General features: G+C 39.7%; 40 protein-coding genes, 1 tRNA gene and 1 other RNA gene (1 of these 42 running past the window's edge). 18 read left to right on the top strand and 24 right to left on the bottom strand.

Features of this window, described 5'->3' with window-relative positions; all coding sequences use genetic code 11:
• Positions 1-658: 658 nt before the first annotated feature.
• The 8 genes from BN1875_RS07235 to dnaE all read right to left on the bottom strand — a co-directional run bounded on the left by BN1875_RS07235 (position 659) and on the right by dnaE (position 11,879).
• Positions 659-2,161 carry a HAMP domain-containing sensor histidine kinase gene (locus tag BN1875_RS07235; RefSeq protein WP_048604173.1) on the bottom strand — a complete coding sequence of 501 codons (1,503 nt, stop codon included), beginning with the start codon at positions 2,159-2,161 and terminating at the stop codon, positions 659-661.
• Positions 2,158-2,844, bottom strand: coding sequence for a response regulator transcription factor (locus BN1875_RS07230; RefSeq protein WP_010738750.1), 687 nt, complete (start codon positions 2,842-2,844; stop codon positions 2,158-2,160). Before BN1875_RS07230 ends, BN1875_RS07235 begins: the two co-directional genes overlap by 4 nt.
• A gap of 158 nt (positions 2,845-3,002) precedes the next feature.
• Positions 3,003-4,421, bottom strand: a complete 1,419-nt coding sequence (gene gndA / locus BN1875_RS07225) for an NADP-dependent phosphogluconate dehydrogenase (RefSeq protein ID WP_048604172.1) — start codon at positions 4,419-4,421, stop codon at positions 3,003-3,005.
• 164 nt (positions 4,422-4,585) lie between these two features.
• Positions 4,586-4,765, bottom strand: coding sequence for a 50S ribosomal protein L32 (gene rpmF / locus BN1875_RS07220; RefSeq protein ID WP_048604171.1), 180 nt, complete (start codon positions 4,763-4,765; stop codon positions 4,586-4,588).
• Between the two features lie 58 nt (positions 4,766-4,823).
• The gene (locus BN1875_RS07215) at positions 4,824-5,384 is read right to left on the bottom strand and encodes a YceD family protein (protein ID WP_048604170.1); all 561 of its coding nucleotides are present in this window, start codon (positions 5,382-5,384) and stop codon (positions 4,824-4,826) included.
• Between the two features lie 244 nt (positions 5,385-5,628).
• Positions 5,629-7,395, bottom strand: coding sequence for a pyruvate kinase (pyk, locus tag BN1875_RS07210; protein ID WP_048604169.1), 1,767 nt, complete (start codon positions 7,393-7,395; stop codon positions 5,629-5,631).
• Between the two features lie 65 nt (positions 7,396-7,460).
• On the bottom strand, positions 7,461-8,423 hold the full coding sequence (gene pfkA / locus BN1875_RS07205; protein ID WP_048604168.1) for a 6-phosphofructokinase: 963 nt from the start codon (positions 8,421-8,423) through the stop codon (positions 7,461-7,463).
• 162 nt (positions 8,424-8,585) lie between these two features.
• The gene (gene dnaE / locus BN1875_RS07200; RefSeq protein ID WP_048604167.1) at positions 8,586-11,879 is read right to left on the bottom strand and encodes a DNA polymerase III subunit alpha; all 3,294 of its coding nucleotides are present in this window, start codon (positions 11,877-11,879) and stop codon (positions 8,586-8,588) included.
• A gap of 115 nt (positions 11,880-11,994) precedes the next feature.
• On the opposite strand from dnaE, the gene BN1875_RS07195 reads away from it, so the two are divergent.
• Positions 11,995-12,174, top strand: coding sequence for a YjzD family protein (locus BN1875_RS07195; RefSeq protein WP_048604166.1), 180 nt, complete (start codon positions 11,995-11,997; stop codon positions 12,172-12,174).
• 62 nt (positions 12,175-12,236) lie between these two features.
• On the opposite strand, the gene BN1875_RS07190 is transcribed toward BN1875_RS07195, so the two are convergent.
• Both BN1875_RS07190 and BN1875_RS07185 read right to left on the bottom strand, forming a co-directional pair.
• Complete coding sequence (locus BN1875_RS07190; RefSeq protein ID WP_048604165.1) at positions 12,237-13,433, bottom strand: multidrug efflux MFS transporter; 1,197 nt, start codon at positions 13,431-13,433, stop codon at positions 12,237-12,239.
• Between the two features lie 145 nt (positions 13,434-13,578).
• Positions 13,579-15,015 (bottom strand): NCS2 family permease, encoded by a 1,437-nt coding sequence (locus BN1875_RS07185; protein ID WP_048604164.1) that lies wholly within the window; start codon positions 15,013-15,015, stop codon positions 13,579-13,581.
• A gap of 362 nt (positions 15,016-15,377) precedes the next feature.
• Here BN1875_RS07185 and BN1875_RS07180 point away from each other — a divergent pair, with 362 nt between their 5' ends.
• The 3 genes from BN1875_RS07180 (at position 15,378) to BN1875_RS07175 (ending at position 16,858) form a co-directional block, all read left to right on the top strand.
• A complete protein-coding gene (locus BN1875_RS07180) occupies positions 15,378-16,181 on the top strand; it encodes a Cof-type HAD-IIB family hydrolase (RefSeq protein WP_048604163.1) in 804 nt (267 codons plus the stop codon).
• A 184-nt stretch (positions 16,182-16,365) separates the two neighbouring features.
• Positions 16,366-16,491 (top strand): hypothetical protein, encoded by a 126-nt coding sequence (locus BN1875_RS13890; RefSeq protein ID WP_261795775.1) that lies wholly within the window; start codon positions 16,366-16,368, stop codon positions 16,489-16,491.
• A gap of 279 nt (positions 16,492-16,770) precedes the next feature.
• Positions 16,771-16,858: transfer RNA gene (locus BN1875_RS07175), tRNA-Ser, on the top strand.
• A gap of 237 nt (positions 16,859-17,095) precedes the next feature.
• Here BN1875_RS07175 and BN1875_RS07170 read toward each other — a convergent pair.
• The gene (locus tag BN1875_RS07170; protein ID WP_048604162.1) at positions 17,096-17,668 is read right to left on the bottom strand and encodes a TetR/AcrR family transcriptional regulator; all 573 of its coding nucleotides are present in this window, start codon (positions 17,666-17,668) and stop codon (positions 17,096-17,098) included.
• Positions 17,669-17,919: 251 nt separating this feature from the next.
• Here BN1875_RS07170 and BN1875_RS07165 point away from each other — a divergent pair, with 251 nt between their 5' ends.
• From BN1875_RS07165 to BN1875_RS07150, 4 genes are read left to right on the top strand one after another with little or no spacing between them, the layout of a single operon-like run.
• The gene (locus BN1875_RS07165) at positions 17,920-19,242 is read left to right on the top strand and encodes a DUF1576 domain-containing protein (RefSeq protein ID WP_048604161.1); all 1,323 of its coding nucleotides are present in this window, start codon (positions 17,920-17,922) and stop codon (positions 19,240-19,242) included.
• Entirely contained in the window at positions 19,211-19,549 is a 339-nt protein-coding gene (locus BN1875_RS07160) for a hypothetical protein (RefSeq protein ID WP_187115923.1), read from the top strand. Before BN1875_RS07165 ends, BN1875_RS07160 begins: the two co-directional genes overlap by 32 nt.
• Positions 19,550-19,586: 37 nt before the next feature.
• Positions 19,587-20,342: a threonine/serine exporter family protein gene (locus BN1875_RS07155; RefSeq protein ID WP_048604159.1), complete on the top strand. Its 756-nt coding sequence runs from the start codon at positions 19,587-19,589 to the stop codon at positions 20,340-20,342.
• Positions 20,343-20,795 (top strand): threonine/serine exporter family protein, encoded by a 453-nt coding sequence (locus BN1875_RS07150; RefSeq protein WP_048604158.1) that lies wholly within the window; start codon positions 20,343-20,345, stop codon positions 20,793-20,795.
• A 17-nt stretch (positions 20,796-20,812) separates the two neighbouring features.
• Here the strand turns inward: BN1875_RS07150 and BN1875_RS07145 are convergent, their stop codons facing one another.
• Positions 20,813-21,238: a universal stress protein gene (locus BN1875_RS07145; protein ID WP_048604157.1), complete on the bottom strand. Its 426-nt coding sequence runs from the start codon at positions 21,236-21,238 to the stop codon at positions 20,813-20,815.
• 11 nt (positions 21,239-21,249) lie between these two features.
• Positions 21,250-22,605 (bottom strand): Nramp family divalent metal transporter, encoded by a 1,356-nt coding sequence (locus BN1875_RS07140; RefSeq protein ID WP_048604156.1) that lies wholly within the window; start codon positions 22,603-22,605, stop codon positions 21,250-21,252.
• A 297-nt stretch (positions 22,606-22,902) separates the two neighbouring features.
• On the opposite strand from BN1875_RS07140, the gene BN1875_RS07135 reads away from it, so the two are divergent.
• Positions 22,903-23,499 carry a TVP38/TMEM64 family protein gene (locus BN1875_RS07135; RefSeq protein ID WP_048604155.1) on the top strand — a complete coding sequence of 199 codons (597 nt, stop codon included), beginning with the start codon at positions 22,903-22,905 and terminating at the stop codon, positions 23,497-23,499.
• Between the two features lie 98 nt (positions 23,500-23,597).
• Positions 23,598-25,397 (top strand): glycerophosphoryl diester phosphodiesterase membrane domain-containing protein, encoded by a 1,800-nt coding sequence (locus BN1875_RS07130; protein WP_048604154.1) that lies wholly within the window; start codon positions 23,598-23,600, stop codon positions 25,395-25,397.
• 138 nt (positions 25,398-25,535) lie between these two features.
• On the opposite strand, the gene BN1875_RS13885 is transcribed toward BN1875_RS07130, so the two are convergent.
• The gene (locus BN1875_RS13885; RefSeq protein ID WP_261795774.1) at positions 25,536-25,661 is read right to left on the bottom strand and encodes a hypothetical protein; all 126 of its coding nucleotides are present in this window, start codon (positions 25,659-25,661) and stop codon (positions 25,536-25,538) included.
• A 65-nt stretch (positions 25,662-25,726) separates the two neighbouring features.
• Positions 25,727-25,945, bottom strand: a complete 219-nt coding sequence (locus tag BN1875_RS07125; RefSeq protein ID WP_048604153.1) for a hypothetical protein — start codon at positions 25,943-25,945, stop codon at positions 25,727-25,729.
• A 414-nt stretch (positions 25,946-26,359) separates the two neighbouring features.
• On the opposite strand from BN1875_RS07125, the gene BN1875_RS13705 reads away from it, so the two are divergent.
• Together BN1875_RS13705 and BN1875_RS07120 are read left to right on the top strand one after the other, a co-directional pair.
• Positions 26,360-26,503: a hypothetical protein gene (locus BN1875_RS13705; RefSeq protein ID WP_187115919.1), complete on the top strand. Its 144-nt coding sequence runs from the start codon at positions 26,360-26,362 to the stop codon at positions 26,501-26,503.
• A 177-nt stretch (positions 26,504-26,680) separates the two neighbouring features.
• Entirely contained in the window at positions 26,681-27,340 is a 660-nt protein-coding gene (locus tag BN1875_RS07120; protein ID WP_048604152.1) for an MIP/aquaporin family protein, read from the top strand.
• 69 nt (positions 27,341-27,409) lie between these two features.
• Here BN1875_RS07120 and BN1875_RS07115 read toward each other — a convergent pair whose 3' ends face one another.
• Together BN1875_RS07115 and gdhA are read right to left on the bottom strand one after the other, a co-directional pair.
• Positions 27,410-28,756 carry a glucose-6-phosphate isomerase gene (locus BN1875_RS07115; protein ID WP_048604151.1) on the bottom strand — a complete coding sequence of 449 codons (1,347 nt, stop codon included), beginning with the start codon at positions 28,754-28,756 and terminating at the stop codon, positions 27,410-27,412.
• Positions 28,757-28,860: 104 nt separating this feature from the next.
• Positions 28,861-30,210, bottom strand: a complete 1,350-nt coding sequence (gdhA, locus tag BN1875_RS07110; protein WP_048604150.1) for an NADP-specific glutamate dehydrogenase — start codon at positions 30,208-30,210, stop codon at positions 28,861-28,863.
• A 122-nt stretch (positions 30,211-30,332) separates the two neighbouring features.
• Between gdhA and BN1875_RS07105 the strand changes: the two genes are divergently transcribed.
• Entirely contained in the window at positions 30,333-31,595 is a 1,263-nt protein-coding gene (locus tag BN1875_RS07105) for a BaiN/RdsA family NAD(P)/FAD-dependent oxidoreductase (RefSeq protein ID WP_048604149.1), read from the top strand.
• Between the two features lie 41 nt (positions 31,596-31,636).
• On the opposite strand, the gene ybaK is transcribed toward BN1875_RS07105, so the two are convergent.
• The 3 genes from ybaK to BN1875_RS07090 are packed head-to-tail and all read right to left on the bottom strand — an operon-like array spanning position 31,637 to position 34,088.
• Positions 31,637-32,128 carry a Cys-tRNA(Pro) deacylase gene (gene ybaK / locus BN1875_RS07100; protein ID WP_048604148.1) on the bottom strand — a complete coding sequence of 164 codons (492 nt, stop codon included), beginning with the start codon at positions 32,126-32,128 and terminating at the stop codon, positions 31,637-31,639.
• Entirely contained in the window at positions 32,121-32,894 is a 774-nt protein-coding gene (gene aroD / locus BN1875_RS07095; RefSeq protein ID WP_048604147.1) for a type I 3-dehydroquinate dehydratase, read from the bottom strand. The genes ybaK and aroD overlap by 8 nt, the downstream gene beginning before the upstream one ends.
• Positions 32,895-32,921: 27 nt before the next feature.
• Positions 32,922-34,088, bottom strand: coding sequence for a class I SAM-dependent rRNA methyltransferase (locus tag BN1875_RS07090; protein ID WP_048604146.1), 1,167 nt, complete (start codon positions 34,086-34,088; stop codon positions 32,922-32,924).
• 231 nt (positions 34,089-34,319) lie between these two features.
• Here BN1875_RS07090 and BN1875_RS07085 point away from each other — a divergent pair, with 231 nt between their 5' ends.
• The 3 genes from BN1875_RS07085 (at position 34,320) to BN1875_RS07075 (ending at position 37,750) form a co-directional block, all read left to right on the top strand.
• Positions 34,320-36,428: an LTA synthase family protein gene (locus tag BN1875_RS07085; protein WP_048604145.1), complete on the top strand. Its 2,109-nt coding sequence runs from the start codon at positions 34,320-34,322 to the stop codon at positions 36,426-36,428.
• Between the two features lie 127 nt (positions 36,429-36,555).
• Positions 36,556-37,314, top strand: a complete 759-nt coding sequence (locus BN1875_RS07080; RefSeq protein WP_048604144.1) for a hypothetical protein — start codon at positions 36,556-36,558, stop codon at positions 37,312-37,314.
• Positions 37,286-37,750 carry a hypothetical protein gene (locus BN1875_RS07075; protein ID WP_048604143.1) on the top strand — a complete coding sequence of 155 codons (465 nt, stop codon included), beginning with the start codon at positions 37,286-37,288 and terminating at the stop codon, positions 37,748-37,750. Before BN1875_RS07080 ends, BN1875_RS07075 begins: the two co-directional genes overlap by 29 nt.
• 40 nt (positions 37,751-37,790) lie before the next feature.
• On the opposite strand, the gene BN1875_RS07070 is transcribed toward BN1875_RS07075, so the two are convergent.
• The 3 genes from BN1875_RS07070 to BN1875_RS07060 are packed head-to-tail and all read right to left on the bottom strand — an operon-like array spanning position 37,791 to position 40,295.
• The gene (locus tag BN1875_RS07070; protein ID WP_048604142.1) at positions 37,791-39,242 is read right to left on the bottom strand and encodes a sensor histidine kinase; all 1,452 of its coding nucleotides are present in this window, start codon (positions 39,240-39,242) and stop codon (positions 37,791-37,793) included.
• Positions 39,242-39,964 (bottom strand): response regulator transcription factor, encoded by a 723-nt coding sequence (locus BN1875_RS07065; protein ID WP_048604141.1) that lies wholly within the window; start codon positions 39,962-39,964, stop codon positions 39,242-39,244. Before BN1875_RS07065 ends, BN1875_RS07070 begins: the two co-directional genes overlap by 1 nt.
• A complete protein-coding gene (locus tag BN1875_RS07060) occupies positions 39,945-40,295 on the bottom strand; it encodes an SdpI family protein (protein WP_048604140.1) in 351 nt (116 codons plus the stop codon). The genes BN1875_RS07065 and BN1875_RS07060 overlap by 20 nt, the downstream gene beginning before the upstream one ends.
• Before the next feature lie 252 nt (positions 40,296-40,547).
• Here BN1875_RS07060 and BN1875_RS07055 point away from each other — a divergent pair, with 252 nt between their 5' ends.
• Both BN1875_RS07055 and ssrA read left to right on the top strand, forming a co-directional pair.
• The gene (locus tag BN1875_RS07055) at positions 40,548-41,321 is read left to right on the top strand and encodes a Cof-type HAD-IIB family hydrolase (RefSeq protein ID WP_187115922.1); all 774 of its coding nucleotides are present in this window, start codon (positions 40,548-40,550) and stop codon (positions 41,319-41,321) included.
• A gap of 71 nt (positions 41,322-41,392) precedes the next feature.
• Positions 41,393-41,760: a transfer-messenger RNA gene (gene ssrA, locus BN1875_RS13380) on the top strand.
• 190 nt (positions 41,761-41,950) lie between these two features.
• Here ssrA and BN1875_RS13830 read toward each other — a convergent pair.
• Positions 41,951-41,991, bottom strand: partial view of a peptidoglycan recognition protein family protein gene (locus BN1875_RS13830; protein WP_231586075.1) — the 3' end only. The gene runs 874 nt beyond the window's last position; the window shows 41 of its 915 coding nt (coding positions 875-915); its start codon lies off the right edge, out of view; its stop codon occupies positions 41,951-41,953.

Below are 41,991 nucleotides of genomic sequence, written 5' to 3'. Positions count from 1 at the left end.
TGCATGTTTCTGTTGCTTCTACTAAAAGAAGCACCTTACACATTTTGGTTCGTTTGCTTGCTTTGTTCAGTTTTCAAAGGTCTACTGCGTTGTTTCAGCAACTTTTAAATCATATCAGATTGACAAGCGATTGTCAATGATTTTCTTTAAAAGTTGAAGATTTTTGTTAATCGGCAAAGCTACCGAAGAACTCAACACAACTCTGTAAGTTTATCGTATTAATTGTTATTTGTCAACAACATTTTAAATAATTTTTGCTGTTAAATCAGCATTGAGAACTATTTAATTAAAACGACTTTGTTATATTACCACGGATATTTTTGATAGTCAACAACTATTTTTAAAATAAGTGGTAATTCTTTTTCGCCCCGCTCACATCGGAACATTTAATAATATAGCAAGTATAATCACAAAAATCAACTGAAAACTGCGAAGAATTTTGTTTTTTTTATAAAACGAATTATCTTTTGATATATCTAGTAAATACACTGGTTTTGCGTATAATTATCAAACGATAACTGTCTTAAAAATATTATCATTCGTATTTTTTTCAATTGATTTTATCTAAAAAGAGTGAGCTTTTTGTATCCAACAAAAAAACAGCCAGTTGGGAGACTCTCATTTGAAGAGGAGCCATCCGTTTTTGACTGTTTCTTTTTTATTTTTTGTGTTGAATTGGGATATAAATTCTAAAAATGGTCCCTTGACCTACGACGCTTTCGGCTGCGATTCGCCCTTTATAGCTGGCAAGAAGTTGTTTCGCTATTGATAGGCCTAAGCCATTGCCGCCTTTGGTTCGGGCACGAGCTTTATCAACCCGATAGAATCGATTAAATATCTTATTCAAATCTTCCTCAGAAACACCTTCGCCAAAGTCCTGGATGGCTAATTCAAATTCATTCCCCTGTCTAGAAATCGAAATATGGACTTCTTTTCGTTCTGTGGAATATTTCACAGCATTATCCAGAATAATGATGATGATTTGTTCAAAGTGATTGCGGTAGATGCTTAAAATGGCTTCATCCGTTAAATCGTCATCTAAGGTAAATGTAAATTCCGGATAGAGCATTTTAAAATTATTGAATACTTGATAAGTGACTTCTTTTGCATTGGTTGTTTCATGAGTATATTGGATATCCACTTGTTCTGCACGAGATAGGTCGAGCATTTCCTGAACAAGGCTCTTCATACGTCTCAGTTCTTGAACGCTTGCTGCAATTGATTCATCCAAAACTTCCGGATCATCTTTGCCCCAGCGTTGCAACATACTCAGATGACCTTCCATGATTGCCACTGGTGTTCGCAACTCGTGGGAAACATCTTCGACAAATTGTTTTTGCTGTTCGATATAGGTGCGCATTCGATCCAGCATCTCATTAAAAATTTCAGCTAAATCGGCTAACTCGTCATTCGTATTGATCTCCGGCATGTGGGCGTCTGATTCTGGATCTTTTCGGATGGTATCCATTGTATCCCGCAAAACTTTCAAAGGTTTGAGGAAATAGGCCGAAAGGAAGAAACCCAATATGCTGCTCAAAATGAGCGAAATTACTTCAAGAACAATCAGAGTAAACAAAAGCTTACTGCGAATCTCATAAAAAGAGGATAGTTCATAGAAAGTTTGTGCATAGCCGATTTTATGGGTGGTATCTTTTGAATAAATCGGTTGAATTGATAAAAATCCGGTGATTCCATTAAGCGTAATTATGGTAGGATCTTTTCTTTTTTCCTGAAATAAGTTCAGACTCTCCGAATGGGTTTTGAAAACCAGCTTTTCTTCAAGGTTATAGACATATAAACTCAAAGCATCTTGTCCCAACTCAGAAATGAAGGGATCAATTTTCATTAGGTTTCCTTCAACCGTCGATGTTCGATCATAAAGACTGCTTTCATCTGAAGAATTATTGGTCAAATTTCGATAGGTATTCAGCAAAGTCAGCTCACTGTCTGCATTGGCTAGACGTGAGGCAACACCAGAGATTGTTTGTTCCACATTTTTCCGTTCTTTCGCCACGATCAGATTGACAGAAGATTTATAGGTAATCACGGCAAAAATCGTAAAAACGACAAATATAAAGAAAGAACTAGCAAAAGCCCATTTGATAGTCAAAGATGGGCCTTTTAGTCCTTTCGAAGAGATCTTTTCTTTAAATTTGATCACGAACGCATCACATAACCAGTTCCGCGGACTGTTTGGATGTAGCTTTCTTCTCCGGGAACATCGATTTTGTTACGTAGGTAACGAATATAAACATCAACGACATTCGTTTCCACTTCTGTCTCGTAACCCCAAACTTTGTTAAGCAATACATCACGTGCCAATACGACATTGACATTTTCCATCAATGTTAAAAGCAGTTCGTATTCGCGTTTTGTCAATTCAATAACTTCATTGCCGCGGCGGACCACCCGATTTTCTTTTTCAATCGTTAAATCCCGGTAGGTAATTGTAGTTTGTTTTGCGACATTCTTATCGCCTTCAATATCAATTCGGCGCAACAATGCACGCAAACGTGCCAATAATTCTTCAATGGCAAATGGTTTGACGATATAATCATCTGCACCATGGTCTAAGCCAGAAACTCGGTCGATTACTGAATCCCGTGCTGTCATCATGATAATCGGTGTGTTTTTTACTTGGCGGACACGGCGGCAAACTTCCAAGCCGTTTAATTCCGGCAACATCAAGTCTAGTAAAATGGCATCCCAATCATTATTTAATGCAGCATCTAACCCTGTTCGTCCATTGTAGTGGACTTCTGCATTATACCCCTCATGTTTCAATTCCAATTCTACAAAACGCGCCAAGTTCTTTTCATCTTCAATGATTAGAATATTACTCATTTGTATTTTAATCCTTCTCTCTTTTTATTCTAAAAAAATTGTCCAATTTTTATTTAGTTATTAAAATGCTATAGCCATTTTATCATGAAAGAAACGATTAAAAAAGAGGTACGCGAAAACTTATCAGTTTTCGGTACCTCTTGTCTGTTTTTGATTGATTATTCTTCGTGATACCAGCTGTAGTGGAAAATGCCTTCACGATCCGTCCGTTCGTAGGTATGTGCACCAAAATAATCCCGTTGTGCTTGGATCATATTCGCTGGCAAACGATCGGAACGATACGAATCAAAATATGCAATCGCTGATGAGAAGGTTGGTACTGGTACGCCCGCCTGAACAGCTAACGCAACAACTTCCCGTACGGCTTGTTGGTATTTCTTCGTGATTTCAACAAAGTAATCATCTAACAACAAGTTTTCAAGATCCGGTGTCTTTTCATAGGCATCCGTAATCTTTTGCAAAAATTGTGCTCGAATGATACAACCAGCCCGCCAAATTTTAGCAATTTCACCAAATGGCAGTTCCCAGTCAAATTCTTTTGAAGCAACCCGTAATTGAGCAAATCCTTGAGCATAACTCATGATTTTGCTGAAATACAATGCTTCACGAATTTTTTCAATCAATTCCTTTTTGTCGCCAGAAAATTCATAAACAGGTTTTGGTAGAATTTTGCTTGCATTCACCCGTTCTTCTTTATAGGCAGAAATGTAGCGGGCAAAGACTGATTCAGTAATCAATGGGAGTGGTACACCTAGGTCTAATGCACTTTGGCTAGTCCACTTTCCGGTTCCTTTGTTTCCAGCTGCATCTAAAATGACATCTACGATTGGTTGGCCGGTGCCAAGATCGTCTTTTCTAGTCAAAATATCTGCTGTGATTTCAATCAAATAGCTGTCTAGTTCGCCTTGGTTCCATTCTTTGAAAATTTCTGCCATTTCATCAACACTTAACCCAAGAATATTTTTCATCAAATCATAGGATTCAGCAATCAACTGCATGTCTCCATATTCAATACCGTTATGCACCATTTTTACATAGTGCCCGGCGCCGTTTGGTCCAATATAAGTCACACATGGCGCACCATCTTCTGCTTTAGCCGAGATTTGTTCTAAGATTGGTGCTACTAAATCGTAGGCTTCCTTTTGCCCGCCAGGCATGATGGATGGCCCTTTTAACGCACCTTCTTCTCCACCAGAAACACCAGTTCCGATAAAGTTGATTCCTGAGTTTGCCAATTCTTCATTTCTTCTCATGGTATCCTTGAAGAAAGTATTCCCACCGTCAATCAAAACATCGCCTTTGTCTAAATGAGGCAATAATTCTTGAATTGTCGCATCTGTTGCTGCTCCGGCTTTTACCATCAGCAAAATTCTGCGAGGTTTTTCGATTGAATCAACAAATTCTTCTATTGTATAGGTCGCTTTAAAATTTTTATCTGGATGTTCCTTTACGACAGCTTCTGTTTTTGAACCTGTACGATTGAACAATGCGACAGAATAACCGCGGCTTTCAATATTCAGCGCCAAGTTTTTTCCCATGACGGCCATGCCGACAACACCGATTTGCTGTTTTGTCATTTCCATTCCTCCTAATTCCTTGAAGCATTTTATCTTTTTTATTATAGCCTAAAACAAAAATCAATTAAACCAATCACTACTAGAAATATGAAAAAAGATCAAAAACCCCCAAGACTCCATGGTTAGTCTTGGGGGTTGGGTTCTCTTTTCTGAAAAAAAGAGAATTATGCTTCTTTTGTTGCTACATCCTTACCATCGTAGTAACCGCAGTTTGCACATACGTGATGGCTCTTCTTCAATTCACCACAGTTTGGACATTCGTTCAAACCGTTGATCGTCAATTTGTAATGTGTACGACGTTTTGCTTTTTTCGCTTTTGACGTTCTTCTAGCTGGTACTGCCATTGTGTTACACCTCCTTGTTTAGTCAAAACAGCAAATTTGCTGTTCATTTATTCCAATCTTACTTTTCGTCATCTTCTGGATGATCCAATAATTCAGATAACTTGGCAAGACGAGGATCAATTTTAGGTTCTGTCGCCTCTTTCTGACGCAAATATTCTTCTTCAGAAAGAACGACCCAGTCACTGCCTTTCGGAAGTTCGGTGGCCTGTTGTTCCTCTTCAGATAAAACCTGCAACGGAATAGCTAACAGAATATTGTCCATAACTGATTCAAAAAGATCTAATGTCTGAGTTTCTAAAATCAGGACATCTTCTTCTGGAAACGCTTCTGAACGATGTTGGTACTGCTCTGGTGTCATGAAGATTTCGTCAACAGTCAAATCCATTGGGAAAGCAACAGGTTCCAGACTTCTGGAAGAAGGTACTGTGAGCACCGTACGTATCGAATAGTGTACTAAATATTCAGACGAGCTGACTGTCAGCAAACCATCAACCGCAATAGGAGCAACATCAAGTATTTGATTATCTCTTTCCATCAATTCGCTTTTTAGTTCCAGCGTATCGGAAAAAAGAAGGGGTGTCTCTTGGTGTTTTTTTAATTCCAATAAAGACCATTTCATTTCTTCATCACCTCTAAGCAACAAAAGCTATTATACAGGGCATATTTTTCTTTGTCAATGAAATTTTCTTGACACCCTGTTTCGTTCTTTTGCTAAGCGTTTTCTCCATTAAATCCAAGCTTTTTTGTTTGAACCATCCAATAAAGAAAGCGAAACAACTGTCTAAAAGACAACTGTTTCGCTACATTCAACAAAACGGTTCTAAGCACAGTTTTTCCTGCACTAAAGCCCTACTATTTTGTTATTAGATAGCTGTTGTTTCGCCACGATAAACGATTCCACGACGAGAATCAACGGTAATCAATTCGCCATCTTCAATCGTTGCTGTTGCTTCTTTTGCACCAACAATAACTGGGATGTCTTTTGCGATCCCAACAACGGCTGCATGAGAAGTCAAACCGCCTTCTTCAACGATAACTGCAGCTGCTTTTTCAAAAGCAGGCATGTATTCTTTATCTGTTGTTGGAACAACAAGAACCATTCCGTCTTTTGCTTTTGCATTTGCTTCTTCAGCTGAATGAGCAACAACGGCATTCGCAACAACTGATTTTTGGCCTACGCCTTGTGCTTCAAGAAGTTTTGAACCGATCATTTGAATTTTCATAACGTTTGTTGTTCCACGTTCACCAACTGGAACACCAGCAGTAATCAAAATCAAGTCGCCTTCTTTAGCAAAACCTAGTTCAACAGCTTTTTTAGCAGCTAGATCGAACATTTCGTCTGTTGTTGATGGTTTTTCAGCAACTGTTGGATAAACACCCCAGTTCATCATCAAACCGCGTTTTGTGCGTTCGTCAAATGTAACAGCCAAGATATCAGCGTCTGGACGGTATTTAGAAATCATTTTTGCTGTGTAACCTGATTCAGTTGCAGCAACGATTGTTTTCACGCCTAAGTTTTTCGCAGCGCGAGCAACAGACAAACCAATTGTTTCTGTTACGTCTGTTTTATCAAATTCGTTGATTTGGAATGAACCAAGTTCTGACAAAGCTTTTTCTGCTTCTTGGTCGATACGAGCCATTGTAGCAACAGATTGAACTGGGTAATCACCATTTGCTGATTCACCAGAAAGCATTGTAGCATCAGTTCCGTCAAATACGGCATTGGCAACGTCAGATGCTTCTGCGCGTGTTGGACGAGGATTTTTTTGCATGGATTCTAACATTTGAGTTGCTGTAATAACTGCTTTACCGGCAGCATTACATTTTTGGATGATTCGTTTTTGAACCATAGGAACCAATTCAGGCGCAATTTCAACACCCATGTCCCCACGAGCAATCATGATACCGTCAGAAACTTTGATGATTTCGTCGATATTGTCGATTCCTTCTTGTGATTCAATTTTAGGGAAGATTTGAACATGCGTCATGTCTTTTTCTTCTAAAATTTGACGAATATCTAAAACGTCTTGTGCTTTACGAACAAAGCTTGCAGCGATAAAGTTGATATCGTTATCTAAACCAAAACGAATATCGTCCGCATCTTTTTCAGTGATACCAGGTAGGCTGATAGATACGCCAGGAGCGTTAACCCCTTTACGAGAACCTAAGATACCAGCATTTTGTACTTCAGTAACGATTTCATTTGTTGCTTCATCTTTTTCGATGATTTTCATGTCGATCAAGCCGTCATCGAACAATACGTGTCCGCCAACGTGTACATCGTGGAACAAACCAGGGTAAGTTACCGCAATTTTTTCTTTTGATCCAACATGTTCGCCATCCATTGAAATACGAACAACATCGCCGATTTCAAATTTGATTTTTCCGTCAGGTGTTCCTTGAACGGTTGTACGGATTTCTGCACCCTTTGTATCTAAAAGAAGGGCTACATCTTTACCTGTTTTTTGAACGGCTTCACGAACAAGAGTCATACGACCTAATTGTTCTTCATGATCTCCATGAGAGAAGTTGAAACGAAATACATTAGCTCCTGATTCGATAAGTTGAGAAATAATCTCTACGCTATTACTTGCTGGTCCTAAAGTACTAACGATTTTAGTTTTTTTCATTACTGAACGCTCCTATTCTTTATTTAAAATAGCTGTTAAGCTTTTTTACGGGGTTAGGCTGCAAATTAGAATGACAATTTCTTATTCAAATCATACAGTGAAACATCTGGTTTGTGTTTATTGTTTTCCAAGGTATCGATAATATCGGCAGCAACCATTTTGTTGTCTTCAATACCGATACATAGACCGCCCTTGCCTTCTTTTAACAAATCAACGGCAAAAGCACCAAACTTGCTGGCTAAAACACGATCACGGGCACTTGGTGAACCCCCACGAACAACGTGTCCCAAAATAGAAACCCGTGTATGGAAATCGCCATATTCTGAAAGTTTTTCAGCAAATTCATTACCGCCCATGACACCTTCAGCTAAAACGATCAAGCAGTGTTTCTTGCCGCGGTCGCGACCTTCTTGAATTCGTTTGGCAACAGTTGCCATATCAAATTCGTGTTCTGGAATGATGATTTCATCAGCACCGCCGGCAACACCAGACCATAACGCAATATCTCCAGCTCCGCGTCCCATTACTTCGATCACGAATGTCCGAACATGGGAAGTCGCTGTATCGCGAATGCGGTCAAGTGATTCCAAAACTGTGTTGATTGCTGTATCAAAACCGATAGTAAAATCAGTTCCTGGAATATCATTATCGATTGTTCCTGGGATACCTACTGCTGGAAATCCACGTTTTGTCAGTGCCATTGCGCCATGATAAGAACCATCGCCGCCAATAACAACTAATCCTTCAATACCGAATTTTTTCAATTGTTCGATACCTTTCAATTGTCCTTCTTCAAATTCAAATTCTGGATAACGCGCAGAATATAAGAAGGTTCCTCCTCGTTGGATCTTATCACCAACATCAGCCACGTCTAAACGACGAATGTCTCCGGCAACCAATCCGGCAAAACCGTAATTGATTCCGTATACTTCAAGGCCATCAAAAATGGCTTTGCGGGTCACAGCGCGAATGGCTGCGTTCATACCTGGGGCATCTCCACCACTAGTCAAGATTCCGATGCGCTTCATTTACACATTCACCTCATTAATTATACTTTTCTTAGGTCGCCCTAAGTAATACCATTTTGGCATTAATCACGAGTTACATTTTAACATTAAATTTGGTCCTTGTCTTGAATTACGTGTAATTAATCGCAAAAAATGAAAACAAGATTAATTTTTTGCTGAAAATTACTTGAAAACAACATTTTCTGTTCCCAATAATTCCCCTAACTGCTTTTTAAACAAGGGCTTATCGGTAACCCAATACTCTTCATTTAGTATCCGTTTTTTTTCACTTGCTGCATAGTACAATACCACAGGAATCGGTCCAATATTTTCTTGAATCAACCGATACAGTTGGTTCAAACGATCCGGCTCCTCTTTTTCGTCCGTGATTCGCAAGTAACAAGTTACTTGAGGAATCGCCGCTTCGATTGTCGCTGCTAATTCTACCTTGTCAGCAATCACCTGTATTTCGCCGTTATATTTGCTGACCTCCGCTTTTCCTTCGACATACACTACCGCATTTTCTGAAATAATTCCGCGAATCTGGCGATACAACTCTGGAAAAATCGTTACCGAGACTTCCCCACTGGCATCGTTTCCTTCAATAAAAGCCATCTGCTCGCCTCTTTTTGTTCGAATCTCTCGAATTTCCCGCAAGTAAAGCAATAGATGAATTTTTTGATTTGGCAGAATCTCGGTTACGTTACGAACTCCTTTTGCCCGTTGCACACGGGTAAATTGTTCTGCCGGATGCCCGGATAGATAGACGCCTAGATACTTTTCTTCCAACGCCAATTTTTCTTCCAGTTGATATTCCTGAACCTCATGTGCTTTCAACGTCATCACATCCAGCAAATCAAGACTGCCGCCGCTGTACTGAACATTTTGGATTTTCCCTGTTATTTCTGATGCCAATTGCCGGCGATGAGGTTCCAATTCATCAAATGCACCGATTTCAATCAACGGGCGCAAGACTTCTTCCTTCAACCACTTCCGATCAATGCGGGTCAAAAATTGATCAAAAGAAGTGAAGGGCCCATTTTTCTTGCGCTCCTGCAAAATCTCCGTCACAAAATCCCGGCGACTCCCTTTCAAACTGCTTAATCCAAACCGGATAACCGTTAAAGACTGCAATTGAAAACTATAGCTGCTGTGATTGATGGACGGCGGCAAAATCTGAATCTTGCGTTTCTTCGCCTCATTCAAATATTCCTTAACCTTGGTGGGATTATGACGAACCGAATGTAGCAAGGCGGCAAAGAATGGACCAGGATAATGAACTTTCAAATATGCCATTTGAAACCCAACAAAGGAATACGCAAATGCATGGGAACGATTGAAGCCATAATTTGCAAAACGTTCGATATAATCGTAAACATTATCAGCTGTTTTTTTATCATGACCGTTTTTCATAGCACCATCAACGAAATGTCGCCGTTCTTCATCAAGAATCGTTTTTTTCTTTTTACTGATCGCCCGTCGCAAAATATCTGCTTGCCCAAGGGTAAATCCAGCCAGCTTTGAAGCGACCTGCATGATTTGTTCTTGATAAACCATGATACCATAAGTATTTGCTAAAATCGGGCGCAAACTCTCATCTGGGTAATAAACCTTCTCCAAACCTTTTTTGCGTTTAATAAATGTATCGATGTTTTGCATTGGTCCTGGTCGATAAAGCGCATTGACAGCAGCAATATCTTCAATACTTTCAGGTTCTAACCGTCGCAATACATTTCGAATCCCTGCTGATTCAAACTGGAACACTCCGGCTGTATCTCCCCTCTGGAATAAATGCAGCGTTGCCATATCATCTAAAGGAATGTTTTTTTGCGAAAATTGTTTGCCGGTGATTCGCTGAATTCCCTGCAAGGTATTGTCGATAATTGATAAATTCCGCAGTCCCAGAAAGTCCATTTTAAGTAAACCCACGGCTTCGACATCATTCATCGTAAACTGCGTCAGTAAAATTCCTTCCGAACCTTCCTGCAAAGGAATGAAGTTCAGCAGATTTTGATCGCTAATGACTACTCCGGCAGCATGGGTTGACACATGTCGCGGCAATCCCTCTAAAAGTTGTGCAATCTGAAACATCCGGAAATTTTTTTCACTACTCTCGACTAATTCCCGCAGTTTCGCAGATTCTTGATATGCCCGATTTAGCGTCATTTTTAAGGCATTCGGTACTGCTTTTGACCAACGATTGGCTTCACTTTGCGATAAACCAAAAACTCGCCCGACATCCCGTAACACCATTTTTGCCGCCATTGTTCCGAAAGTCGCAATTTGTGCTACTTGAAATTTTCCGTATTTTTCCTGAACATAATGTAATACCTCTTCACGGCGATTATCGGGAATATCCAGATCAATATCCGGCATGGTGTAGCGTTCCGGATTTAAAAAACGCTCAAAAAGCAATTGATAGCGGATCGGATCCACATCAGTAATGCCGAGAACGTACGCCACCAACGAACCGGCGGCCGATCCCCGACCAGCACCAGTGACGATTTTTTGCTGATGGGCAAAATCCATTACATCCCAAACAATTAGAAAATAATCATCAAACCCCATTTGATGGATAACAGATAATTCATAGGTCAAACGTTGCTGATAGCGATCATCGGGTGTCTCTACTCGTTGAGGCAGTCGCTCCCAACAGAGTTCTTTCAGAAATTCCCCGCTGGGTTGCTCCACAGGGTAATGTGGCAAAAGTGTTTGATGCAGTGGAAATGTCCATTGGCAGGCTTCACCGACGCGAATTGCATTTTCCACAGCTTCTTCTGAGAAACGAGCGGTCAACTCAGCGACTGGTTGTAAGCAGGAATTCTGGGAAGCGACAGTGATTTGTTGGAAATCTTCCAACTGTGTGCCGTTTTTAATGTGCTCCATTACGGTAATGGCCGGAAGCTCATCCTCCTCAGCTGTATTTACCCGATAAATACCACAAGGAGGAATACCATTTTCCTGCCACCAATCAACCAATTCTTCCTCAAGAGGAAATTGAGGAGAAACCCCATAGTAAAGATTCCCTGCTTCAAAAAGTTCTTTAATTTCTTTTAACCGTTCCTCAGCAATCTCTTGGCTTTCCTTCAAGTAGATTGGCTCATTTCTTTCAGGAAAAATCCCGATTAAGTCAGTTAACTTGCCAAATTTTTCAAGCGTAACTTGTCCTGTGATCATCTTTTCACTGGAAAGCTGGATTAATTTTTGATACCCAGCTAAATTTTTTGCAAATAATAAGAGTTCGTTTTCATTTCCCTGTACATCTGAAAAATAGTCCAAATGCAACCCGATGATTGCCTGCATGCCCTCTTTTTGACAGACTTGATAAAATTCAGCCGCTCCTGCCAACACATTCCGGTCACAAAGCCCGATTGTCTGATATCCCTGCTTTTTTGCTTCCTGAACAAGTCGGGGAATCTGCAACGTACTTTGCAGTAATGAATAAGAAGAAATCGTATATAATTGAGGAAAATCCATTATTTACTGCCCCCAAGAAAAATTTTTTTGAAAATGCTTGAAATGTTTACAACTTGAAAAAATATGGTACACTATAGTCGAGAAATCACTATGCACTTGGAAAAGAGGTGTCTTGATGCGTTATCTTGTCACATTATTTTGGACCTTTATTTTAGGACAGGTTGTCGGCTATATCGGAAGCTCCCTAGCTAGTGGAACGTATGATTTTATGCTGACCACAATCATTTCAATGATTGCCGGTGTGTTTATCCTCTTGATTGGCACAATCGCAACGCCCAAAAAAGCGGCCCGCTAATTTGTTTAAAAGAGAAAGGAAGTAACATTCCTTTCTCTTTTTTTATAGCCCAAAATACTGCTTTAGATTTTGACTCGCAAAATTTTACGAAAATTAAATGTTGATAAAACGATATTGACTAACACAAAACCACTGGTCACCCAAAATACTGCACGATAGCCAAAACCATGGGCAACTGTTGAACCAACCATTGGTCCTAAGACTTGACCAAAGTTGGAAAACATTTGGTTGTAACTGTAGATCCGACTAACTCCTTCTGGTGGAGTGATTTTACTGATCAATGTGTTGATGGAAGGCATCAGCGCCCCAGTTGAAAAGCCTAAAAGAAACCTTAAGGCGCCCAATTGAAATGGTGTTTTGACAAATCCCATGGGAATGAAACAAAAGAAGGACAGTACCAACCCACCCAGCAAAACTTTATGATTACCGATTTTGTCACCAATTTTTCCTAAAGTTGGCGAAGAAATAATCGCCGAAACACCAGCGATGGAAACAATTAGTCCACTAACAAATAAGATATTGGTGGTATTTCCACTCAGTTGCCGTATGTATAACGTCAAAATCGGGCTGATGCTGGTCACTCCTACTTGTAAGATCAATGACGTAACAAACAGTCCTACTAAAACTTGCACGTTGTCGACTCGATCAAAAATTTCTCTGACCGTCAGCATGCTATGTTTTTCAATCGGTACAAAGTTTTCTTTTACTAATAGTACCGTTAAAATCGTTGTAATCAACAAAACAACACCCGTAATAATAAAAACATTTTCCATCCCAAAACCTTGTGCCAACGCACCGCCCATTGATGGACCAATCAGATTTCCCGCAATCGCTCCTGTCGCCAAAGTTCCCAGTGCCCAGCCGCTTTTCTCTTTTGGTGCTTGTGATGCGATTAATGCTGTCGCATTTGGAATATAGCCGGATAAAATCCCCGTCATAAATCGCATAATCAGCAACCAGTACACATTTGGTACAAACGCTAACGATCCCATACTAAAGGTCATCCCTGCCGCTGCTCGAATCATCATCAGACGACGCCCTTTACGATCCGCTAAATTCCCCCAAATTGGTGCAACGATCGCAGATGCAAATGCAGTCACGGAGATTGCCAATCCGGAAAATAATTCTACTTGATTTTTTGGCGTGCCAAGTTGTTCAATATATAATGGAATAAATGGCATGACCAAACTGAAACTTGCCCCCGTGAAAAAACAGCCGATCCACGAGATCATCAAATTTCGTTTCCAATCTACTTTCATTACACTACCTTCTTTCCTACTAATCTATCTTATCCTATTTTTGAAAAGAGTGAAACTGCCAAACGCTAAATCTCGTCAAAAGCCAAAAAACAAGCGCAGAATTTCCATAAAGGAAAAATCCACGCTTGTAGAAATGGGCTATTTTTTATAAAATCGCAAGAATAATAAAATTAAGAATAAACAGGATGTCTACTACCCATAAAATTGGCGAGACTTCAGAAAATTTCCCTTTGATTACTTTTACAATCGTATAGAAAATGAAGCCTGCTGCAATCCCGTAAGAGATACTGTAACAAAGTCCCATGAAAATCGAAGCAAAGAAAGCAGGCACTGCATCCTCTAAATTGCTCCAATCAATATCTTTGAAGGAAGCCATCATCATCACACCAACTAAAATTAAAGCAGGTGCCGTTGCTTGTGCTGGTACAACTGAAACTAACGGCGAGAAGAAACTGCTGATTGCAAACAAGGCTGCCACGACAACCGAAGTCAGTCCAGTCCGTCCACCCGCACCAATTCCGGCGGCTGATTCCACATAGGTCGTTGTATTGGATGTTCCAAAAATCGCCCCAATGGATGTTGCAATCGCATCAGCAAACAATGCCCGATCCATTTTAGTATTCATTCCTTGACTGTCTTCCAATGCTGCTTCATCTGATTGAGAAAAGATTCCAGTCCGTCGACCAGTTCCGATAAATGTACCAATCGTATCGAAGGTATCGGATAAACTAAAAGCAATAATGGTCATCAATACTTGAGGAATTTTTGATGAATCGCTAAACAAAGATTGCATCCCTTCTGAACCAAAGGCCGCCCCAAACGTTGTGCCTAATTCTTTAATCGAGTTTCCTAATGAATTGGTTTGCCAATCAATTGCACTCAGATCGACAACACCCATAAAGATCCCGATTATTGTGGTTCCCACGATTCCGATCAAAATGCCGCCTCGCACGTTTTTTACAACTAAAATCGTTGTCAAAACCAATCCGATTACCGCTAAAATCACTGGTGCATTGTTGAAATTTGCCAATGCTGGAACAACGCCCCCGTTCATCGTTACATTAACGGCTTTTTTTCCTTCAACAGCACTGCTGGTAATAACTGCTGAATCAGCAGAAAAGCTCAAGAGATTGGCATTTTTTAAACCAACATAAGCAACGAAGATCCCAATTCCGCCGCCAATCGCATGTTGCATGCTTTCAGGAATCGCATGAATGATCAGTTTTCTGATTTTTGTTACAGTAATAAAAATATTAATAAGTCCACAAATGAAAACCATTGCTAATGCTTGTTGCCAACTATAACCTAACCCAAAGACTACAGTAAAAGTAAAGAAGGCATTCAGCCCCATACCGGGAGCTTGCGCGTAAGGTACGTTGGCAAAAAGTCCCATAACCAGTGTTCCAATAACGGAGGCAATGATGGTTGCCAAAAAGACAGCCTGAAAGGGCATTCCTGATGCCGATAAAATTGACGGATTAACGAAAAGAATGTAACTCATCGCAAAGAAGGTCGTCAGCCCTGCTACGATTTCAGTTGAAACAGTTGTGTTGTTTTCCTTTAATTTGAAAAACTTGTCCATGAAAATTTTTCCCCCACTCTATTTTTAGCGAATCAACAAAAAAGTTCGGAAATAACTTGCTGATTCTCTTAACAATTACAAATTATAGGAATCTCCCAGACTTTTTACAATGTTTTATTGATTTATTTCTTAACTTTTTTATAAAACGTTCGTGTTTTGCTCTTTAACTAAGAAAATCGTAAGTCTTAGCGCTTTTCTTTTACAAGATTTTGTCCTCTTCGGCAAATGTGATACACTTAAGCGACATATGGAAAAGAAATGGATTCTTCCCTCTTCTCAATTTTTTAGAAAAATAATAGGCAGGTCCCGTGAATTTTTCTTCCAGAAAAGTTCGTTTTCCAAAATGAATAAGGAGTGTTTATATGAATACAAAATTGATCGCTATCGATTTAGACGGTACGACATTAAACGGGGACTCACAAATTACCCCTCGAACCCAAGAGGTTTTGGCAAAAGCCACAAAAGCTGGTCACGTTGTCAGTATTGCCACTGGACGACCTTTCAGAATGAGCGAAGGTTTTTATAAACAGCTGGCTTTAAAAACACCCATGGTCAACTTCAATGGTGCATTGGTCCATTTGCCTTACCACCAATGGGCACAGGAATCAGAAACCTTGATCAACCGAGAGATTGTATTTGAGATTTTAGCGCAAAAACAACGCCTGAATTTAGACTTTGTAGCCGCTGAAAATCGTGATACGTTTTATATTGACGACTTGAATTTTTTCAGCCCTAAATTTTTCGCCTCTGCGAAGGCTACGGAAAATAATTTGCTGCAAAATTTGAAAACAAACCCAACCTCCATGCTGATTCAAACAAAAAATGAGTTTGCAGCTGAAGTGTCTCAAAAATTAAATGAGCAATTCGCAGATTTCGTGGACGTGCGTACATGGGGCGGGCCCAACGCAATTTTAGAAGTCGTGGCAAAAGGAATTCAAAAAGCTCATGGCGTATCGATTATCGCCAACTCCCTACATATCGACCGAAAAGACATCATTGCATTTGGGGATGAACACAATGACTTGGAAATGTTGGAATACGCCGGTTTAGGTGTGGCGATGGCAAATGGAACTACCGATGCCAAAGCTGCTGCAAATGATATTACAGAAAAAACCAATGATGAAGATGGGCTTGCTGAGTATTTAGAAACCCATTTAGCCATTTAATTCACGCGCCAAACAACTTTTGATTGTGTTTGATGACCGACCCACGGGAGTATACCTTCTGTGGGTCGGTTTTTTTCTTTTAGATATCTCGTATTTTTTTAGGAGCAAATAAATTTTTACTGAACTTAAGCTGCAGTTTAGGTTGACTTCATACAATCATCTCAACAAGAAAGGAATGATTCGTATGTTGCTCAATCTTTTACAAATTGGTTTTGCTTTAGGTTTATGTACATTTCTTCTGATTCGTTTTTTGAAAAAAGAAGAACCTCAGCCACTGGTGGATTCAGATGATCAGGAACACAATCTTTAAGCAAGACGTTTAGCTGATTCCCAAAGGTATGGGAACATGCTGTGGAGGAAGGTTGGTACTTCTCATCCGAAATTTTTGGGTATGCAGGTTCGATTCCTGCCTTCCACGTTTGACGAAAGATTTCGTCAAAACAATTGCAACGATAAATGTTGGCAATCTTTCCACCTCGAAACTTCGACGGCAATCACCTTCAGTTCCTCATTTGGATCGCTGAACAGTGATTGCCGTTGAAGTTTTTCTTGACAAAAGGCTGAAAATGTAGAAAATAAAGAAGGACCCGGAGAGTTGGCAGAGTGGTAATGCAACGGACTCGAAATCCGTCGAACCGGCTAATACCGGCGCGCAGGTTCAAATCCTGTACTCTCCTTCATTTAAAGTTAGAAATACTTATCCATCAAGGATTTCAAGTATTTCTAACTTCTTTTTTTATTTTTGACAAGGTTTTGACAAGGTTTCTAATGTTTAACAACTTTAGAGAAGGTATTTGGTGCTTTTCCCTCCCTTTTTTCATTAAAAATACATGGATCAAGTGGAAATCTCTGCAAATTAATTTTTCGTTCAAAAAAATAATCCACAACCTCTAATTGGAGATTGCGGATTATTTTTATTTGTCATACAAATGGCTGGGATTTTTGATTGTCAAAATGCTGTCGATGGATTGTTGGATCAATCGCGCAATTTGCTCTTCGGTTGGGTGAATGATGCCAGAAGACATCAATGAAGCGATTCCAGTAACGACAATCCATGTTCCGTCATGCAGGGCCTCGATATAGTCTTCGGACAAATCGGCGTATTCTGGATCTTTTTTCACCAAGTCTTTGAAGTATTCATAAGAGAATTTGTGCATTAATTGTCCGCCGCCGTATTCATCAACAAAGAGCGCTACATACAGATTGTGATTTTCCTGCGCAAATTTTACATAGTTGATTCCCAAATCCACCAGTTTATTCCCGGTATGCTCCACTGGAAATACATTTTCTTGCAAATCTTTCATCACGGTCTCAACCAGTGTATTTTTCAGGTCCTGCATGTTCTTGAATTCTAAGTAAATCGGCTGGGTTGAAATCCCCATTTTTTTGGCGATATTCCGAGCAGTAAACTTATTAAATCCTTCTTTAGAGATAACTTCATAGGCAGCTTTCAAAATATGTTCTTTGGTATATACTTTGCGTCGCATGAGAAAACTCCTTTCCTTTCCATAACAATAGTGTTTCTCTTCTCTATTTTATACAAAAATAATCGTTTTGGGAAATAATATACTCAAATTTACGTTATCTTTCTATTTAAAAAGAAAATGATAAACAACAAATGCTTTCTTTTAAGGACTGTAAGGTCAATGGCTTAGATATTTAAAAAAATGAAATTTAGCTAAGAATATTGACACATAGCAAAAAATCAAGTTATAGTAAAAGAAAAAGGGAGCAAACTATGGAAGAAAATAATGTCCTCGCTTTTCACCGGGTAAAAAAAACAGATCCGCTTCAAAAACAGAAATATTTTCTACTATTTGCTTTCAGCATATTGTTGATTCTCATCGGCCTTTCTCAAAATTCTTTTTATGCTATTCTTCAAGGGCTTTATCGCATCATGACCTCCCCTAGTAATCTAATTACAGATTATGTTGCATTGGGTAATCTTGGTAGCGCATTCGTAAATAGCGGTTTACTGACTTTTTTAAGTATCCTCTTATTGCGCCTTTATCGCGTTCAAATGAATGGCCCGCTAATCGCCGCTATTTTCACTGTTGCCGGTTATTCTTTCTTTGGAAAGAATCTCTACAACTCTATTCCGATTATTCTGGGCGTCCAGCTTTATGCCCGCTTTATGAAACGTCCGTATTCCCAATTTGCAATGATTAGCCTGTTCGGTAGTTCCCTTTCCCCGGTTGTCAGTTATGTGACGTTCGGGATGGATATTCCTTTGTGGCTGGGCTTTTTTCTCAGCTATCTTTCCGGTATCGCAATCGGTTTTGTTTTACCACCAATTGCTGCTCACATGTTGAATTTCCACCATGGATTTTCTCTTTACAATGTCGGCTTTAGTTCTGGTTTGATTGCCATGATTTTAACTGGAATTTTGCGGATGTTCAATTACATTATTAAGGAACGAACCATCATCGCAACGTCGGCTCATGATAAATTGTTGCTTTTTTTGCTGGGGCTCTTTTCCCTGTTTCTTTGCGTCGGCTGGCTTTGGAATCAGCGGACCTTTCATGGATTGCAAAAAATCTTTAAAACTAGTGGAAAACTGATTACTGATTTTGTTATGATAGCAGGTGTCGGAGCTACAGTCATTAACATGGCTTTGATGGGATTTATGCTGACTGGTTATTGTTTACTAATTCAAGCTCAGCTAAACGGACCAATCGTTGGGGCAATTTTATCTGCTGTCGGCTTTAGTGCATTTGGTAATCATTTAAAAAATAGTTTCCCTGTTTTATTGGGTGTCTATTTAGCGACGTTGATTGCACCTTTTCACGATGTTCAGCAAACAGCTGCTGTGGTGGCTGCCATTTTCGGTACCAGTTTGGCACCAATCAGCGGATACTACGGAAGTGTCTATGGCATTCTCGCAGGAATTTTACATATGTCTCTAGTCAACAACGTATCCTACCTTCACGGGGGCTTAAATCTCTACAACAACGGATTTTCCAGTGGTTTTGTTGCCGGATTTCTCGTGCCGTTGCTAGATAATTTTACAAAGATCGGAGAAAAAAATGATCGAACAAGAAATCTCAAAAAAGATCATTGATGAATTGCTTAATTTTTTTTATGGCAATGAGATTCAGGAAATTCGGATTGGAATTGAATTCACCGCAGAAGGCTTTTATATCGAAATTCAAGGAAAAACGCCGGAAGTGCCCGAAGATTTGAAAGACTTCACAGAAGCCTTGAACATTTCCCGTGATCTAAATTATGAAGAATACTCCCACGAATTACTTGGTGGCATCCATCCCGAAAAAGAGGATTTTCACTTGTTGGGGGCGTTGATCGATGATGTGGAAGTATTATACGACGCGCCAATTTTAGATGTTAAAATTTTTCGCAAAGCAATTTAGCCGATTTTGTTTTGCTTTTTAAGAAACGAGTGGAGAAATGGAAAAACAAGATTTGATTTTAGAAACCTGTCTGTTGGCTGGACGAATCATGATGGAAAATGGCTCAGAGGTTTATCGGGTTGAAGACACCATGAATCGAATTGCTGCCAACGCCGGCGAACCGAACAGTATCAGCTATGTGACTGCGACCGGGTTGTTTATGGGGCTGCGTAAAAGTCATTATGCGCAAGTAGAAGATGTTCATGATAGAACCATCAATTTAGAAAAAATTGTGGCAGTCAATCAGCTGTCCCGCAAATTTGCCGCTCAGGAAATTTCTTTGGAAGAATTGCATCAGGCTTTGTCGCTGGTGAATACCACAACACCTTTCTTTCCCTTTTACCTGCAGATTTTGAGTGCTGGACTAGTCAGTTGTCTATTGATGTACATCTTTGGCGGAGACTGGGCGGATTTTTTTGCGACTTTTTTTGTAGGAATGATTGGTTTCGTTACCAGTTATTATGTAAAAAAATGGTCGCAACTGCGCTTTTTCGATATGTATGCGGCAGCTTTTTTGATTGGTCTGTTGGCGATTGTCTGTGTAAGAATTGGGGTAGCGCAAAATGTCGACAATATTATCATCGGTGCAGTGATGCCACTGGTTCCCGGTGTTGCCATCACAAATTCTTTTCGAGACATTCTTGCAGGGGATCTAATCAGCGGAACCGCTCGTGGAATTGAAGCCCTGTTTACAGCAGCAGCGATTGCGGTAGGAATCGCAACGATCTTTTCAATTTTTGGAGGGGGAATTTAAATGGAAATACTCCTTCAATTTGTTTTCAGTTTTATCAGCACCGTCACGTTTGGCGTAATCACAAATAATCCCAGACGTTCCTTAGTTGCCTGTGGCTTCACGGGAGGACTTGGTTGGATGATCTTTTGGTTCCTCCGAGAAAATCATTGGGGTCTGGGAGTTGCCAATTTTTTAGCCGCCTTTGCGGTAGGTTGTGCCAGTATTTTTTTCTCCCGGAAGAAAAAAATGCCGATGATTATTTTTAATATTCCAAGCTTGGTTCCGCTCGTACCCGGTGGTCCGGCCTACAAAGCTGTGCGGGAATTTGTATTAGGAACTTCTTCTCTTGGTTTTGATAATATGAAAATTGTCATCGTCACAGCGGGTGCGATTGCCGGTGGTTTCATGATGACTGGGTTAGTCGAAACAATTCTTAGAAATATGCTCAAAAAGAGAAAACAGCCGGAAAGCTAAACTTTCCGACTGTTTTTTTAGCGTATGATCATGACAGAACATGGTGCACCTTTGGCCAACAAGGCTGCTTGACTGCCTAAAATCAAAGGTGATTTATTGGGCTTGCCTTTGGAACCGCAAACCAATAAGTCTGGCTGAACTGATGGCAGGATTTTTTCAATGATTGCATCAGCCGGTGTCCCTTCTTCCATCGCTACCTCTACAGAAATCAACCCTTCTCTCAAAGCTTCTTGGCGATAGTTTTCTGCAATCTGCATCGCATGCTGTTTCTTCTTTTCCAGAGTTTCAGGAGTCAGGTATTCATAAACATTTAGCTGGTTAATTTCAAAAATTGTTGCGATTACGAATACCGAATGATTTTCCTGTGCTAATTTTACTGCCGCAGAAAACGCCTTTTGAGAATCCTTTGACTCATCCACAGCCACTAAAATTTTTTTGAACATTTTGTTTCCTCCTACCCATTTGCACCGGTTAATGTGCCGTAAACCAAGAATAAATTAAGTATGGTCAACAAAATCGCAATAATCCACGCTAACACTTTGACCCATGTTGGATTTGCAAATTTTCCCATCATTTTTTTATCACTGGTATAAAGTGTTAACGGAATGATCGAGATCGGTAAAGCAATACTTAGAAAAACTTGGGTATATAGCAGCAGATCTTCCACTGCCGATTCCTTTCCACCGTATAAAATCACACAGATAATAACTGGAATAATCGCCAATAATCGTGTAACTACCCGCCGCATCCACAGAGGCATTTTCAAGTGGATGAAGCCCTCCATCACGATTTGTCCGGAAAGTGTCCCAGTAATTGTAGAATTCTGACCTGAAGCCAACAGAGCAACAGCAAACAGAGTACTTAGAATTGGACTGGCAATCCCGCCAACGATATCCGGATTTTTCAACGCATCGTACAGATCTACGAATTTTCCTAAATCACTGTTTGTACCGTAAAACAGTGCACCACCCAAAATCAGCAACAGACAATTGACGATAAAAGCTACCGATAATTGAATATTTGAATCCCATGTGGTGAAACGAATTGCTTTAGCCTTTTCTTCATCGTTACTGCGATCAAACTTTCGTGCCTGAGCAATTGATGAGTGCAAATACAAATTGTGGGGCATCACGGTTGCACCAACAATTCCCAATGCCAACAACAGCATGGATTTGTCTGACGTAATTTGTGGATCAGGAATAAACCCTCGCAACACTTCACCAATTACTGGATCAGAAAGTGCCACCTCATACGCAAAAACAAAGAAAATAACGGAAATCAACACAGTAACGATTGCTTCGATCTTACGAAATCCCAATTTCGTCAATAATAGCAGCAGCAAAACATCAAAAGTCGTGATTAACACACCAATCAATAGGGGAAAGCCAAATAATAATTGCAGCGCAACTGCGCCACCGATTACTTCTGCAATATCCGTTGCCATGATGGCTAGTTCAGTAATAATCCACAAAATAAAACCCGTTTGTTTGTTGGTATGCTCTCTTGTTGCCTGTGCCAAATCTCTACCGGTTACGATTCCTAATTTGGCTGCCATACTTTGCAGCAACATCGCAATCAGACTTGAAAGCAGGATCACACTAAGTAATGCGTATTTGTATTCAGCTCCTCCGGCAATCGACGTAATCCAATTTCCCGGGTCCATATACCCCACAGCCACCAAAGCCCCAGGTCCGCTATATGCCAACAGTGTTCGAAAAAAACTGGCATTTTTTGGAACATCAACCGTATTGTTGATTTCTGATAGACTCGGACCATTCGCATACTCAATCATCTTTTCTTTTTTGCTCATCTAACCACTCTTTCTATGTGTAACTGGATATTTTTTTAGGTACACCGAAATATCTTTCGTACCGAGTATACTCCTTCCCTCCTTTTCTGTAAACTGAAAAAACATTTTCGATACTTCCGTCTAAATAAGGAGAGATTATCAGACTTTAGTTGGATAGTATTCTCAGGAAAAATTTTCTATAATAAGCATGTAAACAACAAACTTACAAAATTGTTTGTTTGCTGTCATCTCATTCGATAGCTGACATTCCAACTTTCAGCTAATATAATCAATAGAATGAAACAAGGAGATGAGTTCATGAGTCTAGCTGCATCACGAAAATTAGTCAATACGATCTCTATTTTAGGAATCTGCGCTTCCATTGCGCTAACGATTTATTTTATCAACCTTGGTGTTTTCAAGGATATCAATGCTTTGCATGGACTCGTTGGCGATTCCTTGATTTTAGGTCCAGCGATCTTTATCCTTTTACAAATTTTACAAGTGGTGATTCCCATCATCCCCGGAGGTATCTCCAGCGCGGCCGGCGTTTTGATTTTTGGTCCTTTTGCTGGTTTCTTATACAATTACATTGGAATCACCATCGGCTCCCTCATCATTTTTTTATTGGGTCGCAGATATGGGAAGCCCTTTATCCTAAGTTTGATCAGTGACAAAACCTATAATAAATACGCAAATTGGCTGAATAATCAGGAACGTTTTGATAAACTCTTTGCTTTAGCGATTTTTTTACCGGTTGCTCCTGACGATGCTCTTTGTTTAATGGCTGGCTTGACCAACATTTCGGTAAAAAAATTCACGATGATCATCCTCTTGGCAAAACCCTTGTCAATTTTCTTATACAGCATGCTGTTGGTTCACGGCGGTTCGTTTCTTGCCAATCTAGTCGGTTGATTACGTCCTCTTGTCCGCAAGAGGATTTTTTATGCCCAAATTTTGCAATTATTTCTGAAATAGAGCAAAGTAGTTTACAATAAAGACAGGTGATTAAAATGAATTATTTAAAAAATAGTCTGATCAATGTTGGGGAATTTCTAGTTGCGACCCAAGCATACTTTCGTGACGTCTTAGTCATGCATGGAGTGATTTTGTTCATCATTATTCCTTTACTCAGCAATTCGACACAATTTATCTTAAAAAGAGGGCATATCCATTATCTATCCTACGATAACTTGGGAGATATCCTGGTGAATCATCCAGCGGTCGCCCTTTCTTTGGTGCTGATTCTGCTGATTATTTTATTAGTGGTCTTCTTTGAATTCACTTTTCTTTTACTCAGCGTGTACTTTATCAAGAAAAAACAGCCGGTTTCTCTGCGTCAGCTACTACGAATGACCTTGCTGCAAATCAAAAAATTGCGCCCCAGCGTGTTTCTCTTTTTCTTATTTTACTTTTTCTTGATTTTACCTTTAGGGGGACTGAGTTTTAATTCTGATTTATTGTCAAAAATCAAAATCCCCGCTTTTATCCAGGAATTTATTTTCAGCAATCGGGTATGGGTCGTTAGCAGTTTTGTTTTATTCTATCTTGCCCTTTTGTATGTTGGTATTCGGGTCATTTTTGCGCTACCGGAAATGATTTTAAGCGACCTACCCTTTCGAGAAGCTATTCGGGAAAGTCTCCGGTCCACAAAGCGACGGTTTTTTGCCATTGTCGGGCAATTTATTGCGATTGGCGTCAGCATTTTAGCTGTCGTAGCGGTTGGTTTTGGTATCGTTTTGCTGTTGCAGCTTTTGATTGAAAATTATTTCCCTGATCTTTCTTTAAGCAGCGCGGTTTTTGCCATGACCTTTTTACAATTTTTTCTCTTACTGAATATTATTTTCTCTACAGTAGGTATTTTTTACATCATCATTGACTTTATGGACGATGAAAACTTTCTACCGGAAATTCCAGAATGGTTCTATCAAGAACCATTAGGTAAAAAACGCCATAAAAAAACGTGGGATACTTTGCTAATCGTTCTTGCCATCTTTTTTGGTATCGGGGTCGCTCTTTATAATATGAATTATCTGACCTCTTCCTCACCAACGATTCCACTTACCTTTTCCCATCGTGGAGTCAGCGACCGTAATGGTGTCCAAAATTCACTGACTGCCTTAGAAAAAACCAGTAAGTTTAAACCGGATTATGTGGAAATGGATGTGCAGTTGACAAAAGATAAACAATTTATTGTGGTGCATGATTTCAATTTGAGAAATCTGACCGGTGTAAATAAAAAACCTGGTGACTTGACCTTAGCCCAGCTAGAGAAACTGACTGTTAAAGAAAATGGACAACACGCCCCTTTAGTTAGCTTTGATGCTTACTTAGAAAAAGCACAGGAACTCGATCAAAAACTGCTGATTGAGATTAAAACTCAGGAAAAAGATGTGACACCCACCGTTGATACATTTCTCGAAAAATATGCTACTGTAATCCACGAGAATCAGTATATGGTCCAAAGTCTTTCTTACCCCGTCGTTGAAGAAATCAAAACCAAAGAGCCCACGATTCAAACCGGCTATATCCTGCCCTTTAATCTTGTCGGTTCGCCAATTACCAAAGCGGACTTCTTAACAATGGAATACAGCACCATCAATCGTAATTTCATTAACGCAGCCAAAGCCGATGGGAAAAAAGTAATCGTCTGGACGCCAAATAGCGAAGAAGGGATGAGTCGAATGATTTTTTACGGCGTAGACGGCATCATCACCGACCAAATGCCCGCATTGAACCAAGCCGTCAAAAATGCAAAAAAACCGATGACCTATTCTGATAAACTGATCAATTTTGTCATTGGCGTCGGCTGATTATCTGCTTAAAACCCTCGGCTCTTAAAAAAAATAACCCAAACAATCACCAGAAAAAACACTTAGGACCAATGGGACCGTATAAGGAATTTCTTGATTGTTTGGGCTATTTTTATCATTTATACTTCAGCCTAGATTTCAATTCTCTTTTTTCGCTTCACGGATGGCATGAACAACGGACAAAATGGCGGGGATAGCTGAGACGATTGCCAAAAAGACACCCAATCTGCCATGATTGGTTCCTGTTTTTCGTTTTTTTGTCATCTTCTTCACCTCATCTTTTTTCGTTATCTATATTTTATCGAAAAAAGAACATTCCGCCAATTAATTTAAACCGCCTGTGGAATGGTTGCCTCTTCAAAGACTTTTTCATATTTTACCAGCATCCGATTTTGACACTCGATTACCTTTGCCCGATCTTGCGGTTGACAGCTTTCTACCGTAATTAAGACCGTATTGGTATATGTATGTTCCACAAACCCAATCACTTCATTTTCAATACCGATGGGTTGACATAAGTACGATTTTCCTATTTTTACTTCGTTCATCCTTATCACCTCCAAACCAGTTATTTATCTCAGGTATATAATAACAGAAAAAGATTATTTTGAAAACGCTATTATAGATATTTTTTCAATTTTTTTCGCTGATTTATCAACTACAAGTAATTAATAAGTGTTTTTTATTAAAAACTATAAAAATATTTTTTTCAAACTTATTATAGTTATCAAGAGCTTATTGTTTTCCTTCTCTTTCTCCCTGGAGCGGTTTAATGAAAAAAGGGTTCTCCTTTTCTCTTCAGAATGTTGATTGGTCTAAGTGAAAATAATTGAGAAAATCTTTCTTACATTTTCATAAAGATAAGTCGTATGTTTTGTTGCTTTGTTAAAAACATGCTATTCTTATAAAGGTAGGTTGTGAACAAGCAAACTTACAAGAATTTTTTGAAAGGAGCAAAGAAAGTGACATTTACAAAAACCAATATGGAATACCGAATTGCATTTGATTCAGCTTCCAACCGTTTCATGGCCATTGATGCAAAAAATGAAACAAATATCGCTTATGGTATCACGATTGAAGAAGCTATTCGTAATCTCCACAGATAATTAAAAGAAGGGAATCCTTTGAAATGACATGTGATAATTCGGATAATCAGTGAGGTCGTCTGTAGTAGAATCTACTAACAGACGACCTCTTTTTTTGTACCTTCAGCACTTGCCAATCGGATTTCTTTACCTAAAAATAATTAATCTCTATACTAAAAGATGAAAGGAGTGAAAGTAATGGAAGATTTAAGACAATATCTCAGTGAATTTATTGGAACATTTATGCTCGTCTTTGTTGGGACCGCTGTTGTGGTGATCGCTCAAGTTGATCCGTTGACGATCGGCTTGGCATTTGGTTTGACGGTAACGATGATGGCATATGCGGTAGGGAAAATTTCTGGAGGACACTTTAACCCGGCGGTCACAATCGCCATGGTGATCAATGATCGGCTGCCAATTCGTGATGGACTTTTTTATATTTTATCGCAGTTTATCGGTGCAACAGTTGCTTCGGCATTCCTTTCCCTGCTGATTCAAGCCAATAAGCTTCCAAAAGATGGCTACGGACAAACCGATTTCTCAACGATCAGTGCAGGAATGGCTTTTACAGTTGAAGCGGTCATCACCTTTTTATTCGTGTTCGTTATTTTGATGGTCACCAGTAAAAAGTTTGGCACTGCCACAATGGCATCTTTTGCGATTGGTTTAACCTTAAGTTTCTTGATTATCGTCGCACTGAATTTAACAGGCGGGTCACTAAACCCTGCACGAAGTTTTGGTCCGGCATTATTTGCAGGCGGCTCCGCGCTTTCTCACTATTGGGTTTATCTGCTGGCACCCATCGTCGGTGCAGTATTAGCGGCCTTTGCTGCTCGCTTCATGGGTAGTGAGGAATAAAAAAACCACGGATTTCCCAGAAATAATCTGGAAAATCCGTGGTTTTTTTGACTCAATTTTCTCGTCGAATTACAGGCGTGCGTTCAATTCTTTTGCTAAATCTTCAAAACCAGGTTTACCTAAAAGGGCAAACATGTTCTTTTTGTAAGCTTCTACTCCTGGTTGGTCAAATGGATTTACACCATTTAAGTAACCAGAAATTCCTACAGCAATTTCAAAGAAGTACATAACATAGCCTAATGTGTAAGCATCCATTGAAGGGATTTTTACCAATAAGTTTGGTACATCTCCATCAGTATGTGCCAATAAAGTACCTTCAAAGGCTTTGGTGTTTACAAAATCAACTTCTTTTCCTTGTAGATAACCTAATCCGTCAAGATCTGTTTCTTGAACTGGGATTTCGATTGACTTACGAGGTTTTTCAACTTTTACTACCGTTTCAAAAATATTACGACGGCCTTCTTGGATGTATTGACCAAGGGAATGTAAATCAGTTGAGAAGTTTGCGCTGGAAGGATAAATGCCTTTTTGGTCTTTTCCTTCTGATTCACCGAATAATTGTTTCCACCACTCAGAGAAATATTGCATTCCTGGTTCGTAGTTAATCAATAATTCAGTTACTTTGCCTTTACGGTACAAAATGTTACGCATTGCTGCGTATTGATAGGCTTCGTTTTCTTCCAATTTGTCGCTGGAATATTCTTTTGATGCATCTGCTGCACCTTGCATCAGTGCATCAATATCTGCACCGCTTGCTGCGATTGGTAACAAACCAACGGCTGTTAAAACAGAATAACGTCCGCCGACATCATCAGGAATCACGAAAGTTTCCCAATTTTCAGCATCTGCCTCAACTTTAACCGCACCTTTTGCTTTATCCGTTGTCGCATAGATCCGTTTGTTTGCTTCTGCTTGACCATATTTTTTCACTAATAATTCTTTGAATACACGGAAAGCAATCGCAGGTTCTGTCGTTGTTCCGGATTTAGAGATTACATTGACAGAAAAATCACGGTCGCCAATCACTTCGATCAAATCAGAAAGATACGTAGAAGAAATTGAATTTCCGGCAAAGAAAATTTGTGGTGCTTGACGTTTTTCTTTATCTAATAGGTTAAAGAAGGTATGATTCAAGAAATCGATCGCTGCACGGGCACCTAAATAAGAACCGCCGATTCCGATAACGACTAATACTTCTGAATCAGATTGGATTTTTTCCGCTGCTTTTTTGATGCGGGCAAATTCGTCTTTGTCATACTCTGTTGGCAAGTTGACCCAACCCAAGAAGTCGTTGCCGGCTCCTGTTCCGTTTCTTAATAAATCGTGTGCTGCAGTGACTTGACTTTGCATGTAGCCTAATTCGTAATCATTGACGAAAGGAGCTACTTTGGAATAGTCAAATTTAATGTGTGACATGTTTTGTCCTCCTTGAAAAATTTTTCAAACCATTACTTTACTACTTTACGTTTTTTGTCGTTTTTTTTCAAGTAAAGTTGCGTTGCATTGCTTATCCGCTCTTGCTAGACAAGTCCTTGTGCAAGCATCGCTGTTGCGACCTTTTCGAATCCGGCAATGTTGGCACCCAACATGAAATTATTTTCCTTGCCATAGGTTTTTGATGTATCTCGGCAAGCTTCGTAAATATTTTTCATAATTGTATCCAATTGTTGGTCAACTTCTTCCGTTTCCCATTGCAAGCGTTGAGAGTTTTGACTCATTTCCAATGCAGAAACAGCAACGCCCCCGGCATTCGCAGCTTTTCCTGGACAATAATATACACCATTATCAATGAAATATTCTGCTGCTTCCAAGGTACTTGGCATATTTGCGCCTTCTGCGATTACTCGAACACCATTTTTAACCGCCAATTTGGCTTGTTCAATAGTGATTTCATTTTGTGTCGCACAAGGAAAGGCCAATTCTGCAGAAGTTTCAAAATCCCAAACAGATTGTTGGTCGTAATACTGCGCAGACGTTCGTTTTTCCGCATAGACCGTCAGACGTTCCCGTTTGACTTCTTTGATTTCTTTCAAGAGCGCCACATCAATGCCTTCTTCATCGTAAATAAAGCCGCTAGAATCAGAAACTGTAACAACTTTTGCCCCTAATTCCTGTAATTTTTCAACCGCATAGATAGCTACATTGCCGCTGCCAGAAACGATTGCTTTTTTTCCTTCAAAGGTTTCATTTAAATCCTTCAATAAATATTTGACAAAATAAACGGCTCCGTAGCCGGTTGCTTCGGTCCGTCCTTTGCTCCCCCAGAAATCTAAAGGTTTGCCTGTCAGTACTCCTGCATCATATTGTTTCAAGCGTTTATAGGCGCCAAATAAATAGCCGATTTCACGTCCGCCCACACCGATATCCCCTGCCGGTACATCAAGATTTGGTCCGATATGCCGTGCAAGCTCTGTCATGAAGCTTTGACAAAAGCGCATGATTTCATTGTCTGACTTGCCTTTAGGATCAAAATCACTGCCGCCTTTTCCGCCGCCAATCGGCAGACCTGTCAAACTATTTTTGAAGATTTGTTCAAAAGCCAAAAATTTCAGTATGCTGAGATTCACGCTGGGATGAAACCGCAATCCGCCTTTATAAGGTCCGATTGCCGAATTAAACTGAATCCGATAGCCGCGATTGACTTGCCAATTGCCCTTGTCATCTTGCCAAGGAACTCTAAATTGGATCAAACGTTCCGGCTCAGTCACCAAAGCCAATAAATTTGCTGCTTCAATTTCTGGATGTTCTTCTAAATAAGGCACGATGGTTGATAAAAATTCATCGATTGCCTGCAGAAATTCTTTTTGATTGGGATCTTTTTGGTGAAGTTGGTCTTGAATCGCTTTTACATATTTTTTCGCATCAGTCATAGTATCATCCTCCTTTTGATTACTGTATATTGTATCAAAAAAAGTGTTGTTTTTTGCATGTTATTTAAAATTTTCTGAATTTTTTTATGATTTATGGTAAACTTTTTCAAGAGGTGAATAGAATGGGAAAATCTTTCGATGTAATCGTTGTCGGTGCGGGACCAAGCGGAATGATGGCCGCTATTTCAGCAGCAGAAAACGGTGCTAAGGTGTTATTAATTGAAAAAAACAAAAAATTAGGCCGCAAACTGCTGTTGACTGGTGGTGGTCGCTGCAATGTAACGAATAATCGCGATGTGGCAGATTTGATTACGCATATTCCTGGAAACGGCAAATTTTTATATAGTACATTTTCACAGTGGAATAATTTAGACATCATGAATTTTTTCGAAAGCAACGGTGTTCACTTGAAAGAAGAAGACCACGGAAGGATGTTCCCTGTCACAGATCGTTCAAAAACCATCGTAGATGCCCTTGCAACAAAAATGCAGGAATTGGGTGTGACGATCGTAACGAATACGGCAGCTAAAAAGCTTCTTCATGACGGAAAACAAATTACCGGTTTGCGAACAGAATACGAAGATTTTCAAAGTTCCTGTGTCATTTTAACGACTGGGGGCAGAACCTATCCTTCCACTGGCGCTACCGGAGACGGGTATCAACTGGCAAAAAAAGTTGGGCATACTATCACGCCCTTATTTCCAACAGAGTCTCCTTTGATTTCAGAGGATTCATTTATCCAAGAAAAACGATTGCAGGGACTTTCCTTACAGGACATCGAGTGCTCCATTGTAGATGAACAGCAAAAACTAATCGTTACCCACAAAATGGATCTGTTGTTCACTCATTTTGGTCTTTCCGGTCCGGCGGCTTTACGTTGTTCCTTTTTCGTTAATCAATTATTAAAAAAACAGGATTCGGTCACTGCCGTCATAGATTGTTTGCCAGACGTGACAAAAGATGAATTGACTGCTGAAATGCAAAAGCTAACCACCGGCTCAAAAAAATCTTTAAAAAATGCACTGCAGAATTTTCTTCCCGAACGTTTGCTGCAATTTTTCTTAGAACAAACAGAATTGGAGCAAATAACGGCAGGAAAAGCGACATTGGAACAATTATCCCATCTAGCTGAACAAATCAAACACTTTTCTGTTCAAATCACAAAGACCTTTCCTCTTGAAAAATCTTTTGTGACTGGTGGTGGTGTTCAACTGACTGAAGTGAATCCCAAAACATTGGAAAGCAAACAGATTGAAGGGTTGTTTTTTGCAGGAGAATTATTGGATGTCAACGGTTATACCGGCGGTTTCAACATTACCGCTGCATTTTGCACAGGACACGTTGCCGGTGCCCACGCGGCAGAAATCGCTGCTTACAGCTATTAAATGCTATTAAAAAAAGACGCAGATTTCCGCGTCTTTTTTTATTAAAGAGATTCTGTGATATCTACGAAGATTCCTTTGACTAGACCGGCAAGAGCAGCCGGTGCTAATTCCATTTGAAGGCCTCGCTGGCCGGCGGAAACAATGATTGTTTCAAATTGATTTGCCGATTCATCAAAATAAGTGGGAAATAATTTTTTCATACCTACAGGAGAACACCCTCCCCGAATGTATCCGGTGGTTGTCTCTAACTCTTTCAGATGAAGCATTTCGACCTTTTTATTCCCACTGGCTTTTGCCAGTTTTTTTAAATCCAATGTGCGGTTTCCAGGAATTACAGCTACGAGGGTTCCGGTTTTATTTCCAACTGCTACCAAAGTTTTGAAGACTTGATTTTCATTTTGTCCCAGCTGTTGTGCTACTGTCTCAGCCCCTAAATGGTCTTCCGTCCATTCATAGATGTGCTCTTGGTAAGCAATCTTTTTTTGCTCGACAGCACGGATGGCATTGGTTTTAGGCAACTTTTTCTTAGCCATTTTGCTCACTTCCAGTTGTTTCGATAGTCATCCAATTTAAAATTTCCGCTAATTTTTCCACTGGTAATTGTCCGGGAGCAGATCCTTTTTCCAATGCACCAAAGGTAAGAACTGAATCCATTAAAGCTCCGCTGATACGAGATATTTTTCCTTGATCCCCCATTGAAATCAGCGCCAAAGGCAAGGAACCAAAGGCGTGGACTTTGACTGCCAGCCCCATCAATCGCAAAACATCTTGACTGGATTGCGGCATGACAGCGATTTTTCCGATATCGGCACCAAATTGATCCATCATTCCAATTTTCATGACAAGAATTCCATCTGCAGGCGTTTTTTCAAAATCATGACTGCTCATGATAAGGGCGGCATGATCTTTGATTTTTTGAACAAACTGGCGACCTAAAAATTCTGCCCGTGCCAATTCAATATCCATGATATCCACCAATCCACTTTCAGCGACGGTTTCATAAAGTTTCTGATAATTTTTTAAAGATAACTCATGATTGCCGCCTTCTGCAGAAGAACGAAAAGTAAACAAGAGCAGTTTTCCCTTTAATGCCGTTCGCAAATGAGACAAGGTCTCTAAAACCGCCTCGCTCGAATCTACTGCTTGAAATAAATCTACCCGCCATTCCACCACTTCTGCTGGAGACTGGCTTGCTTGTTCTGCTTGTTGAATCAGTGCCTCATTGCTGCTTTCAGTCAACGGAACACAAATCTTCGGCTTGCCATCGCCGAATAAGACATTTTTTATTTGTACTGCCATCCTGCTTCCTCCTACGGGTATTTTCCGTTAATTTACTTGATAAAAAAAGACCTTCAGATAATTGCCTTCTTGAAATTGTGGTGCGACAACAAAATCAGCTGGTAGCCGATAGGTATCGACTAATTGGTAGCTTACGTCCTTTTCAGCGAAAACTGTTTCAATCATGTGCTTGAATTTTTTTTCTGATAGATTGGCAGCATTCGTTGAAGCAATCAACAACCCGCCTTTTGTTAAAATCGGTAGACTATCCTCAATCAATTCCCCATAATTTTTAGCGACATTAAATACTTTTTTCTTATTGCGGGCAAAACTGGGTGGATCAAGAACGATCACGTCAAATTGCAGGTCTTTCTTACGGGCATATTTGAAATAACTGAAGACATCCATCACATGGATCGTCTGGGTTTGAGGATCAATACCATTCACGGCAAATTGTTCTTGTGTTTTTGCCAAGCTGCGTTTTGCCAAATCCACGCTGGTGGTATGGCTTGCTCCTCCCATCAGCGCTGCAACTGAAAAGGCGCCGGTATAGCTGAACATATTCAAAACTTTTTTCCCGCTTGCCAAGCCCCCCACGAAACGTCCGCGGACATCTTTTTGATCCAAAAAAATACCAGTCATCAGACCTTCATTCAAATAGGTGGCAAAAGTCACGAAATTTTCCTGTACCAGCAACGGTTCCGGTGCCTGACTGCCTGTCACAAATCGGCTTTCCGGCAAAGTTGCTGTCTCAAAACGAATTTTCTCGTAAATTCCCTGAATATCTGGATAAACGTGTTGAAAAGCAGTCATGAGCTCTGCTTGTTTTTCATAAAGTGTCTCATTGTACCAAGAAAAAACGGCAAAAGATTCATATCGCTCAATCGTAACGCCGCCTAATCCGTCTCCTTCGCCATTAAATATGCGGTAAGCAGTCGTGCCTTCCTGATTTTCAAAAAAAATCCTTTTTTCTCGAGCAATCCGAAACAGGCTGACGAAAAAATCATTGTCGATGGCTCGCTCTTCACGGCAAAGAACCCAGCCAATGCCTTTATTTTGTTTGCCTAAATAGCCTTTTGCTAAAAAATTTTCTTTATTATCAACAAAATCAACCCAGCCTGTTTCAGTCAATTCCTGCAATAGATCTTCTTTTTGAATCAACGGATTTCCTGCACGGATTTTTTTCTTTGCTTGTTCGGTTACTTTTATTTTCATTTTGCCTTCTCCTGCTCTGTCTTATCAAGGGTAAGTATAGCAAAATTAGGAATATTTGTCTTTGTCTAATGAAAGTAAAGAATTATTTAATTAATTCATATCTTAAGGTTTTCCTAGGGTTTTCGATTGACACCGCATTTTCCTATTAGTAAAATGTAAAGGAAATGTAATAAATAGAAAACATGAAAATGATTTACAATCAATTGATTTTCGGAAAAGGAAGGACACACATTGAAAAAAATCAAAACGCCTGAATTTTTAAATTCAAGAATGGGGTTCTTTTCACTCTTAGCCGGTTTGCTTTGGCTAAAAAATATTTTTGCCTACATGGTGGATTTCAATCTAGGAATTGAAAGTCCAATTCAATACTTTATTTTATTCATCAATCCAATTGCAACAACGATTTTTTTACTGTCCATCGCTCTTTATGTACGGCGTCCGCGGGCTTCTTACATCACGATGATGGTCATTTATTTCTTGGTGACTTTGTTACTATTTTCCAATGTAACCTACTACCGTGAATTCACAGACTTTATCACGATCAACACGATGCTGGGTGCCGGAAAAGTTGCCTCCGGTTTAGGAGAAAGTGCCTTGCGTTTGTTCCGACCTTATGATGTCATCTACTTTATTGATATCATCGTTCTTGCAGCACTTTTGTTCACGAAAAAAATCAAAATGGAAAAGCGTCCGGTTCGGGCTCGAATGGCTTTTGCTATTTCAACCTTAGCTGTAATGATTTTCTCAGGAAATTTATTTCTTGCTGAAGCAGATCGTCCAGAATTATTGACTCGGACTTTCTCACGGGATTATTTAGTGAAGTATTTGGGAATCAATGCCTTTACTGTTTACGATGGCTTTCAGACTTATCAAGCGTCGCAAGTTCGGGCACAAGCAAGTCCCAATGATATGAACGAGGTAGAAACCTATGTGAAAAATCATTATGCAGAACCAAACGATGACACCTTTGGTATTGCTAAAGGCAAAAATGTGATTTACGTTCATTTGGAAAGCACACAACAATTTCTGATCGATTACAAATTGAAAGACGAAAATGGCGTGGAGCATGAAGTCATGCCGTTTATCAATAGTTTGTATCACAACAACAGTACTTTCAGTTTTGATAATTTCTTCCATCAAGTCAAAGCCGGGAAAACCAGCGATGCTGAAACTCTTCTGGAAAATTCCTTGTTTGGATTAAATCAAGGGGCATTATTCACTCAGTTAGGTGGCAAAAATACCTTTGAAGCTGCTCCAGCAATTTTAGATCAAACGGCAGGTTATTCCAGTGCGGTTTTCCATGGAAATGCCGGAAACTTCTGGAATCGTAACGAAACTTACAAACGCTTAGGCTATCAAAATTTCTTTGACGCAGAGTATTACGATGTCAACGATGAAAATTCGTTCCAATACGGCTTGCATGACAAACCATTTTTCCAACAATCCGTTCAATATCTGGAACACTTGCAACAACCTTTTTATACGAAATTTGTAGCAGTATCCAACCACTATCCATACTCACAATTTACTAATGATGAAGCCGGATTTCCAATGGCAAACACTTCTGATGAAACCATCAATGGATACTTTGCCACTGCCAACTACCTTGACAAAGCTGTAGAAGAATTCTTCAACTATTTGAAGGCAAGCGGACTTTATGAAAACTCTGTGATCGTGTTATATGGTGACCATTACGGTATTTCTAATTCACGAAACAAAAATCTTGCAGAATTGGTTGGTAAAACCAAAGAATCTTGGACCGATTATGACAATGCGCAAATGCAACGGGTACCGTTCATGATTCATGTTCCGGGACAAGATGATGGCGGAATCAATCATACGTACGGTGGGCAAGTAGATGCTTTACCTACTCTGCTTCATCTACTAGGAATCGACACAAAAAATTATATCCAACTGGGACAAGATTTGTTCTCTGACGGACATGAACAACTGGTTTCCTTCCGAGACGGTGATTTTGTCACACCAAACTACACGTATTACAACAGTACCTTATACGACAACAAGACCGGCATGCCGATTCCATCTCCATCCGAATCCTTGAAAACGCAGGTAGAAAAATGGAAAGAGGAAGTTGCACAGCAATTAGCCACCTCGGATCAAATCAATAACGGGGATCTCTTACGTTTTTATTCCAACAGCGGCTTAGATCCAGTTGATCCGGAAAATTACGACTATAAAGATTCACTTTCCCGCTTAAAGGATATCGAAAGCGAGTTGGGGGATAAATCAACAAGTGTCTTTTCACAAAATGGGAATCAATCTACTGTAGATCTTTATAAAACGGAGACCTATCAACAGTATGAAAGTGAAAACAAATAGTTTTTAACTAAGAGCAAGACCTTTCACGGTTTTGCTCTTTTTCTGTCTATGATTTTCTTCATTTCTAACAAACTTATTCATATTTTTTTCAAAGTCTTTCTCTATACTGAATACTGAGGTGAAGAGAATGAACACGATTAGATTTGCACTTGCCAGTTTACAGTACCATAGACGTTCAATCACGCCTTACTGGCTAACCGCACTGTTTTTTTTCTTTGCTCTCAGTTTTTTTGTTTGTTTAAAAATGTCCTTTGATGTTTTTTGCCAGCAAATCACTACCCTGTTTTCACCGGAAGAACGTTCTCTTATCAACACGGAGCTTTTTGCCGCAGATTTAAAAAGCTACACAGAAAAAATCGATACTTTTTACCGTTTAGGTTTTTTCCTTGTCGGAGGACTGTTCATTCTCGTTACGCTGCTCTTTCTTTATTTTTATCTAAAAAAAAGACCGGATCTAACTGTGTTCAGAAAATCCGGTGTGGCGAATCATCGTTGGCTTGGGCAACTGTTGGCGGAGTTTTTGCTCCCTGCTTTCCTTTTATTTCTAGTAGTGATGGTCACGTTGCTGATATTTCAGCCACTCCTACAAACTACCATTGAAAACAGTCATCGGGCATTGATTCAGCATTATGGAATGGACCAGCTGCAAATCGAATTGATTAACGGCGATGATTTGACCCGCTGGTTAGTCAAGCTGCCGGCTAATGGCACCTCTTTATTCAACTCGATTCAATTACCGGCACGAACTTGGACACTCCTATTCGTCCAATCTGCTTTAAAAACTTTGGCCTTTTTTACTGCTTGCTATTTTGTCTTGATTCCCTTGATTATCAGTTTCTTTCTAAGGAGGAAAGCCCATGATGACCGACATACCTCATCCAATTAATGCTGCTTTTTCTATTGTTTTTCTGACAACACCCCTTCCTCTGCCAGAAAACAGCAAGGAACAACGAATCACACTAGAATGGCGGTTGATTCCCTACCTTTCCCTTCAAGAAAATATTCTGCTGGGAGTAGAAAAAAAGAACAGCAAAAATACGGAGTTGCTGCAACAACTTACTCAACAATTCAATCTGGAAAAAACCTTTCTAAAAACGCAAGAGCAACTGACTTCGTTTGAACGAGTCAAGCTACAATTTTTACATAGTCTCCTGCTTCAAAAACAAAAAATTTATTTTGATAATGTGTGTAGTGCCTTTTCCATTCGTGAAACACAGGAATTTTTGCATCTTTGTCAAAAAATCGCCAAAACACACAATCTAGCGATTTTGCTAACAACAACTGATCCTTCGCTGATCAAAACAAAGTTAGATACACACTAAAAAACGTTGATGACTTTTAGCGGTCATCAACGTTTTTGGCTTATTCTGTTTCTGAAATTTCAACATCTGGAAAGCTGATTCGAAAAGTCGTTCCTTTTCCTAATTCACTTTCAATCTCTATTTTTCCTTTATGGAGGCGGACTAGCTGCTGAACGATTGGTAGACCCAAACCAGATTCGCCAAATTTTTTATTTTTCCGAGAAGGATCAACTTTGTAATACCGTTCCCAAATATTTTTTTGCTGTTCTTCTGTCATACCGATTCCCGTGTCTTGAATCTCAATGATGGTTTCTAGGTACCCTTTTTCAATTCTAACGTGAATCTCTCCATCTTCGGTAAATTGAATCGCATTTTGAAGGATATTAACCATGATCTGGACAAAGCGATCATAGTCCGCATAGACGGTCACAGGAGCGGTCGTATCCAAAATTAATCGGTCATTGGCAGCTTCGGCTTTTCCTTCTAGTTGGATCAATAATGTGCGCAATGTTTCTGTTCCATCAAATTTCTTCACAACAATTGAGATTTGATTGGTACGAATTTTTTCATAGTCGAGATTTTCATTAATCAGACGGATCAGTCGTTCTGTTTCATTCTTCATTAAACGCACGGCATTTTCCCGTTGATTTTCAGGAATGGCATGATACTGCAGCCCTTCTAACAACCCATTGATGGTCGTCAACGGCGTGCGCATCTCGTGAGAAGCATCCGCCATAAATTGTTTACGGCGTTCTTCCTGTCGCTGGATTTCTTCATTGGATTCTTTCAACGAACGCGTCATTTTATTGAAATCATCCGCCAATTCATCAAACTCATCCTTGTTATGCACCGGTAATTGAATATCAAAGTTCCCATTGGCTACTTCTTGTGTCGCGGTTTTCATTCGATTGATTCGCCGAACTTGGAAGCTAGCATAAAAATAGCTGATAATCAGTGCAAAAATACTAGAGATAATGAAACCTTTGAACAAATTGACGGTCATCGCTTGAACACTGTCTTCAATATTTTTGGCAGGCTGAGTGACAACTAATGCTCCATAGAACTCTCCTCGCAAATTAAAAGGAACCATGGCATAAGAAGTCGCTTCATTTTCGCCAAAAACATTGGTGGGAGCAGTGACTTGCTGGCGCTCCCCATTTTTTAAAGCTTGCCATTGCTCCGCAGAAATCGTAAACTTCAGTCCTCTATTGGTTGATTGCGGATATAATACTTGCTCTTGCCGATCGACAAAAACGAAATTAACTCCCTGCTGATTCAAAATCTGCTCTGTTGCGTTCAAGGAACGCTGTAACTGAACTTTTTCATTGGCATTTGTAATTTCACTGAAAATTTCAGTTGTCTCTTCTACTGACTCTGCATAACCAAAAAGTTGTTTATAGTTGCTTTCCTCAATGGTTTGCTTTGTCATTTGAGTAAAAGAAATACCCACCGTCAGTAGAATAACCGCAATCACTGCCCAAAAAGCCATGAGCTGCTGATAAAGGTAACGCATTAGGCAACACCTGAATCGTCAAATTTATACCCCACGCCCCAAACGGTTTGAATCACTTGCGGACCGACCTTCTCAATTTTTTGCCGCAATTTTTTGATATGGGCATCCACGGTACGCTCATCACCAAAGTATTGATAATCCCAAACCAGCTCCAATAATTTTTCACGCGAAAAAACTTGTCGTGGTTTTTTTGCCAACGTATACAATAAATCAAATTCCTTCGGTGTTAGTCCTTCGATCGGTTGATCATCCAGATAGGCTTCTCTGGTTTTTGTATTCATTTTGAAGTGCTGAGTTTGAATATCAAAGGTCAAGTCGCTGTCATTTCCTGTTGGAGCAACAATCTTCTCCGCCAGCTCACTGCGGCGATGCAAAGCTTTCATTCGGGCAATCAAAGTCAGAGGACTAAAGGGTTTCGTCACATAATCGTCCGCGCCCATTTCCAAGCCAATAACTTGATCACTTTCTGAATCTCGAGCTGTCAGCATAATGATCGGGACAGTATCTGATACCTTGCGGATTTCCCGTGCAACCGCCATGCCATCCATTCCCGGAAGATTAAGATCCAGCGTAATCATATCCCATTTTTTTGGATCCGCTAAAAAAGCATCTAAGCCCTCTTTGCCATCATACTGAAAATTAGCTTCCCATCCTTCATTCAGAAAAAACATCTGCATCATTTCAGAAACAGATTCATTATCTTCAATCATCAAGATATTCATTTTCTTCACCTCTATTATTTTTGTCGAATTCTCTTAATTTATCCTCCGTCAAACCAAAAGCCAAAACGATTGGTATTGGAATCAGCAACATTTCAATAATAAAAAAATTCGTATAACCGGTCATTTTCAACAATAAACCGATTGCTGTCATCAATCCCCCAAAAAGTAAAAAATGGCGGCCGCTGATTTTCTGGGCAAATTGCCAGTTTGTTTGATTCATCCGGGCATAGTAGGAGCGATAGCCATATAGCAGACTATCATATTTTGCGGGAAAAATGCGAAAAAGCCCACCAATCACCAACAGGAAAATACCAATCACTAAAAAGATCATACCTTCGCTCCTTGTTCTTCTACTGAAATTTTTTTGTTTCACTTCTTCTCACCCGTTTTGAAAAAGACGAGAGAAGGACAGTTGTTTCTTTTCTTAGTATACTCGAAAACCAAGGCTATCACCAACAACTTCACGTTTTCTTCAAAATCCTTTCTTGTTTTTTCAACATTTGGTATGATAAATAAAACAACCTTCTCTTTTGCCAGATAATCATGGATAAAAAGAAAGAGGATTGGATGACTAAGGAGATGTATTATGGCTTATCGTGCCTTAACTTTTTTTGATTTAGATGGAACCTTATTGGATGCCCACTCCCAAGTGACACCAGAAGTTGCTGATGCAATGCAACAGCTAAAACAAAATGATATATTACCCATTATTGCAACCGGCAGAACCGAACCGGAAGTTCAACACATAATGGAGGCTGCAAAAATTGAATCTGATATCGTGATGAATGGTGCGTTTATTCGCGTGAATGGCACCGAAATCCATTCTGATCGACTTGATCCTGAATTATGCCGCAACGTTTATGAAGCTGTGCTGGAAAATGGTGACCAACTTTCCTACTACAATGAAAATAATATCTGGTGTACAGGCTATAACGATGAATTGATCAATGCCTATCAATTCATTCATAGTCAAATTCCGCCAATTGATCCTCTTGCTTTTGAAAAATATCCCGTGAATATGCTGCTGGTTCTTGGAAAAAATAATGAGGGCTTTTATGAAGAACGGTTTCCAGAATTAAATTTTTTCCGAAATACCCCTTATTCTCTTGATACCGTTAAGAAATCCGTTTCAAAAGGGAACGCTGTAACTATTTTGAAACAGGCGATGAATCTGGAAAATGTGCCAACATACGGCTTTGGAGATGGACCAAATGATTTGGCTCTTTTACAAGCATGTGATACGAAAATCGCAATGGCGAATGGTGCTCCGGTTTTAAAAGAGATTGCCGACTTCGTTACCAAGAAAAATACTGAAGGTGGCATTCTTCATGCCCTGTGTCATTTTGATCTCTTATAAATTGTAAGCAAACAGCTTTTAATCTCGCCAAAAGCATGGTATACTTGCTTCTGTAAGACTCCCTATTTTAGGGGGCTGTTACGGATTCGACAGGCATAGGTCGAGCCTGAATTGCGCTTCGTAGGTTACGGCTACGTTAAAACGTTACAGTTAAATATAACTGCTAAAAACAACAATAACTCTTACGCTTTAGCTGCCTAAAAACAGTTAGCGTAGATCCTCCCGGTATCGCCCATGTGCTCGGGTAAGGGTCCTATTCTAAGTGGGATACGCTAAAACTTTCCGTCTGTAAGTTTTAGAAGAGCTCATCAGACTAGCAACGTAAATCGCCTGTCGTTCGGCAGTTTATCAAGCGAAACTTCAATAGAACCGACTATGAGCGTAGACTTTTAGGTATCGATGTGTTTGGACGCGGGTTCGACTCCCGCCAGCTCCATTTGTACCTTCCAGTACTTTTCACTAAGAGTAGAAATCCTTTGATTTAAAAGGATTTCTACTCTTTTTGTTTTCAGTAGTTTTCAGGAAATAGATATATCTCAAGGTCAATATCAAGGTCAAAAACACATGGAATATTGAACTCTCAGAACGCAAAAAAGCCCTCCGCTAAAAATTAGCAGAGGGCTTTTTTTTTACAACTTATTTTTGTTCAATCGTCTTTGCATTTCCTTTA

The organism is Enterococcus massiliensis (genome assembly GCF_001050095.1).
In the GTDB taxonomy this organism is placed as follows: Bacteria; Bacillota; Bacilli; order Lactobacillales; family Enterococcaceae; genus Enterococcus_C; species Enterococcus_C songbeiensis.
Note: the sequence above shows the minus strand (reverse complement) of the source record. Positions and strands in the feature narration are given on the sequence as shown.

Excerpts from the sequence above, each read along its gene's own strand:
- BN1875_RS07215 (WP_048604170.1), bottom strand. The coding sequence starts at position 5,384 with ATGAAATGGTCTTTATTGGAATTAAAAAAACACCAAGAGACACCCCTT.
- BN1875_RS07170 (WP_048604162.1), bottom strand. The coding sequence starts at position 17,668 with ATGCGACGCAAAGTATATACCAAAGAACATATTTTGAAAGCTGCCTAT.
- rpmF (WP_048604171.1), bottom strand. The coding sequence starts at position 4,765 with ATGGCAGTACCAGCTAGAAGAACGTCAAAAGCGAAAAAAGCAAAACGT.
- BN1875_RS07075 (WP_048604143.1), top strand. The coding sequence starts at position 37,286 with ATGATGACCGACATACCTCATCCAATTAATGCTGCTTTTTCTATTGTT.
- BN1875_RS07190 (WP_048604165.1), bottom strand. The coding sequence starts at position 13,433 with ATGAAAGTAGATTGGAAACGAAATTTGATGATCTCGTGGATCGGCTGT.
- BN1875_RS07080 (WP_048604144.1), top strand. The coding sequence starts at position 36,556 with ATGAACACGATTAGATTTGCACTTGCCAGTTTACAGTACCATAGACGT.
- gdhA (WP_048604150.1), bottom strand. The coding sequence starts at position 30,210 with ATGACTGATGCGAAAAAATATGTAAAAGCGATTCAAGACCAACTTCAC.
- BN1875_RS07065 (WP_048604141.1), bottom strand. The coding sequence starts at position 39,964 with ATGAATATCTTGATGATTGAAGATAATGAATCTGTTTCTGAAATGATG.
- BN1875_RS07115 (WP_048604151.1), bottom strand. The coding sequence starts at position 28,756 with ATGTCACACATTAAATTTGACTATTCCAAAGTAGCTCCTTTCGTCAAT.
- pfkA (WP_048604168.1), bottom strand. The coding sequence starts at position 8,423 with ATGAAGCGCATCGGAATCTTGACTAGTGGTGGAGATGCCCCAGGTATG.
- BN1875_RS07130 (WP_048604154.1), top strand. The coding sequence starts at position 23,598 with ATGAATTATTTAAAAAATAGTCTGATCAATGTTGGGGAATTTCTAGTT.
- BN1875_RS07125 (WP_048604153.1), bottom strand. The coding sequence starts at position 25,945 with ATGAACGAAGTAAAAATAGGAAAATCGTACTTATGTCAACCCATCGGT.
- dnaE (WP_048604167.1), bottom strand. The coding sequence starts at position 11,879 with ATGGATTTTCCTCAATTATATACGATTTCTTCTTATTCATTACTGCAA.
- BN1875_RS07150 (WP_048604158.1), top strand. The coding sequence starts at position 20,343 with ATGGAAATACTCCTTCAATTTGTTTTCAGTTTTATCAGCACCGTCACG.
- BN1875_RS07195 (WP_048604166.1), top strand. The coding sequence starts at position 11,995 with ATGCGTTATCTTGTCACATTATTTTGGACCTTTATTTTAGGACAGGTT.
- BN1875_RS07155 (WP_048604159.1), top strand. The coding sequence starts at position 19,587 with ATGGAAAAACAAGATTTGATTTTAGAAACCTGTCTGTTGGCTGGACGA.
- BN1875_RS07180 (WP_048604163.1), top strand. The coding sequence starts at position 15,378 with ATGAATACAAAATTGATCGCTATCGATTTAGACGGTACGACATTAAAC.
- BN1875_RS07135 (WP_048604155.1), top strand. The coding sequence starts at position 22,903 with ATGAGTCTAGCTGCATCACGAAAATTAGTCAATACGATCTCTATTTTA.
- ybaK (WP_048604148.1), bottom strand. The coding sequence starts at position 32,128 with ATGGCTAAGAAAAAGTTGCCTAAAACCAATGCCATCCGTGCTGTCGAG.
- BN1875_RS07165 (WP_048604161.1), top strand. The coding sequence starts at position 17,920 with ATGGAAGAAAATAATGTCCTCGCTTTTCACCGGGTAAAAAAAACAGAT.
- gndA (WP_048604172.1), bottom strand. The coding sequence starts at position 4,421 with ATGACAAAACAGCAAATCGGTGTTGTCGGCATGGCCGTCATGGGAAAA.
- BN1875_RS07060 (WP_048604140.1), bottom strand. The coding sequence starts at position 40,295 with ATGATCTTTTTAGTGATTGGTATTTTCCTGTTGGTGATTGGTGGGCTT.
- pyk (WP_048604169.1), bottom strand. The coding sequence starts at position 7,395 with ATGAAAAAAACTAAAATCGTTAGTACTTTAGGACCAGCAAGTAATAGC.
- aroD (WP_048604147.1), bottom strand. The coding sequence starts at position 32,894 with ATGGCAGTACAAATAAAAAATGTCTTATTCGGCGATGGCAAGCCGAAG.
- BN1875_RS07185 (WP_048604164.1), bottom strand. The coding sequence starts at position 15,015 with ATGGACAAGTTTTTCAAATTAAAGGAAAACAACACAACTGTTTCAACT.
- BN1875_RS13890 (WP_261795775.1), top strand. The coding sequence starts at position 16,366 with ATGTTGCTCAATCTTTTACAAATTGGTTTTGCTTTAGGTTTATGTACA.
- BN1875_RS07120 (WP_048604152.1), top strand. The coding sequence starts at position 26,681 with ATGGAAGATTTAAGACAATATCTCAGTGAATTTATTGGAACATTTATG.
- BN1875_RS07105 (WP_048604149.1), top strand. The coding sequence starts at position 30,333 with ATGGGAAAATCTTTCGATGTAATCGTTGTCGGTGCGGGACCAAGCGGA.
- BN1875_RS07070 (WP_048604142.1), bottom strand. The coding sequence starts at position 39,242 with ATGCGTTACCTTTATCAGCAGCTCATGGCTTTTTGGGCAGTGATTGCG.
- BN1875_RS07090 (WP_048604146.1), bottom strand. The coding sequence starts at position 34,088 with ATGAAAATAAAAGTAACCGAACAAGCAAAGAAAAAAATCCGTGCAGGA.
- BN1875_RS07230 (WP_010738750.1), bottom strand. The coding sequence starts at position 2,844 with ATGAGTAATATTCTAATCATTGAAGATGAAAAGAACTTGGCGCGTTTT.
- BN1875_RS07140 (WP_048604156.1), bottom strand. The coding sequence starts at position 22,605 with ATGAGCAAAAAAGAAAAGATGATTGAGTATGCGAATGGTCCGAGTCTA.
- BN1875_RS07145 (WP_048604157.1), bottom strand. The coding sequence starts at position 21,238 with ATGTTCAAAAAAATTTTAGTGGCTGTGGATGAGTCAAAGGATTCTCAA.
- BN1875_RS13885 (WP_261795774.1), bottom strand. The coding sequence starts at position 25,661 with ATGACAAAAAAACGAAAAACAGGAACCAATCATGGCAGATTGGGTGTC.